The sequence below is a fragment of the Timonella senegalensis JC301 genome (assembly GCF_000312125.1).
Taxonomy (GTDB): Bacteria; Actinomycetota; Actinomycetes; order Actinomycetales; family Cellulomonadaceae; genus Timonella; species Timonella senegalensis.
The window spans coordinates 437,054-494,724 of sequence record NZ_HE978641.1 but is presented as its reverse complement, the minus strand read 5'-3'; the positions used below and the strand labels follow the sequence as shown (position 1 = coordinate 494,724).

39 protein-coding genes and 1 pseudogene (1 of these 40 cut by a window edge) are annotated in these 57,671 nt (G+C 61.9%); 26 read left to right on the top strand and 14 right to left on the bottom strand.

All coding sequences use genetic code 11. The features are described from left to right. Positions 1-2,249: the 3' portion of a glycoside hydrolase family 2 protein gene (locus HGSM_RS02125; protein ID WP_019147087.1), read on the top strand. 427 nt of this gene lie to the left of the window's left edge; the window shows 2,249 of its 2,676 coding nt (coding positions 428-2,676); its start codon lies off the left edge, out of view; its stop codon occupies positions 2,247-2,249. Between the two features lie 269 nt (positions 2,250-2,518). Here HGSM_RS02125 and HGSM_RS02120 read toward each other — a convergent pair whose 3' ends face one another. Next, on the bottom strand, positions 2,519-3,076 hold the full coding sequence (locus tag HGSM_RS02120; RefSeq protein WP_019147086.1) for a cupin domain-containing protein: 558 nt from the start codon (positions 3,074-3,076) through the stop codon (positions 2,519-2,521). Positions 3,077-3,407: 331 nt separating this feature from the next. On the opposite strand from HGSM_RS02120, the gene nagA reads away from it, so the two are divergent. Then, positions 3,408-4,562, top strand: coding sequence for an N-acetylglucosamine-6-phosphate deacetylase (gene nagA, locus HGSM_RS02115; RefSeq protein ID WP_019147085.1), 1,155 nt, complete (start codon positions 3,408-3,410; stop codon positions 4,560-4,562). Between the two features lie 215 nt (positions 4,563-4,777). Here nagA and HGSM_RS02110 read toward each other — a convergent pair whose 3' ends face one another. Continuing rightward, entirely contained in the window at positions 4,778-6,205 is a 1,428-nt protein-coding gene (locus HGSM_RS02110; RefSeq protein ID WP_019147084.1) for a family 20 glycosylhydrolase, read from the bottom strand. A gap of 92 nt (positions 6,206-6,297) precedes the next feature. Here HGSM_RS02110 and HGSM_RS02105 point away from each other — a divergent pair, with 92 nt between their 5' ends. From HGSM_RS02105 to HGSM_RS02095, 3 genes are all read left to right on the top strand, one after another. After that, complete coding sequence (locus HGSM_RS02105) at positions 6,298-7,455, top strand: ROK family transcriptional regulator (RefSeq protein ID WP_040594239.1); 1,158 nt, start codon at positions 6,298-6,300, stop codon at positions 7,453-7,455. Between the two features lie 276 nt (positions 7,456-7,731). Next, entirely contained in the window at positions 7,732-8,514 is a 783-nt protein-coding gene (gene nagB, locus HGSM_RS02100) for a glucosamine-6-phosphate deaminase (protein WP_019147082.1), read from the top strand. After that, positions 8,499-9,488: an ROK family protein gene (locus HGSM_RS02095; protein WP_019147081.1), complete on the top strand. Its 990-nt coding sequence runs from the start codon at positions 8,499-8,501 to the stop codon at positions 9,486-9,488. Before nagB ends, HGSM_RS02095 begins: the two co-directional genes overlap by 16 nt. A gap of 246 nt (positions 9,489-9,734) precedes the next feature. Here HGSM_RS02095 and HGSM_RS02090 read toward each other — a convergent pair whose 3' ends face one another. Beyond that, positions 9,735-10,355, bottom strand: coding sequence for a histidine phosphatase family protein (locus tag HGSM_RS02090; protein WP_019147080.1), 621 nt, complete (start codon positions 10,353-10,355; stop codon positions 9,735-9,737). Between the two features lie 155 nt (positions 10,356-10,510). Between HGSM_RS02090 and HGSM_RS02085 the strand changes: the two genes are divergently transcribed. Further along, positions 10,511-10,882, top strand: coding sequence for a DUF488 domain-containing protein (locus tag HGSM_RS02085; protein WP_019147079.1), 372 nt, complete (start codon positions 10,511-10,513; stop codon positions 10,880-10,882). Positions 10,883-10,937: 55 nt separating this feature from the next. Here the strand turns inward: HGSM_RS02085 and HGSM_RS02080 are convergent, their stop codons facing one another. Beyond that, positions 10,938-11,192 (bottom strand): hypothetical protein, encoded by a 255-nt coding sequence (locus HGSM_RS02080; protein ID WP_230197464.1) that lies wholly within the window; start codon positions 11,190-11,192, stop codon positions 10,938-10,940. 162 nt (positions 11,193-11,354) lie between these two features. After that, positions 11,355-15,989 carry an ATP-dependent RNA helicase HrpA gene (gene hrpA / locus HGSM_RS02075; RefSeq protein WP_081581264.1) on the bottom strand — a complete coding sequence of 1,545 codons (4,635 nt, stop codon included), beginning with the start codon at positions 15,987-15,989 and terminating at the stop codon, positions 11,355-11,357. Between the two features lie 495 nt (positions 15,990-16,484). Between hrpA and HGSM_RS02070 the strand changes: the two genes are divergently transcribed. From HGSM_RS02070 to HGSM_RS13525, 8 genes are all read left to right on the top strand, one after another. Continuing rightward, complete coding sequence (locus tag HGSM_RS02070) at positions 16,485-26,159, top strand: DUF5979 domain-containing protein (RefSeq protein WP_154646211.1); 9,675 nt, start codon at positions 16,485-16,487, stop codon at positions 26,157-26,159. Between the two features lie 353 nt (positions 26,160-26,512). Further along, positions 26,513-28,192 carry an ABC transporter substrate-binding protein gene (locus HGSM_RS02065; RefSeq protein WP_019147075.1) on the top strand — a complete coding sequence of 560 codons (1,680 nt, stop codon included), beginning with the start codon at positions 26,513-26,515 and terminating at the stop codon, positions 28,190-28,192. Further along, positions 28,189-29,274 carry an ABC transporter permease gene (locus HGSM_RS02060; RefSeq protein ID WP_019147074.1) on the top strand — a complete coding sequence of 362 codons (1,086 nt, stop codon included), beginning with the start codon at positions 28,189-28,191 and terminating at the stop codon, positions 29,272-29,274. Before HGSM_RS02065 ends, HGSM_RS02060 begins: the two co-directional genes overlap by 4 nt. After that, positions 29,271-30,152: an ABC transporter permease gene (locus HGSM_RS02055; RefSeq protein ID WP_019147073.1), complete on the top strand. Its 882-nt coding sequence runs from the start codon at positions 29,271-29,273 to the stop codon at positions 30,150-30,152. Before HGSM_RS02060 ends, HGSM_RS02055 begins: the two co-directional genes overlap by 4 nt. Beyond that, entirely contained in the window at positions 30,149-31,792 is a 1,644-nt protein-coding gene (locus HGSM_RS02050) for an ATP-binding cassette domain-containing protein (RefSeq protein ID WP_019147072.1), read from the top strand. The genes HGSM_RS02055 and HGSM_RS02050 overlap by 4 nt, the downstream gene beginning before the upstream one ends. Before the next feature lie 79 nt (positions 31,793-31,871). Further along, a complete protein-coding gene (locus HGSM_RS02045; protein ID WP_019147071.1) occupies positions 31,872-32,396 on the top strand; it encodes a DinB family protein in 525 nt (174 codons plus the stop codon). 2 nt (positions 32,397-32,398) lie between these two features. After that, positions 32,399-32,878 (top strand): aminoacyl-tRNA deacylase, encoded by a 480-nt coding sequence (locus tag HGSM_RS02040; protein WP_019147070.1) that lies wholly within the window; start codon positions 32,399-32,401, stop codon positions 32,876-32,878. Positions 32,879-33,077: 199 nt separating this feature from the next. Next, positions 33,078-33,917 (top strand): M15 family metallopeptidase, encoded by an 840-nt coding sequence (locus tag HGSM_RS13525; protein WP_195891317.1) that lies wholly within the window; start codon positions 33,078-33,080, stop codon positions 33,915-33,917. A gap of 87 nt (positions 33,918-34,004) precedes the next feature. Here the strand turns inward: HGSM_RS13525 and HGSM_RS02030 are convergent, their stop codons facing one another. Then, on the bottom strand, positions 34,005-34,493 hold the full coding sequence (locus HGSM_RS02030) for a hypothetical protein (RefSeq protein WP_154646210.1): 489 nt from the start codon (positions 34,491-34,493) through the stop codon (positions 34,005-34,007). Between the two features lie 114 nt (positions 34,494-34,607). Then, entirely contained in the window at positions 34,608-35,057 is a 450-nt protein-coding gene (locus HGSM_RS02025; RefSeq protein WP_154646209.1) for a hypothetical protein, read from the bottom strand. A 170-nt stretch (positions 35,058-35,227) separates the two neighbouring features. Here HGSM_RS02025 and HGSM_RS02020 point away from each other — a divergent pair, with 170 nt between their 5' ends. Further along, positions 35,228-36,409 (top strand): exonuclease SbcCD subunit D, encoded by a 1,182-nt coding sequence (locus HGSM_RS02020; protein WP_040594492.1) that lies wholly within the window; start codon positions 35,228-35,230, stop codon positions 36,407-36,409. A 1-nt stretch (position 36,410) separates the two neighbouring features. Continuing rightward, positions 36,411-39,563, top strand: a complete 3,153-nt coding sequence (locus tag HGSM_RS02015; protein ID WP_040594237.1) for an AAA family ATPase — start codon at positions 36,411-36,413, stop codon at positions 39,561-39,563. Between the two features lie 165 nt (positions 39,564-39,728). Here the strand turns inward: HGSM_RS02015 and HGSM_RS02010 are convergent, their stop codons facing one another. Next, positions 39,729-40,517: an ABC transporter ATP-binding protein gene (locus HGSM_RS02010; protein WP_019147064.1), complete on the bottom strand. Its 789-nt coding sequence runs from the start codon at positions 40,515-40,517 to the stop codon at positions 39,729-39,731. Then, the gene (locus HGSM_RS02005) at positions 40,517-41,650 is read right to left on the bottom strand and encodes an ABC transporter permease (protein ID WP_019147063.1); all 1,134 of its coding nucleotides are present in this window, start codon (positions 41,648-41,650) and stop codon (positions 40,517-40,519) included. The genes HGSM_RS02010 and HGSM_RS02005 overlap by 1 nt, the downstream gene beginning before the upstream one ends. Before the next feature lie 276 nt (positions 41,651-41,926). On the opposite strand from HGSM_RS02005, the gene HGSM_RS02000 reads away from it, so the two are divergent. From HGSM_RS02000 to HGSM_RS13990, 4 genes are all read left to right on the top strand, one after another. Continuing rightward, complete coding sequence (locus HGSM_RS02000; protein WP_040594490.1) at positions 41,927-43,174, top strand: sensor histidine kinase; 1,248 nt, start codon at positions 41,927-41,929, stop codon at positions 43,172-43,174. Next, positions 43,171-43,839: a response regulator gene (locus HGSM_RS01995; protein WP_019147061.1), complete on the top strand. Its 669-nt coding sequence runs from the start codon at positions 43,171-43,173 to the stop codon at positions 43,837-43,839. The genes HGSM_RS02000 and HGSM_RS01995 overlap by 4 nt, the downstream gene beginning before the upstream one ends. 174 nt (positions 43,840-44,013) lie before the next feature. After that, a complete protein-coding gene (locus tag HGSM_RS01990) occupies positions 44,014-45,588 on the top strand; it encodes a sodium-dependent transporter (protein WP_019147060.1) in 1,575 nt (524 codons plus the stop codon). Further along, complete coding sequence (locus HGSM_RS13990) at positions 45,585-45,728, top strand: methionine/alanine import family NSS transporter small subunit (RefSeq protein WP_019147059.1); 144 nt, start codon at positions 45,585-45,587, stop codon at positions 45,726-45,728. Before HGSM_RS01990 ends, HGSM_RS13990 begins: the two co-directional genes overlap by 4 nt. A gap of 12 nt (positions 45,729-45,740) precedes the next feature. Here the strand turns inward: HGSM_RS13990 and HGSM_RS01985 are convergent, their stop codons facing one another. Continuing rightward, positions 45,741-46,097 carry a nucleotide pyrophosphohydrolase gene (locus HGSM_RS01985; protein WP_019147058.1) on the bottom strand — a complete coding sequence of 119 codons (357 nt, stop codon included), beginning with the start codon at positions 46,095-46,097 and terminating at the stop codon, positions 45,741-45,743. A gap of 133 nt (positions 46,098-46,230) precedes the next feature. Between HGSM_RS01985 and HGSM_RS01980 the strand changes: the two genes are divergently transcribed. After that, complete coding sequence (locus tag HGSM_RS01980; RefSeq protein WP_019147057.1) at positions 46,231-47,343, top strand: VIT1/CCC1 transporter family protein; 1,113 nt, start codon at positions 46,231-46,233, stop codon at positions 47,341-47,343. Between the two features lie 132 nt (positions 47,344-47,475). Here the strand turns inward: HGSM_RS01980 and HGSM_RS01975 are convergent, their stop codons facing one another. After that, complete coding sequence (locus tag HGSM_RS01975; protein WP_019147056.1) at positions 47,476-49,248, bottom strand: pyruvate dehydrogenase; 1,773 nt, start codon at positions 49,246-49,248, stop codon at positions 47,476-47,478. A gap of 128 nt (positions 49,249-49,376) precedes the next feature. Further along, positions 49,377-50,753, bottom strand: coding sequence for an MFS transporter (locus HGSM_RS01970; protein ID WP_154646208.1), 1,377 nt, complete (start codon positions 50,751-50,753; stop codon positions 49,377-49,379). A 306-nt stretch (positions 50,754-51,059) separates the two neighbouring features. Between HGSM_RS01970 and HGSM_RS01965 the strand changes: the two genes are divergently transcribed. Beyond that, complete coding sequence (locus HGSM_RS01965) at positions 51,060-51,413, top strand: GNAT family N-acetyltransferase (RefSeq protein ID WP_019147054.1); 354 nt, start codon at positions 51,060-51,062, stop codon at positions 51,411-51,413. 163 nt (positions 51,414-51,576) lie between these two features. Here HGSM_RS01965 and HGSM_RS01960 read toward each other — a convergent pair whose 3' ends face one another. Beyond that, on the bottom strand, positions 51,577-52,185 hold the full coding sequence (locus HGSM_RS01960; protein ID WP_019147053.1) for a sunset domain-containing protein: 609 nt from the start codon (positions 52,183-52,185) through the stop codon (positions 51,577-51,579). A 248-nt stretch (positions 52,186-52,433) separates the two neighbouring features. Between HGSM_RS01960 and HGSM_RS01955 the strand changes: the two genes are divergently transcribed. After that, positions 52,434-53,318, top strand: a complete 885-nt coding sequence (locus HGSM_RS01955; RefSeq protein WP_019147052.1) for a class I SAM-dependent methyltransferase — start codon at positions 52,434-52,436, stop codon at positions 53,316-53,318. Between the two features lie 187 nt (positions 53,319-53,505). On the opposite strand, the gene pgm is transcribed toward HGSM_RS01955, so the two are convergent. Continuing rightward, entirely contained in the window at positions 53,506-55,179 is a 1,674-nt protein-coding gene (pgm, locus tag HGSM_RS01950; protein WP_019147051.1) for a phosphoglucomutase (alpha-D-glucose-1,6-bisphosphate-dependent), read from the bottom strand. A gap of 123 nt (positions 55,180-55,302) precedes the next feature. On the opposite strand from pgm, the gene HGSM_RS01945 reads away from it, so the two are divergent. From HGSM_RS01945 to HGSM_RS01935, 3 genes and pseudogenes are all read left to right on the top strand, one after another. Beyond that, positions 55,303-56,130 carry a DUF5926 family protein gene (locus tag HGSM_RS01945; RefSeq protein WP_019147050.1) on the top strand — a complete coding sequence of 276 codons (828 nt, stop codon included), beginning with the start codon at positions 55,303-55,305 and terminating at the stop codon, positions 56,128-56,130. Between the two features lie 158 nt (positions 56,131-56,288). After that, entirely contained in the window at positions 56,289-57,050 is a 762-nt protein-coding gene (locus tag HGSM_RS01940) for a glycosyltransferase family 2 protein (RefSeq protein ID WP_230197485.1), read from the top strand. Positions 57,051-57,197: 147 nt separating this feature from the next. Further along, a pseudogene (locus tag HGSM_RS01935) lies at positions 57,198-57,671 on the top strand (PD40 domain-containing protein); the annotation flags it as partial.

Below are 57,671 nucleotides of genomic sequence, written 5' to 3'. Positions count from 1 at the left end.
GGTATGGAACCACCGCCGGAATCTGGCAGTCTGTTCGGATTGAAGAACGTCATCCTGTGCATGTCACTTCGCTCGGTCTGCATGCGGATGCTGCGACTGGCCTCATCTCTGTGGAACCACAACTGTCACGAGCTGAAGAAGGTGTACAGGTCCGCGTCGAAGTCTCGTACCTAGGGCAACCAGTGGCTTCCGCGGTTGCGGAACCTGGGGCCCCAATCCATGTAGGTGTGGATCAGCCAGAACTTTGGGGAATCGATCAGCCGAACTTGTATGACGTCAACGTTAGTATTGTGCGCGACGGCGTTATCTGCGACTCCGTCCAGCGCACAACCGGTTTCCGCGCGTTCGAGTCGCGCGACGGTAAGTTCTTCCTGAACGGACACGAACTTGAACTGCGCGGTGTGCTTGACCAGGACTATCACCCTGGTTCTTCGAGCATTCCAGAATCGACAGAAGCACTGGAGTCCCTATTCCGCGAAACTCGTGCACTCGGATTCAACATGCTCAGAGTGCACATCAAACGGCCAGACCCCAGGTACTACGAACTCGCAGATCGTCTTGGCATGCTGGTCTGGACAGAACTGCCGAGTTGGCTCACCTGGACCCCTGAAGGCGCGGAGCGCGGGGTTGCCCTGCTCGAACGATTTATCCGCGAGGACGAACATCACCCAAGCATCGTCATGTGGACGCTGATGAACGAATCGTGGGGTATCGACCTTGACAGCAGTAAGCAACGTGAATGGCTGCGGCACTCGTTTGACCGTGTAAAGAACGCAGCACGAGGTTCACTCGTTGTTGATAACTCTGCGTGTCTACCCAACTACCACCTCAAGACCGATGTTGATGACTACCACCTTTATCGTGGCATCCCGGAGAGCAGGCGTGAGTGGGATCGCCTAGTTTCTGAGTTTGCTGAGCGGCCGTCCTGGACTTTCAGCCCCCATGGAGACGGTGAGCGGACCGGGCACGAGCCATTAGTGCTTTCAGAGTTTGGAAACTGGGGCCTTCCACATGTTTTGGATCAGTTCACCGACGGATCCGAACCCTGGTGGTTCGCGACCGGTGCAGATTGGGCTTTCGGCGCTGCAGAAGGCACTAACTTGCTGTCCCGATTCGAGTTTTCCGGGCTGAGGGAAGTGTTCGGCAGTTGGGAAAGCCTCGTGCGCCAGCTTCAGCGCGTGCAAATGGTTGCGAACCGGTACCAGACCACGTCCATTCGATCGCATCCGGAACTGTCCGGGTACGTCCTTACTCAGCTAAGCGATGTGCAGTGGGAAGCGAATGGACTCTTTGATATGAACCGCGGACCCAAGCAGTTCAACGGAGAGTTTGCACTGGTGAACAGCGATTATGCGGTTGCCGTTCGTCCTGCGTCCTACTCAGGTTTTGTCGAGCAGGATCTCGAGGTTTCGTTGACTGTGGTGCCCGCGCGCAACGGTGCGCCTCAGTCAGAGGCGTTGGGGATGCTGTCTCTATCGGTAGACGGTCGTGCAGTCCATGAGGTTCCAGTACCTGCACAATCGTTTAGCACTCATGAGTTCACAGTGACGTTACCCGTGCACGCTGGTGCGATCGAACTGGCCGCTGAGCTTCGAGTCGATGGCGAGTTGGTCTCACGTGACGTCTCAGACATCATTGTGGTTGCTAGCGCGGGCGGATCGATTTCTACACCGGTTATTGCTGCGAACGATGATGTAGCCGATTGGCTCAATGCTCTGGGGCAGAAGCATGAGCGCTTTGGAACTCAAAAGACGTCGTGTGATGGCGAAGGTTCCGGTCTGCTTGTGACGACACTCTTCGACGTTGAGGCTCAGGCGCATGCACGCTCAGGAGGATCGGTCCTGGTTCTGATTGAGGATGAAGGGGCCCTTGCGGATGGCTTTGGGTTCTTGCCCTCAGCTCGAGTTGGTGCACGCACCGGCGACGGAGACTGGGTGCCACGCAACGAGTGGCTCGATCGCTCTGGGCCATTTGCTTCCGTTCCTGGCGAGACGATCTTGGGTATCGCGTTCGAAGATCTCCTCGGACCGCTAGTCATTAACGGGCTGCCCAACATGATGAGGCCAGCGCTGCAGTACTCGGGAATCTTCTCGGGTTGGTTGCGTGGTACGGCAACGACAACAGCCACCGTGCGCTGGAGTGAAGGTGACGTTACGCTGACGACCTTCCAGTTGCGCCAAGCACTCGCGCAAGCGCCTGTCGCACGCGAGCTTGGGCTTGCAATGCTGCGCGCGGCTGCCGGTGAGTAGGCGCAGGTATCTGCATTGAACAGGGATCACAGGCGGAACTGAACTCCAGCATGTGAGATGACATCGCATCTGGCCAGGCGAGTGCCGGTTTTTGGCGGTGAGTGCCGGATCGCGGATCCGGCACTCACCGCCAAAAACCGGCACTCGCGGGAGTTTGGGTTGAGGAGGCCGCTCGCGGTGCTCGCGGTGCTCGCGGTGCTCGCGGTGCTCGCCGTGCTCGCCGTGCTCGCTCGGCTCGCTGGCGACCACCCCGCCCACCACCCAGCAGCTCAGAACTGCAGGGGCGCGCCCGTGTACTTGTCCAAGTCCTTGTAGGCGCCTGTCTTGCGCCCGAGCCACACGAGCGACCGCAGGATCGCACTTTGCAGGCCCTTGGGCACTCCCGCAACGATCGTGTCCTGGAGATGCAGGATGAGCGCGAGGTGGAGCGGGTTCTTGGGTGTGCCGTTCTTGTCGGTCAGATTGTCGTCCATAAGGCCGTAGTGGATTCGCACGGACTCCTCGAACTGGAGCGGCGGCGAGATGCGCACGTTGAACGCCACGGGCTCAGGGGAGTCGTTGGTGAACGTGTGGTTGAGCCCCAGCAGAACGAGGGCCTTGTCGCCGGCGCCCAGCTCGAGTTTCTGGCGATCCACAGTGACCGCGAGCGTTCCATTCTGCACCGTGAACTCTTCAACGAATCGCTTGTGGCTGTGCAGGGGAGGCCCATCGCCGTTGGACGGCAGCTCCACGAGCAGGGTCAGGTGTTCGCCGCCCGTCTCGGAGGCGGTCTCAACAAATGTGATTGTCTCGCCGGTGACGCGGTGAGTGACAGTGCGCGGGAGCATGGTTCCTCTTCTGTGGGGTGTGGGCCGTAGGTAACTGTAGTGGGTGGTGCCGCCTGCGGCACCACCCCTGATTTTCGACGATCGTGCCCCACCCCCGCTCAACGCCCACCACCAGCGATCCTCGTGCCGTCAGGCACCCGTACCAACGCGCCGACTGCGAGGCGCAACTCTTCCGACTTGCGTTGGCACAATCGTCGAAAATCAGGGGGCGGAACCAGCCGCATCACTGTGCGGCGAAGGACCAACGACACGCGGCCGTAGGGCGCGGCTCAGGTAGGCTTGAGGAGGCCTGGGGAGGTCACAACTTTCGACACCGAAGGATAGTCACGCAATGACACAAGTGCTCCGAGCCGCCGCAATCCACACGGGAAAGCAGATTCTGCTGAACGGATGGATCGCGATCGCGGATGGCAGGGTTACCGCAATCGGCACTGAAGACATCGACCCAATTTACGCGGACGCGCAGGTCACGGAACTCGAAGGCACGATGGTGCCCGGGTACGTGGACATCCACTGCCACGGTGGTGGCGGCGGAGCGTTTGGAGGTTCGGGTGAGGACGCGCTAGCGGCCGCACGAACCGCGCTGCGCACGCACCTGAACCATGGCACCACCACGATGGTTGCCTCGCTCGTGACGGGCGCGATCGACCAGGTTGCAGAGTCCGTACGCACGCTCGGCCCGCTCGTGGACGCCGGCGAGATCGCGGGTATCCACCTCGAGGGTCCATGGCTCTCCCTCAAGCACAAGGGCGCCCACGCGCCCGAACTGCTCAAGGCGCCAACCCCTGAGGACATCGCTACGATTTTTGACGCCCACCCGGGCGCGGTCAAGATGGTCACCATCGCCCCCGAACTTGAGGGCGGAATCGACGCAGTGCGCAACTTCGTGGCACGCGGCGCAATCGCCGCAGTCGGCCACTCGGACGTGGACTACGATGGCGCTGCAGAGGCGATCGACGCAGGCGCAAACAACGTAACCCACCTGTTCAACGCCATGAACTCAATCCACCACCGCATCCCCGGCCCCATCATCAAGTTCCTGGACGACGAGCGCATCACCGTTGAGCTCATCGCGGACGGCGTGCACCTGCACCCGGGAATCGTGAAGCACGCAGCGGAGACCGCCGGACGCGGGCGCACCATCTTTGTCACCGACTCGATGGACGCCACCGACATGTCCGACGGCGACTACATGCTCGGCTCGCTTGAAGTGTCTGTGCTGGACGGAGTGGCCCGACTCAAGTCGAACGGCTCTATCGCTGGATCCACGCTCACCATGGAGCGCGCCGTGCAGTTTGCCGTTGCAGAGGCAGGACTGGAGTTCGAGGACGCGCTGGCAGCAGCCACCACGACCCCGGCCGCGGCTCTGGGCCGCACTGACATCGGCAACCTCGAGGTGGGGGCGCGCGCCGACGTGGTTGTGCTCGACCCAAGCCTCAACGTGACCAAGGTGTACCGCGGGGGAGAGCTCGCAGTAGAACGCTGACCTGACCCGGAACCACAGCACAAAAAAACGGTCGTGGCCCGATGCCCCCGCATCGAGCCACGACCTACTCGTTTCGGCCAACGTCAGCGGAGTCCCCGTATCAGTTATGCTGCGACGAGTCCGGGGCTCCGTGAGGAGCTCCCAGCTCAAAGAGGCATTGCGCCTCAGGATTACTCAGTGGCTGGCACCGCGCGCGGTGCCAGCCACTCGGTGTCTCAGTCCCAGTTGACCGCTGGATCGCGGTAGAACGCGACCTCGCGTGCGGCCCAGTCACGGGCGTGGGTTGGGAGGGCCTGCGCGAACTCTTCAAAGTCGCGTGGGGAACCCCATGCCACGGATGCAACACCGGCGATGCGTGGGAGCATCATCGTGGTGATGTCGTCCATGGTGCGGATGGTCTCGGTCCACAGGCAGGATTCCACGCCGGTGATCATCTTGGCTGGAACCGGCACGGCCTCGCTTGGCTCCCACTCGAACGTCGCCTTGAGCGGAACGAGTCCGGCCCAGGTGAGTCCCAGAGGGAAGTCCTCAACAGGCTTGAGGTCGAGGTAGACGTGCGGCGCTGGAGACGCAATGACCTGAACGTTCGGGTTCTCCGCGATGGTTGCGAGCTTTTCAAGGTTGAAGTTAGCGGTCCAGAATTGGACCTGCGTGTCGTCCTGAAGCTCGGAACCAGCGACCTCGTGCCAGGCCACCATCTTCTTGCCGTGCTTGGTTACGAGCTTGCCCAGACGCGTCATGAACTCCTCGTACTCAGGGCGTTCAACCTTGAGGACTTCGTCACCACCGAGGTGCAGGTACTCGCCGTGCGTGCGGCGGGCAAGCGAAGCCACGATGTCGTCGAGAATTGCCCAGGTGTCGTCCGAGGTGAGGTTTACCCAAGAGAAGCCAACCTCGATGCCTGCGTATGGCTCGCGCGGCTTTCCGTCCGGGGAAGCCTCAGGGAAAGCAACCAGCAGCGCGTTGGTGTGACCGGGGAGATCGATCTCCGGGATGACGGTCATGCCATGGAGGGCGGCATAGACCTGGATCTCCTCGTAGTCGTCAAAGTTGAGGAAGCCACCAGGCCCGCCGTCTGCATCGTTTGCAGAGGCGAGCTTGGTGAGCTCTGGGCGGCCGTCGATCTCGATGCGCCAACCCTGGTCATCAGACAGGTGGAGGTGGAGGCGATTCAAGTTGTAGGTGGAGGCAATGTCGATGACCTGCTTGATCTCCTTCACGCCAAAGAAGTGGCGGGCAATATCGAGCATAAAGCCGCGGTTTGGGTAGCGTGGGGTGGACGATGCGCTGAACGCTGGAGCGTTCGGGGTGCGCTGCGCTTGGATGAGCGCGTTCACGGCATACAGGGCTCCGGCAGCCGAGGCGGCCTTGATGGATACCCCGCCTTCAGTCACTACAAGCTCAAAGCTCTCGGGCGCGAGGCTGTCATCGAGGACGAAATCGAGTGTGGGGTTTGCCTCGACCGCGGACTCAGAACCACCCTGTGCGGCCTCGTTAGCAAAAGCTGCTAGGCGGTCGGCAGCTGCTGGTGCTTCTGGCCGAACAGCGGCCGCCAGCTCGAGGATCTTGGCGCTGCTGAGAACCGCTGCAGGGCCTTCCAGAAGGGTAAGGTCTTGAGGCCTTGGAATGATGTGCAAGCTCATGTTTAGCTCCGTCGTTGGCGCGATTACGATTACTTACTCGATTTCGGTCGGTGGGGCTTGACGCTAATTAGTAAGTAAGGTGTACTTACTTTATGACATCGATCGCCAGTAGTACAGGCCGACGAGCAAATGGGGCTCGCGTTACCGGAGGATCATCGAAGATCCTGCCGGTAAATGTACGGCAACTACACCGATCCCTCGTGCTCCAAGAGCTCTACAAGAAGGACCCCGCTAGTCGTGCGGACCTCGCTCGCGCAACGGGCTTGACCCGAGTAACCATCTCGGACGTTGTAACTGACCTTATGGAACGCGACCTCATTGAGGAGATCGGCCCCCGTCCAGGTGTGCGCGTAGGTAAGCCCGCCACGCTCGTGGACATCAAGTACGACGCACACAACATCGTCTGCCTCGACCTGTCCAACGAGAACGAGTTCCGAGGTGCAGTGGTTTCGCTTGGTGGCGAGATTCTCACCCGGGACTCCATTCAACTCGATGGCGAGAAGGGGGACAAGGCCACGGCCCGAGTTATCACCCTCGCAAAGAAGTTGGTTGCTGCTGCCTCTGCGCCAGTCCTCGGAGTGGGTATCGGTACCCCTGGTATCGTCAACGCCGAGGGACTCGTGCACAACGCCCCCAACCTCGGTTGGACGGACGTGGACCTGCCCAAGATTGTCTCGACCGAACTTGAACTCCCCACCTACGTTGCAAACGACGCAGACACTGCAGCGCTTGCCGAGAACACGTTTGGTGAGGGCGACGGCTCCGGCCTCATCCTCGTGCAGATCAGCCGCGGTGTTGGCGCGGGAATCCTGTGTGACGGACGCCTGCTTCGTGGTCCCGACGGAACCGCTGGAGAGATTGGGCACGTCAAGATCTCTGGCGACGGTCTTCTCTGCTCCTGCGGGCGCACGGACTGCCTCGAGGCCTACATCAACTCACCTCGCCTCCGCTCCCTGATCAGGGACCAGGACGAGGAAACAACGCACCGCGAGCTCACGCTTGCAGGTCAGCGCCTTGGGGACGTCGTCGCCCCAATCGCCCAAGCACTTGGTCTCCACGACATCGTGTTGTTCGGCGCAATGGAACTTCTCGACGGTCCGCTTCGCGTGGCCGCCGAAGAACGAGTGAACGCAAACACCTCCCACTTCTCCAACAAGCCAATCGTGCTTCGCATGGCCGCATTGGATCGCGAAGGAGTGCTAACGGGCGCAGCAGCGCACGTGCTGGGTGGTGAACTCGGGCTCTCTTAAGGAACTCGTTTTAGCACGCGATCACCAGACGGCCAAAGTGCCGGGCTAGCTACAGACCTCCCCTCATTGACTTGCCCGGCACTTCGGTTATTACTTCGGCCCCGAGCCATGGACTACGCGGTCCACGGTTGGGACCAACTACGTCATGTAAGACCTCGTCGCACACAAAGTCGCGACTACTTGGACTGGAACCGATCACTCGGAGACAGCCCTACGCACCGCAGGGCACCCGCGCAGACCAGCACGAACGGGTGTCTAGCTCTGAAAGGAAACGCTGTGGAAATCGTTATTCATGATTCGGGCCTGGAACTGGCGCGGATGGCCGCCGATGTCATTGAGGACGCCGTACGCAACACCGAGAACCCTGTTCTCGGTCTCGCCACCGGATCATCGCCTCTTCCGATCTACAAGGAGCTGATTCGTCGGCACAAGGAAGAGGGACTGTCGTTTGCGAACTGCACCGCGTTCACTCTTGACGAGTACGTGGGTCTTCCGCAGGGACACAAGGAGTCGTACTACGAGGTCATCCGTAACGAGTTCACTCGCCACGTAGACATCGATGACTCCCGCGTTTTTAGCCCAGACGGATCCTCCGAGAACCTGCAGACCGCTGGTGCTCGCTACGATGAGGCCATCAAGAACGCCGGCGGCGTGGACGTCCAGATCCTCGGCATTGGCTCGGACGGGCACGTTGCATTCAACGAGCCTGGCTCCTCCCTTAGCTCGCGCACCCGTCTCAAGACGCTCACCCAGCAGACCCGTGAGGACAACGCGCGCTTCTTCGACTCGATCGATGACGTTCCAATGCACGCCCTGACCCAGGGCCTTGGCACCATTCTTGAGGCACGCCACCTCGTTCTCATCGCAACCGGTGAGGGCAAGGCCAAGGCTGTTGCCGACATGGTTGAGGGACCACTCGCAGCGGTCTGCCCAGGCTCGGTCCTACAGCTCCACAACCGTGCAACCGTATTCGTAGACGAGGCAGCAGCGTCCGGCCTCGAGCACTCCGAGTACTACCGTCTTTCCTTTGATCGGAAGCCAGAATGGCAGAAGTTCTGACAGAGACGCTCGTCCTAGCGCTCGACATCGGCGGCACTAACAGCCGCGGAGAGATCATGCGCTGGGAGGGCGGGACTCTCAGCGAGCCTCTCGCCACGCACTCCCTGCCAACGCCCACGGGCGACGGCGACGCTGCCATCGAAACGATCATCTCGTTGAGCAGTACTCTTCTGGAGAGCGTGGACCCAGCCGAGCGCACTAACGTGCGCGCGGTGGGTCTCGGCGTACCCGGAGTCCTTGACTCCGACACGGGTCTGGTGAAGCTTGCCTCCAACCTCGGATGGAACGACAGGTACGTTGCTTCCGAGCTTCAGGCCGCTCTAGGCATCCCCGTTTACCTGACGCACGATGTCACCGCAGCGGGCGTTGCAGAGAAGCGGCTAGGAGCCGGGCGCGGAGTCGAAGACGTGCTCGCCGTATTCCTAGGAACCGGCATCGCTGCAACACTGGTCAGCGGCGGAAAAATCGTTCGTGGTGGGCTGATGCCTTCGGGCAACCGTCAGCCTGCAGGCGAGATTGGGCACATGCCCATCGTCCAGGATGGCCCTTGGTGTGCTTGTGGCCAGCGGGGATGCCTAGAGCTCTTCTGCTCTGCGCGTGCGATCGGGCAGATCTACTCCAAGGCGCTGGGCATCGACCCGTGCGGTCCGGAGCTCAAGACCTCGCGCGATCTGGTGGAGAACCTTTCCACTGACCCGATTGCTGCGACGGTGTGGGACGAAGCCACCCGCAACCTTGCGTTCGGGCTGTTCAGCGCAGCCATGGTGACGGGTCCAACCCGGATCATTCTCGGCGGCGGTCTCGCCGCAGCAGGATCGATCCTGGTAGACCCCGTGGAAGCGCGGATGAAGGAACTGGCAACTGTTATAGAGGCGCCAGAAATTGTACTTGCGCAACTAGGTCAGCGAGCGGGCGTACTGGGTGTTGCGCTCATGACAATCGACTGGCTTGGCGCATTGCAGCAGGTCGCCTGATCCACCATGTTCGAGTTGGGTGCGCCAACTCGAGAGGGTTAGGCAGCTGTTGCGTGGGTTGCCGCAACATCCCGTTGGGCCTTGCCCCTCGGGATCCGGCAACTACAAGTGAAAATGGGCGGAGACCCGGATTGTGCAGTCCGGACCTCCGCCCATTTCCCATTTATGCCGAGGAACTCGGTTCCTTATTTTCGACGATCTTGGGCGCGTTCCAGCACCACTTCACCGCTCGTAGAGGCGCGGCTGCTACTGGACTGGCAGCGCGATGTCTTGGCCCATCCACTGGGTACAGCGCCAGCCACCCGGGTGTGACTCCACTACCGCAAAGCCGGTGTTGAGCGGCGGGTGCGACATGAGCAGATCCTCTGGGAAATTACCCGAACGGACCGCGGTCCAGTACGCGATGAGAGCCCCGTGTGCGACTACTGCGACCTCACGGTGCGGTCCGGCCAGGATCTCGTTGAATACTCGGTCTGCGCGCGCGAGGACCTCTCGCCCGGTGGTGCCGCCGGCGAGCTTCACGTCAAGGTCGCCTCGGCCCCACGTGTCGATTGCCATGTGGTAGGCCACGCGGTCCTCGTGCCGGATGCTCATTTCTAGGCTGCCCGCGGAGATTTCGCGGATGTCATCGCGGATCTGGGGTTCTAGGCCCAACGCGGCGGCGAGTGGTGCTGCGGTCATCTGGGCGCGGGTCGCAGTGGAGGCGTAAATGGCCTCGAAAGGCACGTGCGCGAGCGTTTGCACGAGCGCTTCCGCTTGCGTGAGCCCAAGCTGGTTGAGCGCGGGCCCGGGGACTGCAGTGTCGAGTGCTCCGGTGACGTTTGAGTCGATCTGGCCGTGTCGGATGAAGTGGATTCGGGTGGTCATGGGGATTATCGCTCGACTTTCAGGCGTCGGAGGCCCACGATGGGCTTGTGGTCTTCACACGAATAGTATCCGGCTAAAGCATCATGCCGGTGGCCGGCCGGTGAAGTCCTGTGGCGGCAAGTGTGCCGACAGGTAGCGGTCAAGGAGATGGGAAAGTGGCCACGATTGCGATGAAGCGCGTGTACGACGAACCGGAATCCTCGGATGGGTTCCGCGTCTTGGTTGACCGGCTGTGGCCGCGGGGCGTAGCCAAGGAGAAAGCTGAGATTGACCTGTGGTTTAAGGAGATTGCGCCGTCCACCGACGCGCGCAAGGAGTTCGGCCACATGGCCGACCGGTTCGCCGAGTTCGCCGATGTGTACCGAGCCGAGTTGGACACCAATCCGGCTGTCGCCCAGGCGCTCGAACTGCTCAGAAAGCACGACCTTGTCACGCTGGTCTACGCGGCCAAGGACGAGCACATCAATCACGTGGTCGTGCTCCGCGATTACCTGTTGGAGCAGGACGGGGCGTCACGCGCTGCGTGACCAAGATCGTCGATAATTTTGGTGTGACAGGGCTGGGACCTGCCCACACGCGGAGCTAGTCCTCGGGCAGGTAACCGGTGGCGGGGTCGATGTCTGCCAGGAATGTCTTGATTTGGGAGACGTGGAACTCGCGGGGGAACGTGAAGCGGCTCGGTCCCTGGACCGAGAGGGAAAAGCCGTAGTCCTTGTTGGGGCCGGAAAGCCAGTCGTAGGTTGCGCCGTCGCCGTCCACGGTTACGCGGAAGCGTTCGCCGTCGACCTCGATGTTTTCGACCCGGGCGGAGGCGCTGGTGGTGTTCATTTTTGCCATGGTTCCATTCTCCCCTATCCCGGGTCTGGTGCCCCACCCACTACTCGGCGCCCATCCCCCCCGTCATCGAGAGTATTCCTGAGCCCGCTCTCGATGACGAGAGTGGGCTCAGGAATACTCTCGATGTAACAAATGGAAGGGGTGGGCCTTTCTTGGGGTGGGCTAGGCGACCGCCGCCGTGATGGCCTTGAGGATACGCTTTTCCGAGACCGAGCCATTAGTGCCCAGCTGGACGGCGTACATCGAGACGCGGAGTTCCTCGATCATCCATTTCACGTCCACGAGCGCCGGGTTGTCTAGGCCCACAAGCCCCGCGGAATTCCGCGTCCCAAGCGCCTTGGTGAACTGGTCGGTGACGTTGCCGATCTTCCACGCGATCTCGTTATCACGGTGCACGGAGTCCGCGGCCTTGTCGATCCGGTGCACCTGGGCGCGCAGGTAGCGCGCGAGGTGCCGGAGTTGCGCAGGTGGGGTCGCGGACACAAACCCGGGATAAATGAGCGCGCCGGCAACCGCCCGCACGTCGTTGAGGGTTGCGAGCAGCGCGAGCGACTTGTTGCCGCTGACCGCCGCATCCACATCACGGTATGCGCTGAGCGCCGCCACGACATCCCCGATGATCCGGTGAATCTCGTCCTCAATCTTGCCGCGCACCATCGTCACCGCGTCCTCGAAATCGGCGCGGCTGCGGATAGTCCCCGCATCTGGCAGCAGGGCCATCACGGCCGCGAGCTGCACGTCCGCCACCAGCGCATCCGTGTTCTTGTACGGGCTGGCCGCAAGCGTGAGCGCCTGCTTACCGGTCCACCGCGAGGTCACGCGGGCCGGCGCGAGCGCCGTACGCCCCAGTACCAGCCGCCACACGCCCTCGCGCTGCGAGGCCAACTGCTTGTTCTGGTCGGCCAGAATGCGCAGGGCAACTGTGTGGTCCTTTGGCCCCTGACTTTCGACGATCAGGGCCGGGTAACCCCGCACCTCAATACCGCCTGGACCGCGTCCCTCCACCACGAGCGGCAGTTCGTCGTACGAGCCGCCGGTTGGCCAGTCCTCCAGCCCTTCGGCCTCGGAGATGGTGTGCGTGATCTGTTCCGGTCCGGCGCCGAGACTATTCTGTTTGAGCTTGCCTGTGTTTCCGGAGCCTCCCGGCTGTTGACCGCGGCCCTTCCGGCCGTTCGCCCCGGCTTGGGCCCCTGCTTGTGCCTCGGCGAGAGCCGCACCCACAGCGCCGCGTACGGCGCTGCGCACAGCATCCTCGGCAGCGTTCGCGAGCGTGCGCTGAAGCGCTACGAGGTCCTTGGATTCCCCGAGGACGTCCACCACGGCCCCGCGGCCGGACCCGCGCTGGGCGAACACCCGGAACGTGACCTGCAGGTGGCCGGGCAGGGTGCTGGAACTAAATGAATCGTCGCTAATTTCTAGGTATTTCAGAGCCCACACGGCACGCTGGAACGCGCCAAAGAAGGACTCCGCCATATCGCCGGCACGGGTCATGTCCTCCCACGCGGGCGTGTTCTCGCGCAGCCACTGCGCGATCTTGGCGCCCCAGTCGGGGGCAGGCACGAGCTCGCGGCGCAGAACCTTGGGCAGTGCGCGGATCGTGGCCACGCACAACTCATCGAGCAGTCCGGGGACCATCCAGTCGAAGCCGTCAGGAACCACTCGGTTGAGGAGCTGGATGGGGATGTGCACGGTGACGCCGTCGGCGGCCGATCCCGGGGAGAACTGGTAGGTCAACGGCAACGTGATGTCGCCCTGGACCCAGGTCTGCGGGAAGTCGGTATCGGACACGGCGTCCTGGCCCTCAGGGACCAGCTGCTCCAGCGAGAAATCGAGCAGGGCCGGGGTGGCAATGCGCGCGCCCTTCCACCACTGGTCAAAGTGACGCTGGGACACGATGGTCTCTGGCAGACGCTCGTCGTAGAAGGCGAACAGCGCCTCCTCGTCCACCACGAGACCGCGCTGACGGGAGCGTGCCTCGAGTTCCTCGGCCTCGGCTAGGACCTTGCGGTTGTGCGCGTAGAACTTGTGGTGCGTGGTCCATTCGCCGGCCACGAGGGCGTGGCGGATGAACATGTCGCGGGCGGCCTCGCGGTCCACTTTGGAGTACAGAACGGGGCGCTCCGCAACGATAGGCACGCCGTACAGCAGCACCTTCTCGTTGGCTATCGCGGCCCCGCGCTTGGTTGACCAGTGCGGGTCGGAGTAGTTGCGCTTAACGATCCCAGCGGCGAGTTCCTCGGCCCACTCGGGCTCGATCATGGCGACATCGCGAGCCCATAGGCGCGAGGTCTCGACGAGTTCGCCCGCCATGACCCACGCCGGCGGCTTCTTGGACAGAGGGGATCCGGGGAAGATGGCGAACCGGGCGCCACGGGCACCGAGGTATTCGTTGCGTGCCATGCGCTTGGCGCGCTTGTCCGCAGCGGTCTCACGCCCAGTCTTGTTCAGGCGTACCTCGGTGGCCTCTTGCATGCCGAGCTGGCTGAGTAGACCGGCGAGGAGGGAGCGGTGGATGGTCTGCGAGTCCCACACGAACTTGGTGTCGGGGGTGATTTTGGCGCTATTGGTGCTGTTTGCGCTGGCGCTGGTCGCGCTGGTGGCGGCCTGAACGGTGGCAGCCTGCGCCGCAGTGCCCTGCGCGATCGTCTCACCCGAGCGGCCCCGGCCGCCCGGCGTGATGCCCTGGTCCAGTGCGACCTTGTCCCGGAGCGGTTGCGGCTTCCTAACCTCGGACTCGATACCCATCGAGCGGGTCATTTCCTTGAGCTGGGACACCACGTCCTGCCACTCGCGGATCCGCAGGAAGTTGAGGTACTCGGCCTTACACATGCGGCGGAACGCAGAGGAAGACAGCGCGCGCTGCTGCTGGCGGACGTACTCCCACAGGTTCAGGTACGTCATGAAGTCGGAGTGACCGTCCACGAACCGGGAGTGGTTGGCGTCCGCGAGGTCGCGCACCTCGCTCGGGCGTTCGCGCGGATCCTGGATGGACATGACCGCGGCGATGATCATGACCTCGCGGGCCACGCCGTGCTTTCCACCCTCCACGATCATGCGTGCCAGGCGTGGGTCCATGGGGAGTGCTGCGAGTTGGCGGCCGACAGCGGTGAGCGCGGTGCGCTGCTCACCGTCGCGGCCGGTGCGGTACTCGAGGGCGCCGAGCTCCTGCAACTGGGCCACGCCATCGCGGATGGCGCGGGTGTCTGGGGCTTCCACAAACGGGAACTTGGCCACGTCGCCGGGAGCCTTGGCCACGCCCACGGAGACCATGTGGAGCAGAACAGAGGCGAGCGAGGTGCGCAGGATCTCGGGCTCCGTGAACTCGGGACGGGACGCAAAGTCCTCCTCCGAGTACAGGCGGATTGCGATGCCGTCCGAGACTCGCCCGCAGCGGCCGGAACGCTGGTTCGCGCTCGCCTGCGAGACCGGTTCGATGGGGAGCCGCTGGACCTTGGTGGACTTGGAGTAGCGCGAGATGCGGGCGGTGCCCGGATCGATGACATAGCGGATGCCAGGAACAGTCAGCGAGGTCTCCGCAACGTTCGTGGCGAGCACGATGCGGCGGTGCTCGTGGTGCTGGAACACGCGATGCTGCTCGGCCGCGGAGAGCCGGGCGTACAGGGGCAGGATCTGCGTGTAGCCGGGAGTCCGTGGGTCGTTCGCGCGGGCGCCCAGGTGCTGGCGCAGCGCGTCCTCGGCGTCGTGGATGTCGCGCTCACCGGAGAGGAACACGAGCACGTCGCCTGGGCCTTCGCGCTGGAGCTCATCGAATGCCGTGCAGATCGCCGACATCATGTCGACGTCATCGTCCTCGTCAAAAGGCCGGTACCTGATCTCCACAGGGAAAGTTCGGCCACTCACTTCCACAACCGGAGCGGGGTCGCGCAGAGGCTGCTGGGACTCGAGTTCATCGTCGGTAATCGGTCCACCCGGCGCGAAGTGCCGGGCAAAGCGCTCCGAGTCAATGGTTGCCGAGGTGATGACCACCTTGAGGTCTGGGCGCTGAGGCAGGAGATTGGTCAGGTAACCCAGCAGGAAGTCGATGTTGAGGGAGCGCTCGTGGGCCTCGTCGATGATGATCGTGTCGTAGGCGAGCAACTGGGGATCGCGCTGGATCTGCGCCAGCAGAATGCCGTCGGTCATGACTCTGACCAGCGTGTTCGCGCTGGACTCGTCCGTGAATCGGACCTGGTAACCCACGATGTCACCGAGGTTCGTGCCGATCTCCTGGGCAATGCGCTCGGCCACCGTGCGCGCCGCGATGCGGCGAGGCTGCGTGTGCCCGATCTGGCCCTTCCGGCCGCGGCCAAGATCCAGCAGGATCTTGGGCAGCTGGGTGGTCTTACCCGAACCGGTCTCACCGGCCACAATCACAACCTGGTTGTCCCGGATCGCGTTGGCGATTTCCTCGCGGCGTGCGCTGACGGGCAGTTGCTCTGGGTACGTGATGGGTGGAACGGTCACGTTCGCGCGATGCTCGGCGGCCTTGGCAAGGCGCGCGAGGTTCACGTGCGGGGTGGCGGAGGTGTCGCGCTTTGGCTTGGCATTGCGGTTGCGCCGGGGCGCGCTTGTTGTGCGGTCCTTGTCGGCGTTGGCGGTGTTGGCGGCGTTGGCTCGGGAATCGCGCTGGTTCTTTGGGTCTCGGGCGTTGCGGTTCTGGCCCGCCCCGCGGGCCTGTGTCCGCTGGGACCCAGATTCACGACGATCTTGGCGCGCACTCTTCTGCCCCTCCGTTGGGGGAGTGGCTGAGTTGGGCTGGGGGTTTGGGGAGTGCTGCGGGCCGTTCACGGGCTCCATTCTCCCAGTAGCAGGGGGCTTCCCCAACTTTATTTGAGTGAAGGGCGAGGAGCGGGCGAGATCGCGCCACCCTTGTTGGCCGATTTGGGAGATAGCGAACGATACTGAGTGAAGGTGGGTCTTACGTCGAGGCATCGCCGGGTGGGGCGCGAATCACAGTCGGCTTTCGGGTGAACTATCGGCCGTGTTTCTCCGCCCACGTGAAGAGTCCCGCCAAGGTGCTTGCAAAACAAACCGCGTGATCATGCCAAAAACTTGCCGCCTGGTAGGAAAAATGTGCCTTCGACCGGATGGTTTGTGTCATTCAGGGCCCTAGCCGGCACCTTGGAAGAAAACCTTCCACGCGTTAGTTTTGTAGATAAATAATGTCGATGGACAGAACTGCCCGTGGCCGTCCCGCCAGACAGGCCTCCACGAGCAATTGACATTCGCTCCGCCGCCTTTGTGTCAACTCAAAGTTCTTGGCGTAGCTCTGCCCACACTCCGCCACCTTGAATGGAACTTGAGAATATGGAACCGCGCGCGACCGGGCTAATGGCCTCGCTTCGCAAACGATGGTCCTTTATGGCCGTTGCTGCAACCTTGTCCGTTTTGGCTTCGTCCTTCCTGACGATGGCTGTGCCAGCGCCGGCACAGGCGGCGGGGGGTGAACAGAACGCAGGTGCGGTCACGCGTATCGATAAGACAGTCTTGACCTCGTCCAAGAACTCCCAAGAAGGTATTGACTTCAACAGTGGTGTGAAGGACATCTCTGTTACGGATCCCGAGACGGAGTACCTCTACTGGGTCATCAAGGTCGCGTGTGACAACTTTGCCTGCCTCGAGACCGCAATTGACGATCTCCTTCCCGAGGAACTCAACGGGTTTGGTGCGCAGATCCAGAGCGTCAAGCTACCCACTGGGGCAAGCCACTCCCTGACGCTGGGCAAAGACAAGGACGGCCGTCACCAACTTGGCGGGTCGATCGCCAACATGCAGGCTGGCGCGGGTGCGGACATCGTCATCAAGATGACAGTCCCAAGCGAAGCCAAGGACCCCGACTGGGTTCACGCGGCCAAGGACATCAAGAACACCGCAACGTCGGCGATCAAGAACACCAACTCCACGGCGTCCTCGGACGCAACCGTGGACTACACGTTTGAGCGCAAGCTCTCCGTGGGCCTCGACGAGACCTGGTCCATGGTCGACGGTGTGGGATCCATGTCGCTCACAGGTAAGAACACGTCTAACTCCGGGGCGGAGAGCTGGACGCTAAATGATCCTATCGGCGGAACCAACCCGTTCGACTATGTCGACCTCGATGGTTTGGAAATCAGCACCTGGCCGAAGGGCGCAGGTAGCGCCACAATTACATTTGCGCCAGAGGGCGCTGGATCGGTCACCGTGGCGGCGGGCTCATCTCCTGACCTCAGCACCGTGAACCTGGAAGACGTCACCGGATTTAGCGTGGAGTTTCAGGCCGCCGATGGTGGGTTGATCGAACGCGACGCAACTTTCGTTGTGGAGCCACAAGTGACTCAGCGCAGCGCAATGCGCAGCAACCCCGACACCAAACTGGACAACGTCGCCGAGAAGATCGCGGTCAACAACAAGGCCGAGACGTTCCTCGAGCGGGGGGACAAGAAGTCCAACGTTGCTGTGGACGACGCAGGCTACGAGATTGTGCCAATCGACCTGAAAATTAGTTCAAAGAAGGTTTTCGCCGAGGACCATGTTCCAGCTGGGGCAGGTGGAACCTTCACCATCGAAGGCACGAACAAATCGCCAGTTTCGCTTGACTCAATGACGTTGGTTGACACGGGGTTCTTCGGAGAGGGAATCACGTTTGACGGCATCTCGGTCAGCACCATTCCAGAAGGCGTAACCGCTCTCAAGTTTGTGGTGACCAAGGGCGGTGTGGACACTACGTTTAACCTTCCTGTCGTGGATGGCAGCGCTAAGCTCAGCGAAGCAGACAAGGCTACTGTGACCGCACTTCTGACCGCTGGTGCATCGTTCAAGGTTGTGGCAGAGGGCAAGATTGCCCCAAGTGCGTCCCTGAATGCACAGGTCACATACAAGACGGATCCAACCACAGTTCTCGACGCCAAAAACACCGGCGAAAATGCACTGTGTTCGGTTGAAGCGGCCGAGACCTCGTGCGTTGCGGACAACGTTTTGAACGCTTCCGGTAAGTACAAGGACCGTCCGGTAGAGGCGCCAGAAACCAAGGACTCCGTGACGATCCACGAGCCCTCTATCGAAGCGAGCTTGGATAAGAAGTTCTCTGATTCTAAGTACGCAGAGAACAACTACATCTTTGCTTCCCTCCAGGCGAACGTGAAGGCAGGCGGCAAGAACGTTGCGCCAAACAAGGTGGTCATCGCCGATGGCTTGATCGAAAGCGACGCGAACAACATCTGGAAGCACGCCGATCTGGTGAGCGTCTCCGGGCTTGAGCACGCGCTCGGCGAGGACACTGAGGTGTCCGTTGTCTTCCACACGGCATCCGGACCGCAGACAGTTAAGGTGCCTGCAGGCGAGTCATCGCTGGCCGTGCCCGCTGATCTAGTTGGCAAGGTGACCAAGGTGGAGATCGTCTATGACGCTGAGAAGAGCTTCTCCCAGGGCGTCCAGGTCGAGCCGACGCTCGTGTTTGATCCGAAGCCACGTCCCGCAACCGGTGGGGAGCCTATCAATGAGCTTCCCTTTGACCTCAAGCAGAAGATCACCAACACGGCCACGGTAACCGGAGAGGCTCCTCGTCCAGGTGTGACGTGTGAGACTCAGCCGGACACCTGCATCCTCACGGGCGTGGACAGCGACCCAGCGGCTGCCGAGCTCTACTACTACAAGGAGCCAGTGACTGGTCCTGGACCAGGACCTGACATTGATATCTCAAAGAATTGGTACACGGTTGCGAACGGAACAGCCCAGCCGTTCTACACCCAGCAGGGAACGGAACGCCGGACCAAGACTCCTTGGCGTATCAACAGCCAGCTCACCGACGCGGTAGTCATCCAGGAACCATCCACGGATCCCGCGGCTGGCGTGGGCGCGAATACCGTGTTCGACATGACGAACCTGACGTCCATCTCGATGGATGGCACTTTCGAGTGGGACCGCGTGAAGTCCGTCGAGGTGTATATTTCCGGCCAAGGCTGGAAGGCGCTAGGAACCAACGGTCAACTGTCCGCGGGCGGCGACGTTAACTGGATGAATGGCCGTGCGATGCGCAAGGTCACCCTATCTGCAGAACTCCAGGCCTCGGTCACAGGTGTTCGCATCACCGTTGTTGAAGACGCCGCTGTACGCAGTGCATCTAAGAGCCCACTTGCGCCAAAGGCTGGCAGCGGAATCGTTGTTCCGAACCCAGGCAAGGTGAACTCCACATTCAACTTTGACTGGAAACTCAGGGACTCCAAGCGCACAAATCCTTCTGACTGGATTACTGCCAAGGACGAAAACGTACTGAACGAGGTGCGCGGATCTGCGTGGAGCGGGGACAAGACTGACACCGAAGTTGCTCCTTCAAAGAACCCAATCTCGGATCCAACTCCAGGCGTCAACACGAGCAAGCAGATCGTAGTAAACAACCAAGTACAGCCGAGCCCATACACGGTTGCGGTACCGGAATTGAGTGACTTCACCGGGCAGTACCCTTCGTACACCTACCGTCTCGCCGTGAACAATGAGTCATCGTCACCCGCGAACTCACTGCGTATCACCGATGCCGGTGACCATGAGTCATGTGTAGTCCCGACCCTTGGCGACCCGCGCGTGCAAGTGCGCGACGTGTTCACATCGGGTGGAAACGTCAAGGACTACTTCAAGGACTGTGCAAAAACCAGCCCGTTTGAGGCGTTCGGAATCACGGGAATAACCATTTCCCCGCTGAACGTGCTCGATCAGGAGCTGACCACCCTTGAACTGTGGAAGTACGACGCTGCGTCCAAGGTCAGCTCAGTTGAGAAGATCTCCCTTCGTGCCTTCAACTCCCTCGGGGACGTTGCAAAGAAGGAAAAGCTTGCCCAAGTGGTTGGCTTCTCGGTCCTCTACGTGGGTGCAAGCGGCCTAGAAGGCGCGGGCTCCCTGTGGAAGAAGGACCAGATCACGGCCGACGTGAGCGTAGAACTGCGCAAGACCTACCGCTCCACCGACCAGCAGATTGCTGGTACGGGTGAGCAGGGCGCGCAATTCAAGGAAATGACCAATACGGTGGCTGCGCAGTCCTACCACCACGTACTGGCCAACGAAAAGTGGGACGAAACCAAGCCGCTCGACAAGCAGTGGGGTTACGTCAGCGACGCCGAATCCGTTGGCACCAAGCTGGTGGACGGCACGTTGGACATCAAGACCGACAAGGTGATTGATGCTCCCGACACGGTCCAAGGCATTGAGACCGTTCTCGAACCCAAGCGTGGAATGGCAAGCAGCGTAACCATCTCCGCACATCAGGGTGCTTCCACGATCTGGCCCAACCGGGTCGAACTCAAGGACACTACCAAGGAGTTCTGGAACACCTTCGCTCTGGCCTCCAACACCTTCAAGGTGAAGTCGCCTAAGGGCGCTAACAAGGTTGTCGTTTCCGTGCTCACCGGTAAGGAACAGACGGCGAAGGTCGCAGTCACTCAGGCTATCTCTGGTCAGGAGTTCGAGGTAGTTCTGCCCGATGACATCGCGCTGGAATCGATCACAGGTTTTGTGTTCGAGTACTTCCGAGAGATCGACGGTAAGAACCTCGTCTTCGACGAGAAGACTCTGACCCCTGTATGGTCGACCGAGGCTAAGTTCACTATCGTGCCCCGCGAGACCAGCGTGGGACTGGTTGGCGAGCCCGAGACGGTCACCTTCCCAAGCGGAACGCCAGTCAAGTACACCAACCACGTGGACTCGACTGTGGAGCGCAAGGGCCTTGGGCGCTTGAACGGAGAGAAGACTGCTACGGACCCTGCGGACATCGCTTTGCACTCCGGAACCACCAAGATCTCTGTGGACAAGGCCGCAGACCCAGCCTCGGGTCTGAGGGCTGACGACGCAGTGATGTGGACCCTCAAGGTCACCAATAAGGGTACGGGCTACATCGATCTGGACACCCTGACGGACTACCTGCCGCGCCAGATTGCATGGTCTGGAGCGGACCCAACGGTCTCCTTCAACCCAGCAGACGGTGTGGACGCTCCTGAGTCGTGGAGTTACGACGACGCCAAGCGTCAGCTCAACTTTGTGTGGGCGCAGGGCGAGGGCCGGATGGAACCTGGCGAGTCCATGACCATCAAGATCCCCACCACGGTTCGTGCGGGTGGCGGATCGGCTGAGGAACTCACCAACCGCTTTGTGGTGCGTACCGATCAGCCACACGCTCTCGAGTCGTGCACGCACGACACCAATGCGAACAACCTGCAGACCACGGACCCGGAAACGGGCGAGAAACTCCCGGGCACCGACTGTGGCGCCAAGTTCAAGGTCTCGATGACCACGGACGCGGACATCGCTACGGAAAAGTGGGTCAACGGAAACCTCGATAGCAAGTTCGACATTGAGGGCGCCAAGTCCAACTCGGCAAACGCGACTTGTGCTCCTGACAGCGAGGGCTTCTACACCCGCGGCTGCGCCGACGCCACGATCATCGGCGGCAAGGACGCATGGAAGATTCCAGTGACCAACACTGGTGGCAAGGACATGAAGAAGTTTGTCCTCATTGATGAGCTTCCGATGCCAGGTGACAAGCTGATCTCCGGTGGCTTGCCACGTAATTCGACGTTCTCGACCCAGTTCCAGCTGGCCGAGTCCGGTGTTGCGCTCAAGCCGTTCGAGTTCGTCCGCCGCGCCGCGGATGGCAGCGTTGACAAGGCCCCGTACTCGGTCAAGGTCGAGGTATCCACGCAGCAGCACGCCTGCACCGAATCCAACTGGTTCAACGACACGTCGTGCTCCAAGGCCACATGGTATGAGTTTGACGCGGATGGAAAGCCGGTTGGCGCAGCTGCACAGGCAGCGTTCCCAAGCCGCGCAGCGCTGAACAGCATCAAGTCATTCAGGATCACTTTCGAGTTCGCAGGTGGATCTTACTTCCAGCCGGGCCAGGCGTTGGAGACCAAGCTCTTCACCACCACCTCGGTAAAGAGCTTCACTGACGGCACTTCGGCCGACGAGTTGCGTGACCCGAACCAAGAGGCCTGGAACCAGGCTGCGGTATCGGCAACGCCAGTGAGTGGAAACCCCGTAAACCGCGTTGCGTCCATCGTGGGCCTCCACATTCCAGTGGGTAGCCTCACCGTGGAGAAGAAGGTGGACGGGGCGGCACAGGACTTCGCAGCGCAGTCGTTCACCGCTACCGCCACGTGCACGGTTGCCGGAACGAAGTTGGACCCAATCTCCGTCACGCTGAACGAGGCGAACGGGTATTCGGTCACGATTGACAAACTGCCAATTGGGGCAAGTTGCGAGATCGAGGAAACGGGAACCTACCTTGAGTCCGACAGTGAGATCTCGGTTGATGGTGTGGTCTCTGAAGGCCCTGCCACAATCCTGATCGACTCCGTTGCGACCAAGACGGTTCGAGCCGACCAACTCGCAACGATCACGAACACCTACGACTACGGCAACCTCACCGTGTCTAAGGCGATCACCGCCAACGACACCGTGGGCGCCGCTTACGGTCCGTTTGATTTCACGCTCACCTGTGCGCCGTTCAACGGGAAGGTGATCGCTCCGATCAACTTCACGCTTTCGGATACGGGCAACGGCACACTGTCCTGGACGGCTCCAAAGAACACGATCCCTGCAAACGCGGACTGTGTGTTGACGGAGACCAAGACCGGCAACGCCAAGATCGTTTCCTTCAAGGTCGACGGCAACGCCGTCACCGCCAAGGACAACGGTGTGGCAGTCAAGATCGGTACCGACACCACGGTGGACGTCACCAACGAGTTCACGCACGGAACCCTCTCGGTAACCAAGCGTGCAACCGGAGCGGGCGCTGACGACTTCGGCGGAGAAAACTTCACCGTTACAGCCGTTTGCACCTACAACGGCACCGAGGTCTACTCCGGCGAGGTAACCCTCAAGGCCGGCGAGACTGCCACCTTTAAGTTCAGGGGCAAGGATGCCAAACTCCCTGCTGGTGCCGACTGCGTAATCGCAGAGACCAAGACGGGTGGGGCTAACGACTCCATCGTGAACAAGGGCACCGCGAACGTTGGAATCGTTGCTGGCGAGAATGCCACGACGGCTTCTGACAACGTGGTGGACGTCGAGAACATCTTCACGGTCGGCAACATTGACCTGAAGAAGGTTGTCGAGGGCACGGGAGCCAAGCGTTACGGCGTGGATTCCTACACCATTCAACTCGTCTGCCAGTACAAGGTAGATGGCGAGGACAAGAAGGTCCTGTGGGACAACACCACCGGAACCGTTGCCAAGACTGGTGATGACTTCCTGAATGTTGACCTGAACACCTCCAACGAGTTCTCCAAGCGCGTGTACGGCATCATTGCCGGCGCTGACTGCTGGATCGCGGGCGAGTCCGTGTCCGGTGGAGCGCAGGATAGGGCCTTCTCTGCAACGGAGAAGTCTCCAGTCACGATCATTGCGAATGGTAAGGATGGGGACAACACGGAGGTCGCGGCCGCATCCATAACCAACGTGTTCAAGACCGGCTCCATCGCAATCCAAAAGAAGGAAGTTGGCGCAGGCGTGGACCGCTTCGGCGGCAACGACTACGTGGTGGATCTCAGCTGCACCTACATGGCTGATGGCAAGGTGGAGGACATCCTGTGGGATGGCTCCAAGACTCTGCCTCCGACCTTGAAGGAGGCCGAGGGCTACCGCGCTGTTGTCGACGATCTGATGGTCGGAGCTGAGTGCTGGATCGTTAGCGAAACCCAAACCGGTGGCGCCAACGAGATCGAGTTCTCCGCAACCAAGGAGAACCCAGTCAAGGTCACGGAAACGGCCGAGCCTGCCGCCGAGCAGACCGCAACGGTGACCAACACCTTCAACACCGGTGATCTCACCATCAACAAGGCGATCCTCGGTGATGGTGCCGCGCAGTACGGCCAGAACGAGTTCACCGTGCGTCTAGCCTGCACCTACGACGTGGACGGCGCAGCAAGGCCGATCACGTGGGGTGAGGACGAGTTCCTTGACATCGTCCTCAACCAGGCCAACAAGTACACCCACACCGAGACGGGCTTGATCGAGGGCGCTGAGTGCGAGATCACGCAGGAGTCTCGTAAGGGTGGTGCCAACGAAACGGACCTTGGCAAGCCAGCCAAGATCGTCGTAAATGGTGTTGAAAACCAGGCACAGATCACCGTGACCAACACGTTTAACACGGGCTCCATCCAGGTTCACAAGAACGTGGTGGGTGAGGCCGCTGTCCGCTTTGGCGAGCAGACCTACAAGGCCAACGTGTCCTGTGTATACGACGTCAACGGAACCGACACTCCGGTGTTCGCGAACGACGGTAACACCACCGAGGTCACGCTGAACAAGGACAACGGCTACGCTACGCAGATCGACAATCTTCCTGTTGGCGCAGACTGCTGGGTCACGGAAGAGACCCAGCAGGGTGGCGCGAACGACGTCCACCTCGGTGAGCACGTGATCGTGCCAGCCGCGGCGGCGGAAGGTGTGGAAGCGCCTGCGCTCCCAGCGATCGAGCTGACCAACACGTTCAACACCGCCCAGGTGACCATTAACAAGGACATCGTGGGTGCTGGCGCCAAGCAGTACGGCGCTGGTCCGTTCACGGTTCAGCTTGCCTGCACCTACGAAAAGGACGGAGTCGACACCGACATCCTGTGGGACGGCGAGCCTACGCTCGACGTAGTGCTGTCCAAGGAGAACGGTTACTCGGCGACCATCATCGACCTCATCGAGGACGCCACGTGTGAGATCACTGGTGAGTCCGTTGATGGCGGCGCCACATCGAAGACGTGGACTGCCCCCGTCCAACTGATTACCGACGATTCATCCGGTTCCAGCGACGAGTCCGCCACCAGCGACGTTGCGTCTGGTGAGATCACCGTGACCAACACCTTCAAGGTGGGCACGCTCGGCGTGACCAAGAGCCTTTCGGGTGACGGCGCAGACCGGTTCGGAGCGGACCAGGAGTTCAAGGTCGCAGCATCGTGTACCTACCAGGACGACAACGTGTACACGGGCGAACTGACCATCATGGGCGGCGAAACCCAGTACTTCCTGGATACGGAAGGCAACAAGGTCGAGCTCCCTGTGGGCTCCGAGTGTGCTCTCGAGGAAACGTTGAGCGGTGGAGCCTCGGAGTCCACGTTCGAGAACAACGGTTCGATCTTTATTGCGGATACCGAGGACATTGACGTGGCAAGCGAGAACATCGCGAACCTCGACAACCTGTTCAACGTCTCCCAGATCGAGGTCCGCAAGGACGTCGTGGGATCGGGCGCTGCTCTTGCAGCGGGCAAGACCTACACGGTCGAGCTGGCGTGCACCTACCTCAAGGATGAAGTGACCACCCCTGTTCTGTGGGATGGCGCGGAGAAGCTGAGCCTCGACCTATCGCCTGAGAATGGCTACAGCCAGATGGTTCCGAACCTGATTTCGGGTGCCGACTGTGTTGTCACGGACGAGACGGTGACCGGCGGCGCAACCAGCGTTGACACGGGTGACAACGTGGTCGTGGGAGAGCCGGGCACTGACCCTGCTGTCATCACGGTGACCAACACGTTCGAGATCGGTGAGGTCGAGGTGAAGAAGGAACTCAAGGGTGCCTTCGCACACCAGGCTAAGGACCTGTCGTTCGAACTCGAGGTCCAGTGCCTGGCGGACGTGGATGGCGTTGATACCCCAGTACTGTGGGGCGGCAACGACACCTACACCGCAGTGGCCAACGCGGACAACAAGTTCAAGCCGGTTGTTCCAAACGTTCCTCTGGGCGCCGAGTGTGCAGTAGTCAACGAGGTTGACGCACACGGGGCAACCAAGACCGACCTGGGTAAGTCCGTGAAGGTTGAGAAGGAACGCTCCGCCAAGATCACAGTGGTCAACACGTTTGGCGTAGCAATCGTGGATGGCAACACTGAGGAGGGCGGCAAGCTGCCGACCACCGGTGTCGCGATCCTGGGTTCGGGTCTGGCAGCGATCGCACTGATCGCCGGTGGAGCCTACCTGCTGGTTGCTCGTCGACGGACTGGCCGTCACGCCTGAAGTAACTCCAGGCTCCGGTAACGGAACATAACGCAGGGGCGCAGCCCCTGCTCAGCAGGACCCCAGCGGCTTTGGCCGCTGGGGTCCTGCTGCGTCTCGAGACCACCGCGACTCCCCGTCCTGCGTAATTGGTCTCTCACACTGCGATACACCGAGTCCGTAACCCTGTGACCGTGCCCACAGGGTTGGGGGCAAAATCGGCATGGACCTGCGGTTATGCAAGAGGGAGGTGGTCCCCGTGCCTTCGCGATCTCACGCAATTCATTACTGTGGGTGGTGATGGCGCCTCACCTGGGTGCCAGATTGTCGATACGCCGGGCTAAGTGCCAACTCGGCGGACAAAGGGGACTGAAATGTTCAACTCGCCGATCACGCGTCGGATTTTTGCCGTAGCAGCCGCAGCAACTTTCGCTTTCGGACTTACGGCCTGCTCACCTGAAGGATCGTCTGAACCCGCACCAGCGGCAGCATCCGGGGGAGACCTCACACTCGCCATTGCAGGCGGAAACCTCGAGAACGGTCACATGGACCCTCACTCGAGCCAACTGGACGTGTCCGCGTACGTTACCCGCAACGTATTTGACTCGCTGGTTGCTCTGGACGTCACGGGAGAGATCAAGCCTTGGCTCGCCAAGTCCTGGACCGTGTCAGAGGACGGACTCACCTACGTTTTTGAACTCCGTGACGATGTGACCTTCACGGATGGCGAGAAGTTCAACGCTGCAGCGGCGGTCAAGAACTTCGAGCACATCACTGCCGAGGAGACCGCATCCGCGCAGTCCCGCGACATGATCGGCGGCGACCTCTTCAAGGGGGCCAAGGCCACGGGAGAGTACGAGCTTACGCTCACGCTTGAGGCGCCTTTTGCTCCTCTCCTGAACAACCTGTCCACCGCGTTTGTGGGCTTTTACTCTCCAAAGGTCCTCTCGACTGCGACCCAGGACCAACTCAAGGCTGGTGGACCTGAGGTCACGGTGGGAACCGGCCCGTTCAAGCTAACGGCCTACTCGCCCAAGCAGGAACTGGACTTCGCACCAAACAAGGACTATGTCTGGGGGCCTGAAGTGTCCACCGCGGAGGGCGCTCCCGTGCAGGCTGGTGCTCCCAAGCTTGATTCGCTCAAGATCAGGATCGTTCCCGAGGAATCCGCTCGCGTGGGTGCGCTCCAGTCCGGTGACGCCCAGATCGCGATTGACCTGACCCCGACCGGAACCGCCCAGCTCTCGGGTGCTCACGTCAACGTGGCCCCAAGCCCAGGTATGCCGTACTCGATGTACTTGAACTGGTCGCACGGCGTGTTCAAGGACATCAAGGTCCGCCAGGCATTCCAGCAGGGCTTTGACCTCGACGCGGCCGTTGGCGCGGCCTACTCGGGCGACTACCAGCGCCCATGGTCAATCCTGAGCCCTTCTACGCCTAAGTCCTACGATTCGAGCCTAGAGAACGCCTGGCCGTTTGACGCTGACAAGGCCAACGCGCTCCTCGATGAGGCAGGCTGGACCGAACGCGACGCCGAGGGCTACCGCACCAAGGATGGCGAGCGCCTGAGCGCCGAGTGGCTCTCCTGGTTGCCCTTCCCCGACGAGAAGCAGGCCCTGGTCAACTTCATGATCGACGATCTGAAGAAGATCGGCTTCGAGCTCAAGCACCAGGCGATCGAGGGGCCGGAGTACCAGGCCCGCTACGCGGACTCTGACGGCAACATGATCTTGGACTTCGACGCAACTGACTGGAGCTTCGCTTCGTTGGACGCCGACATTCTGCGTCAGCACCTGCACACGCAGGGCTACCAGAACGCCTCCACGATCAGCGATCCAGCCCTCGACGCGCTCCTCGAGCAGGCCCAAGCAGCCACGGACGCAAACGTCCGTGAGGGCCTGTACAAGCAGGTCCAGCAGTGGAACGTGAAGAATGTAGGTATCATCCCGCTGACGCTCTCGCAGTTCACCACCGCATCGCTGCCGAGCGTCAAGGGCCTCGCCTACGACAGCTACGGTTGGCCGCTGCTGGCCGGTGTGACCGTAGAGAAATGACGGTCTCTCCCGCCGACGTTTCGGTGGAGCGTGCTGCCCCCGTCCCCGCTGGGGTCGGGGGCAGCCTCGCAGTGCGCTGGGGCGGACGTGTTGCCGGGTTTGTAGGCGGCGCGCTCCTCGTACTGTGGGGTGCGGTGACGCTCGCGTTCCTCGTGCTCAAGTTGGTCCCGGGCGATCCCGTGGACGTCATGATTGGCCCGCTCGCCTCCGTGACCCCGGAGGCCCGGGCCGCCATTCGCGCTGACCTAGGCCTGAACCAGCCCGTGCTCGTGCAGTATGCCGCTTATCTTGGCCGCGTCGCATCCGGCGACCTCGGCCAGTCGTATCAGCTACACCGGCCCGTGTCCGCGGTGATCGCGGAGAACCTGCCGCACACGCTCGCGCTCGCGCTTGCAGCGCTCGGGCTCGCTGTGGTGCTGGCACTCGTGGGCGCGGCACTTTCACGCCGGGGTGCTTCACGACGATTCTTCGACCTACTCGAACTCGGTGCGGTCTCAGCGCCGGTCTTTTGGACTGGGCTCGTGCTGTCGGCGGTGTTTTCCTATCGGCTGGGCTGGTTCCCCGTGATTGGCGGAAACACGGTGACGCGTTTGGTCCTTCCTGCGATCGCGATGGCATTGCCGATCGCCGCTGTTCTGGCCCAGGTCCTGCGCCAGGGCTTGGACGTTGCCGAGTCGGAGCCCTTTGCCCACACGGCTCGTGCTCGTGGGCTCTCGCGTAGGCAGGTGACGCTGCGTCACTCGATGCGCCACGCGTCGGTGGGTACGTTGACGCTCGGTGGGTACATGTTTGGCTCACTGCTGGGCGGCGCGGTGCTCATCGAGACCGTGTTTGCGCGGCCGGGGCTAGGCCGGGTCACGCTTGACGCGATCCTAGGCCGCGACCTTCCCATTGTCATGGGGATGGTGATCGTCTCCGGTATCGCGTTCATCCTGATCAACGTTGTGGTCGATGCCGCTTCCCTCGTGCTTGACCCTAGGTTGCGAGTTGGCCGGGGTGGTGCGGCGGCGAGGGGCGCTCGCGCACGGGCAGAAGCCGAGCCTGCCAAAGCTACGGATCAAGGGGAGGGAAGCGCATCGTGAGCACAATCAACCACCCCGGCAGATTGGCCGGCTCCCTCGTCCCTAGGACCGTGCGAGCGTTCTCCACCTCGTGGGCTACTCGCCTAGGGTGGCTCGTCGGCGCGTTGGTGCTCCTCTTCCTCGCGGTTGCCGCGCTGTTCCCAGAGGTGATCGCGCACGGAGACCCTACTGCAACGAACGCCAGGAACGTCCTCGCTGCGCCGAGCGCCGAGCACCTGTTTGGCACGGACCAGTCGGGGCGCGACGTCTTCACTCGAGTCGTCCACGGAACCGGCATCTCGCTCGGAGTCGGATTGCGGGCTGTGGGCATAGCGCTCGCCGTGAGTATCCTCATCGGAAGCCTCGCGGGACTTGCCCCTCGCCGCCTCGATTCGGTGCTTTCCCGCCTGATCGAGGTTGTTATGGCGTTCCCGGAGTTCCTGATCGCTCTGCTGGTTGTCGCGATTATGGGTAAGGGCGCGTCCGCCGTTGCTCTGGGCGTGACCATTTCCGTGATTCCCGCATACGTGCGGTTGGCCCGCATTAGCACCAAGCGGCTGCGTATCTCCGGCCCGTACGAGGCCGCCCTGATCCTTGGCGTGCACCCCGCGCGTGCGGCGCTGAGGCACATTGTTCCCTCCGTGGCCGCGTCCCTAGTGGGCCTCGCAATCGTGGGGTTTGGGTCCGCGATTGTGTCCGCGGCGGGCCTCAGTTTCCTGGGCCTCGGCGTCCAACCGCCCACCCCCGAGTGGGGCCTCATGATGTCCGAGGGCAAGAACCAACTGGGTAACGCGTGGTGGATCTCCGTGTTCCCTGGGCTCATGCTCGCAATCACTGTCATCGCTGTGACCACGGTGGCCCGCCCACTGCAGCGCTACCTCGAGGGAGGCAAAGCATGAGCGCCCATGGATCTGCCCCAGATTCCGGAACCCAGCCCCTACTCGACGTGAAGGGGCTGAGCGTGGTGCTGGGAGGTGCGTCGATCGTCGAGAATCTGGGTTTTGAACTGGCCGCAGGCCAGTGCATGGCAATCGTGGGGGAGTCCGGCGCCGGCAAATCCATGACGGGACGCGCGCTCCTTGGGCTGCTGCCCGAGCGCGCTACGGCGCGGGCGGAGCGCGTCCAACTGGAGGGACGCGAGCTATACCCGGCGGGTTCCCCGCAGCGTGAACGAGAATGGCTGAGTGTGCGCGGCCGGGAGATTGCGCTGGTGTCGCAGGACGCGCTGGTATCCCTCGACCCGCTGCGGAGCGTGGGTGCGGAGGTCGGCGAACCGCTCGTGGTCCACGGGCTCGCGCATCGAGGAAGAGAGCTGAACCAGCAGGTCACGGGCCTGATGGCGCGCGTGCATGTGCCGGAACCGGAGCGCAGGGCCAAACAGTACCCGCACCAGCTGTCGGGTGGGCTGCGCCAGCGCGCACTCATTGCGTCGGGGCTCGCGGCCCATCCCAAGGTGCTGATCGCGGACGAACCCACCACCGCGCTGGATGCCACAGTGCAGGCCAGGATCCTTGAACTCCTAGGCGAGATCAAGGAACAGGGCACCGGGATCGTGCTGATCAGCCACGACCTGCACGTGGTCGCGCGGCTCGCGGACCACGTGATCGTGATGAAGTCCGGACGGGTGGTTGAGCAGGGGCCGGCGTCCGCTGTCCTCAGCGCGCCGGCGCACCCGTACACGCGCGAACTGCTCGCGGCACACCCCGACGGGCAGCCACTGCTCGCAGAGCAGCGCGTGATGCAGGATCGAGTGGTGCTTCGCGGCACCGGAATCACGGCTAAGTTTCCGCTCCCCGGCGGGGGAAGCGTGACCGCAGCTAACGGCGTGGACATCACTGTTCGCGCAGGAGAGACCGTGGGACTCGTGGGCGAGTCAGGCTCCGGAAAGTCCACGATCATGCGTATTCTGCTCGGCCTGCACCGGCCCTCCGCCGGCGAGGTCCTGTTCCACGGGGAGCCGTGGAACAGCGCGACCGTAGGCGTGAGCGAACGTTCCCGCAGGGCACGCCGGCATGACATCCAAGTGGTTGCGCAGGACGCGCACTCGGCGATGAACAAGCGCTGGAGCGTGCAGCGGATCATCGCGGAGGGGCTGGAACCGAGCGAGTTCAAGAAACTTCAGCTTAGAGATCGGATACGCGCGCGTAAGGCACGAGTCCTCGAGCTGATGGCCAGTGTGGGGCTGGAACCGGGGCTAACGGGCCGCAGGCCGAGCGAGCTCTCTGGCGGGCAGCGCCAGCGCGTCGCGATCGCGAGGGCTCTTGCCGCACGGCCAACGTTGTTGCTGTGCGACGAGCCCGTCTCCGCGCTGGATGTAACCGTCCAATCACAGGTCATCGGCCTCCTCGCCGACCTGCAGGCGCGGACCGGCATCTCGATGGTGTTCATCAGCCATGACCTCGCCGTGGTGGGCCAACTCGCCCACACGATCGTGGTCCTGAAGGACGGCGACGTGGTGGAAACGGGTCCTGCACACCAGGTCCTGACTTGGCCTGAGCACGAGTACACCCGGGAGTTACTCGCGTCCTCAGTGGGCTAATGGCCATACGTCCCTGAGAATCTCCCCGAGTTGTGGAAGTGTGGTTGTCACAGCATTGTTGAGGACAAAGGAGGGCATCATGACGATCTCACCCGACAACAAGGATTGGACCTGGGTTCTGCGTGAACGCTGCCCCGACTGTGGCCTCGACGCGGGCTCCGTTCCGCTCGCCCAGATCGGCCCTCGGATTCGCGAGGCCACGAGCGGCTGGACCGAGCGGCTTGGCCGTCCAGACGTGGCGCTGCGACCCGAGCTCTTCACCTGGTCGCCGCTCGAGTACGGCGCCCACGTCCGCGATGTCCTGACCATCATGCGTGGGCGCCTGCACCTCATGCTCGAGAACGACGACCCCGGCTTCCCCAACTGGGACCAAGACCGCGCCGCCGTTGACGGCAAGTACGATCAGGCGGATCCCAAGGACGTGGCCGCGGCTATCGCCGCGAATACGGAACTGCTTTCTAGCGATTTTGCTGCGGTTTCAGAAGAACATGCAGGGAGGACGGGGTTGCGCTCAAACGGATCCCGATTCACAGTTCTTACGCTTGGCCAGTATGCACTCCACGATTTGGTCCACCACGCGTGGGATGTCAGAGAGGAGAGGTAGCCGTGTCCGATACCACCCCCACAACGCCGCGCGATCGGGCGCTTGCTAGCTTTGAAGCATCAGGAATCGACTACTCCATCACCGAACACGGGCCGGTTAACTCGCTCGAGGAGGCCGCCGCCGCGAGGGGCGTGCAGCCGCGTGACATCGTCAAAACCATTGTTGTGCGCCTCGAGGAGGGCCGCTACGTATTTGTCCTCATTGGAGGGGATAAGCAGATCTCGTGGGCCAAACTCCGCGCTCACCTAGGCGTGTCCCGGCTCCACATGCCAAGTGCTGACGAGGCATTCGACGCGACTGGGTTTGTGCGGGGAACCATTACGCCCTTTGGGTCGAAGACCGCGTGGCCGGTCATCGCCGATTCTGCGCTGGCGGGGCGGACTGTATCAATTGGAGCGGGCGATCATGGCTGGGCGGCCACAGTTCGCGCCGACGACGTCATCAGTGCTTTCGGCGCGTCCGTTGTGGACGTCTCGGAATAGTCGTGGATGAAATTCCCTACCCATGGCGACAAGTGGCTAGGTGCGGTTAAGAATGGAGTGAACATGCACTCTTCAACCCTGGATAATAATGCTCGGTTCAGCGTTTCCCCCACCTGCAGCCAAGTGCCCATCAGGACTTGACTCACCTGTTCCCTCACACGGACTTACCCGCAAAGTCGCGGCCGTGGTGGGTTCCTGTGTGCTGGGCGTTTCATTCTTCATTGCCCCCACAGCCAGCGCGCACGAGACGGGCGGTGGCTCTGCAGGAACAACAAGTAAGACGCTTCCCACTATTTCGAACTCCAACTCGACCCCTGAACAGCGCAACTCTCCCAAGGTGGGTGTCGCTGACCCTATTTCACAGGAGTCCGCTGACGCCTACCAAGCTCTCATTAAGAAGAAGAGCAAGGACGGCACACTCACGCGGCCACAGGTAGTGGCACTCACCGCGCGCCTACTGGGCGATTGGTCCGCGTTCGATGGGACCTACGCCAACGGCAAGATCCCTGAAGATTTCCTTATGACGATGTTGACCTCGCCTGGGGAGCGGCTGCGGCACGACGCTGCAGTTATGTTCGACCTGATGAGCGTGGACTTCTCAGAGCAGTTTGGGCGTTCGATTGGGATCACCGATTCGTACCGGACCTACGAATCTCAGGTCTACCTCAAGCGGATCAAGCCATTCCTCGCGGCGCCTCCCGGGTACTCAAACCACGGCTGGGGCATGGCGCTCGATATCAATGGGCCAGAGGCGCAATTCGGTACTAAGGAGCGTCAGTGGTTGCTCGACAACGGGTGGAAGTATGGCTGGTTCTCGCCCACGTGGGCACATGCTGATGGAATGAAGCCGGAGTCGTGGCACTTCGAGTACATGGGCACCACAGCCAATGCGTGGCCAGCGAGCGAGAAGATCCTCCAACGGACCACGGAACTTACCGGAGACCCAACCCAAGGCATCTTTGTCGTTCCGGCCAAGAAGGGCCAAGACAAGGCGGAGTCAGAGCCTCAGAGCAACGAGGTCGCAGTCGAGTCGGAGTAAGTTCGGTCTCGGAGCTGGGCGGTTCGTGTTTTGGACGGTTCGTAGGGGGTGGCGGCCGTGTCTACGCGCGGTGAAGCGCAGTGGGAACTAGTTGTTGGTCGTGTTGAGTTGACCTAGCAGCTCGTCGATCGACGCAATGACCTTGTCTCGCTCGGCCTCAATCGCGGTCATGTCGACCTTGCTCAGGGACCCAGAGAGGTCCTCTAGTTGGGCTTTAGCGTCCTCGAGGCGCTTGCGCGCGTCCGCGACAGTCTCCTGTGCCCCGTTCTTCTTGTCCTGGATCTCGGTGAGCGCGGTGCGAGCCTCCTCTGCAGCCTTGGTGGCCGACGTGGTGGCATCCTCTACCCGCTTCTTGGCGTCAGCGCTGAACGTCTGAGCGTCCTTGATGAGTTCGCCGCCCTGCGCGGCGAGCTGGTTAATTTGCTCGCGAGCCTCACTGAGCTTGTTGCTGATCTGGGAGCCCCTGTCTTGGACCTCAGCGCACCCCGTGAGCACGGACGCGCCTCCAGCGAGTGAGGCGCTCAGGAGAATGGCGGTGGCGGCCTTGCGGAGGCTGGTGTGCATGGGTGACGTCATGCATTCATTGTTCTCTAGCGGATGGGGCCAGGGCAACGGGTACACGCGCAGGCGATGTGAGGGTTTCTGGTACGCTCCGTGGCGGAACCTCCCGCGGTGCAGTCACCACGCAAATTAGGCGGGCAGGCCGTTGCGCAGGATCGTCAGGTCGGAAGAGATCGCCTCCAAAGCTGTGCGCAAGGGCGACTCGCCAGGAGGTAGCAACGTTGTTGAGTGGGAGAGCTCTGCGCGTGCTGCCTCGAGTGCGACAGATGCAAATGCGAGGTCCTCTCGGGCGGTCACTCGGTCAAACTCCGTTGCGTTGAGTGCGCGCCCAATCGCGGTAATGGTCTGCATGGCGGCGGACCTTGCAGAATCAATTGCTGAAGCGATTGCGATTCGGTTGGACTCGGAGACCTTGGTGCGTTGTGAGGTAGCAAGACGCTGCGACGTGGCGATGGTTGCGTCCATGCGCGCGCTCGTGGGCGAGTGGTGTGCCCGTTCTAGTGCGTAGGCGCTGGTGGGTGCTAGCGGGATGGTGATCGCTAGAACCCCGGCGGCTACTCGAGTCGACGTTGACTTCATATAACGATTATGTAACAACGTGCGCTGAAACATGTCATGAATGTCGTAAAGGCCCGGCAATTATCACGAAACAATCACAATGTGGATGCTTCCTGTCCGGTGAAAGGACGAACGGACGGCTCCGGAGCGGTATGCACCCAGTGTCTGAGGGTTCCGCTAACGTATGCCTCATGCGCATTCTCCATACGTCTGACTGGCACATCGGCCGCACGCTGCACGGCGTTGATCTGCTGCAACACCATGCAACCTACTTTGACCACCTCGTGGATCTTGTTGGTCAGGAGGACATTGACGCAGTCGTGGTGAGCGGCGATATCTACGACCGTGCGATCCCGCCGGTGGATGCCGTGGAACTACTCTATGAAACTCTTGCCAGACTTTCGGAGAAGACCCAGATAGTTGTCACCCCGGGAAACCACGACTCGGCAATCCGCCTCGGGTTCGGTGCTTCCCTCATGCGACCCTCCATCCACATTCGTTCGCTCATCCGGGACATTGCGCGCCCCGTCGAGCTTGTGACCACGAACGGTGAGGAACTGCTGGTCTATGCGCTCCCATACCTTGACCCGGACGCAGCGCGTCCGCAGCTGTCGGAGGACTCGCAGGGAATCGCTCGCAGTCACGAGGCCGTCATGAGCGCGGCAATGTCAGCTGTGCGCTCCGACCTGTCTGTGCGGGAGTCGCGTTCGAGTGCGCGACCCGCCTCCCTCGTTATGGCCCACGCCTTCGTTGTGGGCGGCCAGCCCAGTGAATCCGAACGGGACATTCGCATCGGTGGGGTTGACTCGGTTCCGTCCGGCGTGTTTGACGGTGTGGACTACGTGGCCCTTGGACACCTGCACGGACCGCAAGTGGTCAAGGGGGCCGGAAGCGCCGTTGCTCGGTACTCTGGCTCGCCACTTGCCTTCTCCTTCTCCGAGATGAACCACAAGAAGTCCTCCGCTCTCGTGGAGATCGGTCAGGATGGAGTGCGTGGTGAACCTCAACTTTTCGCAGCCCCCGTTCCTCGCAAGCTCAGTGAGGTCTCCGGAACAATGGATGAACTCCTCGGCGCAACTGGGGAGAAGTACGTGGATGACTGGCTGCGCGTATACGTGACCGACCAACGGCGCCCACAAGAAATGAACGCTCGGCTCAAGGCGCGATTCCCCCATGCTCTGGTCATGCAGCACAGGCCGGTAGGCGTGGGGGAGACCGCTCGCGCTGCCATTACCGTGACCCAGGCTTCGAACCCCGCCGAGGTGGCATCCCGGTTTATTGAGGACGTCACGCTCACTCCACCGACCCCACAGGAACGCAAGGTGCTTGAGGACGCAATCGACCTCGCACGAGCGCAAGAAAAGAGTGCTTGACATGCAGCTACACCACATGACTTTGAGCGCCATCGGGCCCTTTGCTGGCGAGCACTACATCGATTTCTCCGCGCTGTCAGCATCCGGCCTCTTCTTGCTTGAGGGCCCGACTGGATCGGGCAAGTCCACCATCATTGACGCGATCGTCTACGCGCTCTACGGCAAGGTCGCCTCGGATGTGGCAAGCGACGACCGCGTCCGTTCGGCGTACGCCAACGAAAGCACAGAGTCCTTTGTGGACCTCGTGTTTGAGACGAACTCAGGAATTTACCGGGTAGTGCGGACCCCGGAGTGGTATCGAGCAAAAAAGCGCGGGACGGGAGTAACCAAGGAGCAGGCAGGGGTGACCCTGTGGCGCCTAACTCCTGATGATCTGGACCGGATTACCCAGTGCTACGCCGAGGGCGGCAACCATGAGGCAGTGTCCGCGCTAGGGCTGGGGACGCACCGCTCAAGCCGCATGGATGAGGCCGGAGGGGAGATCGCGCGAGCAATAGGGCTCGACCGGGCCCAGTTCGTCCAGACCGTGGTACTCCCGCAGGGTGAGTTCGCAAACTTCTTACGTTCCGACCCAGGGGACCGCAGTGCCCTCCTGCAGAAGGTATTCGGCACAGAGATTTATGAGCGCGCGCAGGCGAGTCTCGCGGAGATGAGGCGGACGGCGGTCCGGACCATTGCAGAAGGCGAGGGAGACCGAAGGGACGCCATCCGTGCCTTTGTCCAGGGCGCTGACAACCCCGAACTCGATCCCGAGCTCCTGGCGGGTGCCACTGATGAGGACCTGACCTCTGCGCTAGAGCAGGAACTGGAGCGCCTCGAGGCCATTGAGACCGACGCAATCGCTCGTGAGGCTTCAGCAATGGCACATGAACAGGCCGCCCGAGAGTCCTTCGAGTCTGCCAGAGTCACAACCGAGCGGTTCGCCAAGCGAGCCGAACTTCGGACTCGAAAGTCCCAACTTGAGCAGTCCTCGCACGAGATGACACAGGCCGAGGCTGCTCTGTCCAGCGCACGTCGAGCAGCGGTCGTCATGCCTGTTGCTCTCGGGCTCGAACGGGCCGCCGCCGATCACGATAAGGCGTTGCGCGAGTCGATACAGGCGGTTGCGAGCGCGCAAGACTACGCCCAACTTCCCGAGCTCAACGGCGACTTTCCACCCTCACTCGAGGGAAACGACATTAACCGCCGGTCCACGGAGGCGCTGTTCGTTAAGGTACTCGCCGAGGGGCGCAGTGACCTTGTGGTGCAGAGAGACCACGCACAGATGCAGGTGGGGGCGCTCGCGGGTCTGCTGAATACCGAGTCCGGGCTTGCTCAGCGCGAGATAGAAATCGCACGGGAGCAAACCCGGGTTGAGAAGTTCACGCGAGAACTCGCGTCGAATGCAGAACTCCTGGCGGAGCGTCCCGCTGGACTACTAGCTCTCTCTGCCGAGCGCGATCAAGCGAGGAGCCTGAGCGAGCGGGTTCCGTATGAAGAGGGGAGAGTCCTCCAAGCCAAGGGGCTGATTGACGCATTCGGCGCACTCGAGGTTGCCAGACGAGGCGAAGTCGCCGCCAAGGCCGCGATAGAGGTCGAGGCCGCGAAGGCCCTCGCCGCGTCGTCCACCGAAGCTACCCTGCGTGCATCGTGGCTCTCTCAGATGGCTGGGCAACTGGCTCAGGAGCTCGAAGACGGCACGCCATGCGCTGTCTGCGGTTCCCTTGAACACCCCAACCCAGCGCAGCTGGACGAATCGGCAGTGTCCAAGGCCCAGGTCGACGCGGCACAGTCCGCACGGCAAGCCGCGGAGAAAGTCCTTGCGGGCGCTCAAGCAGCGCACGCGGCAGCACAGGAGCGCGTCACAAGCGCTGAGAAGGCTGTAGAGGGACACGACCTCGAGTCCGCGCAGGCAGAGCGATCCAATGCTGAGGCGGCGCTAGCCTTGGCGCGGAAGGCTACCGGTGAACTGAAGGAACTGGTCAAGGCGGTTCTCGACCATGAGCGGGAAACTGCGGACTTGCAGGAGCGGCAGTCCAGACTTGGCAAGGAGTGCTCCGCGCTTTCCTCAAAGGTTGCTCAGCTGGTGGAGCAGTTGGAGAGTGACAAGGAGGCGGTAGCACGTGTCCTGTCAGAGCAGCCTGTCGCAGACCAGCATCGGGACATTGCCTCCCTGCGCGACTGGTACGCGCAAGCAGCCGCAAGCCTGACCCGACTCATCGCGGCAATTGACGCACTAGGCAGCGCGCGAAGCGCCCTTGCGGACCGCACATCGGAAGTCGCAGAAGCTCTGCTCGAGCAAGGTTTCGAAGATGTCGAGGCTGCCCGGGCAAGCCACCTGCCGGCTGAACAGTTGCGGAACCTTGATCACTCCGTGTCGAGCTACCGCGCGGAAGTCGCGTCCGTAAATGACCGACTCATGGACGAGGCCCTTGCCCAACTCCCGGAAACCATCGACTTCGATCTTGACGCGCTACGGGAGGAACTCCAGCGTGCTGAGGCCCTGAACCGCGCCGCTGCGGTGAAATCCTCCTCAGCCAAGTCGACCCTTGTGAAATCACGAAGCCACGAGTCCACGGTGAACAGGGTTCTCTCCAAGCTCGGAGCTGCTCGCCGCGAGGTCGAACCGATCATCAGGATGGCCGACATTGCGGCAGGAACTTCACCTGACAACACAAAGCGCCAAACGCTTGCAGTATATGTGTTGGTCAAGCGGTTTGAGGACGTGGTCGCGGCCGCAAACTCCCGGCTCGTGGTGATGTCGGACGGGCGATATGAACTCGAGCGCTCCGAGGAGAAGGAAGACGTCCGCACCCGCAAGGTGGGACTCGCTCTCAAGGTCATTGATCACAACACTGAGTCGTCGCGGGATCCCCGGACACTTTCCGGCGGTGAAACGTTCTACGTATCCCTGTGCCTTGCGCTCGGCTTGGCTGACGTGGTCACTGCAGAAGCCGGCGGGGTCGAGTTGGGGACGCTGTTTGTGGACGAGGGCTTCGGCTCGCTCGACCCGGACACGCTCGAATCGGTCCTATCGGTTCTGGGGAGCCTCCGCGACGGCGGGCGAACCGTAGGAGTGGTTTCACACGTGGAAACCCTCAAGCAAGCGATAGGGGATGGCATCTCGGTGCGTCACCGCGAGTCAGGCGGCTCCACGCTGACCGTCCGCGCCTAGCCGAGTAGTTGCGTAGCGGAAGCCGCGTGGTTCAGTAGCCGGACGTCGCGCCTTAACGTCTGCCTCAGAGGCGCCACGGTCCCCTGCAGAGAGACACCCAGCCGCACACAAACACGAGGGCCCTACCAACATGGTTGTTGGTGGGGCCCTCGTGCGTTCGGGGTCTTAGCGGAGTTCGGAGAGCACGCCCCGCTCCAGGGCATACACGGTGTCGCACTGGTCGAGCTGCGCGGTGTCGTGCGTGACCATGAGGGTTGCTACGTTCAGTTCGCGGGTGACCTTGCCCAGCAGGCCCACGATTTGCGCGGACATATCCTCGTCGAGAGCGGACGTTGGTTCGTCAGCGAGGATGACCTTTGGAGAGTTCATGAGCGCGCGGGCGATGTTCACGCGCTGGCGCTGGCCGCCGGAGAGTTGGTGGGGGAGCCTGTCGCGCTTGTCGCCCAGCCCAACCAAGTCAAGGAGCTCATCGGCACGAGCAAACGCGGCAGGCTTGTCGGCCCGCGACCCGCCCTTGCCGAACACGCGGCCGAGAGCACCAAGCACGCCGGACCCGATTTCTCCGCGGATGTCTGCGCTCATTGCCAGCTGCTCGCGGGCGTTAAGTGAGGCAAACAGGTTTGGCTGCTGGAACACCAGTCCGACGTTGTCACGGCGAAGAGCCGTACGCTCCTTCTCGTTGAGCGACCAAGCATCCTGGCCCGCAACCAGAACCCGTCCCACAGTTGGTCGGGTGAGCAGCGCGGACACAGTGAGCATCGTGGACTTACCCGAACCCGAGACGCCCGTGAGCGCGGACAACTCTCCTACCCTGGGAGCAACGCTCACTCCGCGCAGCACCTCGAGCGTCGAGTCCCCATCGGGGTAGGTCACCCCAATCTTTTCTAGGACTAGTGGTCTGGTGGTAGTCAGATCGGTTGAGGCGCTCGAATCGAGCAGAGTTGAGTTAGTCATCAGTTGCCCCCGAGAGCAAGGAGTGGATCAATGGAGGTGGTTTGCTTGACGGCTGCCATGGAAGCGGCAAGGCCGATCACGATGATTCCGGCGATGGGCAGTACCGCGGAGAGTAATGTCAGGTGAATTGGGACGACCGCGGAGGCAGCAACAGCTATGCCGCCACCCAGAGCCCCACCCACGACCGCGCCGAGTACGGTAACCACAAGCGACTGCGAGAGCGCGTCGCGGACAACGTATCCGCTCGAGGCTCCGAGTGCCTTGAGAACCGCGATGTCACGGGTGCGCTGGACGGTCCAGACAGCCACAAACGCCGCGATCACGAGGCCGGAGATCCCGTAAAGGAAAGCCTGCATAAGTGCGAGCGAACCGTTTTCGGAAGTGTAGGACGGCAACCCGCGCACAGCGGCACCTGGGGAGACCGCGGTGGTGAGTGAATCGTCGGTAAGCGTTGAAGGCACCTCGCCAGAGGTGGACGCGAGCGAGCCATCGGCGAGCAGCATGACGGTACCAACCACATCGGAGGACGTGTGGGCGATCGAAGCCCAGTCATCGATGGACATCCAGGCCACAGGCATATGCGAGTACCACTGGGCGTCGACGAGGCCGGCTACGGCGAACTCCTTGCCGTTGATCGTGGCCTTGGCGTCCGCGGTCAGGGCGCTACCGTTGAGGAGCCCCAGCGAGGAGGCAGTGTCTTCGTCGAGGAAGACTGAACCCTTTGGCAGGGCGGAACCTGCACCAGAAAGTGCTTCAGGCTGTTGCGCCGCAAACACCGCAACGTTCGCGGTGCCTGAAGTGCCGGAACCGTCGGTGGCCACGCCCTGGGCGCGGGCCGAGGTCAGGCCGAGAGGCGTTGCCCCGTCCCCGTACACGTCCTGGTAGGCAGCAAGCTGCTGAGCAGTGATTTGGGAGGACGTGAAGTCAGGCTTGGCTTCACCGGATGCCAAGTCGCCGGTGGAGAACACCACGCGGTCGACGGGTAGGTCACGCACGGCCGAGATCGACTGGTTACCAAGTCCCGAGGTCAGCCCGGTGAGCATCACCAAAAGCATCGCGATGAGGGCAACTACGCCGGCCATGAGTGCGAATCTGCCCTTGGCAAAACGAATATCTTTAAGTCCAAGTTTCATGAGAGTTCCTTTCTGCCTTCTAGCCTCTCGCTTTCTGACCCCCTGCCACATCGCGCGAACTACCGGTCCGAACACGCCAGAATGGGTATTCGAAACTCAATCGAATGGTTGATCCGTAGGCCCGCTGCGGCGGATAGTCTGGCGAAAGGAGGAAATGTGCTTACCACCGAATCCACTAGCCCCACGGGTTCCACACACACCAGAACCCCCAGCGGCTCCACACACCCACTCAGAACGACCAGTCCCGCCGAGACGCAGGCTCAACGCGTCCACACCATGGCAAACACCCTGCGGATACTCCGGGTTGTGCTGCACGTGTCGTTCGCTCTCCTTCTCGGCCTCGCCATCGTGAGGTGGCTCGTTCTGGAGGGCGAGGGCGAGCTGACCGGTGGAATAGACAGCGGTCGAAACCTCCCCGTCACCGTGGTGGGGCTCCTGCTCGCGCTCGCGGTGGGTGGCCTGTACTTGGTGGGCACGGTCGCCGAAAAGCGCGGCTCCCAGCAGGGCATTGACCTCCCTAGAAGGATGGCCCTGTGGTGGTTGCTTGCGGTTCTGCTTGGCTGGGCGGCGCTGGTGTGGCTTTCGGGCGAGTTCGCGTGGATCGTTTTCCCGCTCTTCTTTGTGGTTCTCCATCTGCTGCGCCGGCCGTGGGGCTGGCTCGTGGTGCTGGTACTCGCGCTCTACGTGGGCGCTGCCCTGTGGCAGCACGCTGCCGAACGGTCGTTCTCGGTGTGGCTGGGTCCGATTCTCGGCGCATTTGCGTCCGCCGTCATCTACTGGATCTATTCGCTGCTGTTCAGGGTGTCTACGGAGCAGGCGCAGGCGATCGCCGAGCTTGAGGCCACCCGCTCCGCGCTTGCTGAGTCCCAGCACGAGGCCGGCCGCATTGCCGAGCGGGAGCGGCTCGCTCGCGACATCCACGACACGCTTGCCCAGGGATTTTCCTCGATCGTGCTCATGTCTAGGTCTACCGCCAATGCGCTTGAGCGCGGCGAGCACGAGCTGGCTCAGCAGCGCCTCAAAGTGATTGAAACTACCGCGTCCGAGAACCTGACCGAGGCCCGCGCGTTCGTGGGCAAGTTGAGCGACCGTTCCGCGCCCGTCGAGCTCGTTGACGCGCTGACCAGTATGGTTGCGGGCGTTTCGCAGACCGCGCAGGCAGCGGCGAGCCCAACCGACTTCACCTTCCACACCGATGAGGACCTGCTCGTGGCGGATCCGCGGATCGCCCGCGAACTCCTGAACTCCGTCCGCTCGCTCGCCTCGAACGTGCTCACGCACGCCCGGGCGGATCACTGCGTGATCACGCTCAGCGCGTTCCCCGGTGCGTACGTGGTAGATATTTTCGACGATGGGGTCGGGTTCACGCCCTCCTCACCTCCCATCAGGTCAGATGGGTCCGGCTTTGGCATGCGCTCCGTAAAGGAGCGGATGGAGGCACTCGGCGGCACGATGTCGGTCGAGTCTGCCCCAGGCGAGGGCACAGTCGTTACCCTGACCATTCCCGAAAGGACCGCCGAATGACAGCGCCACACCAGGATGCACCCGGACCCATTAAGGTCCTCCTCGTGGACGACCACCGGGTTGTGCGCGCCGGGCTCACCGCGATCCTGAACGAATCAGGCCGGGTGGAGGTAGTCGCGGAAGCCGCCGACGGCGGAGCCGCACTGGAGTTGCTACGGGACCAAGATCGTCGTGAATCACTTGATGTTGTGCTCATGGACTTGCAGATGGCGCCCGGCCTTGATGGCGTGAGCGCCATCAAGGCGATGCGTGAGGCGGGGGTTGACCTGCCAGTTTTGGTGCTGACCACGTACGAAACGGATGCAGACATTGTGGCCGCGATGTCCGCGGGGGCGCAGGGGTATCTGCTGAAGGACGCCACGGATGCCGAGCTGATTGGGGCGGTGGAGCGCGTGGCGCAGGGGCGCAGGGCGCTGTCTCCACAGGTCGCAGACCGGCTTGTGGATCGCCTGAGCGACCCCCTTCCACAGCTCTCGCCGCGTGAACTAGAGATCCTCGAGGCACTGGCCAAGGGCAAGACCAACCGCGAGATCGCGCAGGAGGCATTCGTTTCCGAGGCCACGGTGAAGACGCACCTCGTTCACATCTACACCAAGCTTGGCGTGGACTCGCGGACCTCGGCGGTGGCCGTAGCGCTGGAAAAGCGCCTCATCAGGTCACGGTAGACGCCCCGAGTAGGTGCTCAAGGCGTGAAACACTGAGTCTCAAGGTTCAGGCCAAAACGGGTCCTTCTGCCCAGTGATACGATTCGTCTCGCGGGTAAGGTCGACTGAGACTAGGTTTCTAATTACATAACGACCCCCGCGGTCGAAAGCGCGCTGAGCACATCAGGACGGCACATGAGCACAAAGACTCCGGCATCGAGCCGCAAGCGAGAACAGTGGACCGGACAGGCGGGCTTTATCTTCGCCGCCATCGGCTCCGCGGTGGGTCTCGGTAACATCTGGCGATTCCCAGGGGTCGCCTACGAAAACGGCGGCGGTGCGTTCATCCTGCCCTACCTGATCGCGCTGCTCACTGCGGGTCTGCCCATTCTGTTCGTGGACTACGCGCTGGGAAACCGATTCCGTGGCGCACCTCCCACAGTGTTCCGCCGTATCCGTGGCAAGCTCGAGATGCTCGGCTGGTTCCAAGCCGCCATCTGCTTTGTCATCATCCTGTACTACGCGGTGATCGTGGCATGGGCTGCGAGTTTCGCCGGGTTCTCGCTGAACCTCAAGTGGGGTGACGACGCGGCCGGGTTCTTCACGGGCGAGTTCTTGCAGGCTAACGAGGTCGGCCAGGTCGGTGGCTTTGTTCCGCACATCCTGATCATGCTCGCGGCCGTATGGCTCGTGACGCTCGTGATCCTGGCGCTTGGTGTGCAGAAGGGCCTCGAGCGCGCGAACATCATCTTCATTCCGCTCCTGGTGCTCCTGTTTGTGGCGCTCGTGGTCCGTGCCCTGTTCCTGCCGGGCGCTATCGACGGTCTCAACGCCTTCTTCACGCCCAACTGGTCGGCGCTGCTCGAACCCAAGGTGTGGCTGGCAGCGTACGCGCAGATCTTCTTCTCCCTGTCGATCGCGTTTGGCATCATGCTCACGTACTCCTCGTACATCAAGAAGCGCACCAACCTGACTGGCCCCGGCCTCGTGGTTGGGTTCGCCAATTCGTCATTCGAGATCCTCGCAGGAATCGGTGTGTTCTCTACCCTCGGGTTCCTCGCTCAGCAGCAGAACACCTCAATCAGCGAGCTTGAGGGCATCTCGGGCGTCTCACTCTCCTTCATCACGTTCCCGTCCATCGTCTCGGAGATGCCGGGCGGCCAGGTCTTTGGTTTCCTGTTCTTCGCATCCCTCGTCCTCGCCGGGCTGACGTCCTTGATCTCCCTGCTCCAGGTGGTTTCCTCGAGCTTCCAAGACAAGTTCGGCCTGACACCACGTCAGGGCGCGCTACGGGTGGGTGGAGTCTCAGCAGTTCTGTCCATCGTGCTGTTTGCCCGTGAGGATGCGCTGTGGGTCCTGGACTCCGTGGACAAGTGGGCCAACGAGGTTGGAATTGTCAGCTCCGCAGTCATCATGCTGTCCGCGATGGTTCTGCTCAAGATGTTCCCGATTCTCCGCGACCACATCAACGCCTACTCGAGCTTCAAGGTGGGTAAGGTCTGGCAGATCTTTGCCAGCGGCATCATTCCAGTCGTCCTGCTCATCATGTTCCTGGTTGAGGTCGTCAACGTCCTGCAGAACTCGTACTCGGGCTACCCGGTCTGGTTCAACACCCTGTACGGCTGGGGTGCTGTCCTATTCATGGTGGTCGCAGCCGCGATCATGACAGCCCTCCCGTGGAAGCACAACCCAGACGAGTTCGTCCCCGAGCCCGCCATCCCGGGTGAGCGTATCCACGCCCACGCCCCATTCGGAAAGGACGCAGCATGAGCCCCCTCGCGATCATGATGCTCGTACTGTCAATTGTGGTTCTGTGGGGAGGCCTCACGGTCTCGATCGTGCTCCTGAGCCGCTTTGACAAGCGCACGGGCGAGCACGACTTTGAAACCTATGAGGACCACACGCTGTAAGGGCTCGCTTCTTTAACGCTTGGAAGGCAATTTACCGATGATACTGTCGGGTCCCTGCGTGGGGAACCGGCTTCGGTTTCGCTCGAGTTTTTCCTCGGCTGCCTGGCCGAGGTCGACTCCGAGCACGTCCGCGAGCCGTACGAGGTAGATGAAGACGTCGGCAAGCTCATCGCCGACCCGATGATTGCGTTCCGGGCTTTCGAAGTCTGAAACAACGTCCGCCTCGCGAGTCCACTGCATGAGCTCAGCTACCTCTCCCACCTCACCCATCAGCGCGAGCAGGAGGGACTTGGGATCCTGGAACTTGGGCCAATCACGCTCCTCGGAGAACGCGCGGACGTCTGCAGTGAACTGGGAGATGCTGGTCATGGTGTCCAGCCTGCCACAAGTTGGGTCATGCGAACTTGTGGTTTCTGGATCCCGCGTTCCGTCTCGGCCGCGTAGTGTGCGTAGAGGCGCCTTCATCGTGGGCAGCCTAACGTGCGTTGACATGGAGCTTTGAATGGATTCCCAGCCCACCCCTCCCGCTGTGCCCACCCCTCCCGCACCCGCTGTGCCCACTGCGAAGCAGATCAAGAAGTGGCGCCAGTACCTTGCGGACGAGCAAGCGGAGGGCGCGGTCTACCGCGAGCTCGCCGCCGGGCGAACGGGCGAGGAACGAGAGATCTTGCTTGAACTTGCGGACGCCGAAGCACGCCATGAGCAGTACTGGCGTGAACTGTTAGGGGATCAGGTGGGTAAGCCGCTGCGCGGTTCCAAGCGCACGAGGCTGCTCGGCTGGCTTGCCAAGTTGTTCGGTGGAGTGTTCGTGTTGGCGCTCGCACAGCAGGCGGAGAACCGCACGGAGTACGGCAGCGAGCCGGATGCGCCAGCCCAGATGCTCGCGGATGAGCGCATTCACGGTGAGGTCGTGCGCGGGCTTGCCACCCGAGGGCGCAAACGGATGTCGGGGACGTTCCGGGCCGCAGTGTTTGGCGCGAACGATGGTCTCGTCTCCAACCTCGCGCTGATCTTGGGAATCGGTGCATCCGGTGCGAGTACTCATATGGTCCTGTTTTCCGGTGCCGCAGGGCTGCTCGCCGGGGCGCTGTCGATGGGTGCGGGCGAGTACGTGTCGGTGAGTTCGCAACGTGAGCTACTGAAAGCCGAGAACCCTGCGCCAGAGGCCTCGCGTGCTATAGGAGATCTTGACGTGAATCAGAACGAACTCGCGCTGGTCTACCGTGCACGCGGAATGTCTGCACGGGAAGCCAGCGCCCACGCGGATCAGATGATCGCGAACTTCTCGTCCAAGTCCAAGCTTGCCGATGACGTAGCGGAGGACCACCACGAGGCCATCGGAACGCCGTGGGGTGCGGCCACCTCGAGCTTTGCGTTCTTCGCCTCCGGCGCGCTCATTCCGCTGCTTCCATACGTGTGCGGAGTGGAGGGGTATGCGGCGGTTGCCATTGCGGTGGGTCTGGTGAGCGTCGCGCTGGTGCTGACCGGTGCGAGCGTGGGCGTACTTTCGGGTTCCTCGCCGGTGCGGCGCGCACTGCGCCAGCTCGCGATTGGGCTGGGCGCGGCTGCGGCCACGTACCTGCTGGGCCTGATCTTCGGCGCAACGGTCAGCTAACCCTTCATCGAACGGATGATTATTGATCCGTTCGGCATCCAACGGATCAATAATCATCCGTTGGTTGCCTCTGGGCGCGGGTGCGAGCCTCTGGCTGATGGCGCGGGGGCCATGAGCCCCCGCACCAGCCAGCTACGGCCTAGGGATGTTTCGCAGGTTCGAACGTGCCATCGAGACGACCTCGCCGAGTCCGCCGCCGAGCACCTCCTTGCTCATGGCCACCGTGAATCCTGCGACCTGACCGGCCGTGATGGTTGGTGGCATGGACAGGGCATGGGGATCCGTCATGATCTCCACGAGGGTCGGGCCCTTGCGGTCCAGCGCCCCACGGAGTGCCTGGCGCAGATCCTTGGCGCGCTCGACCTGCACGGCCGGAATGCCAATCGCGTTGGCGATCGCGGCGTAGGACACTGCCGTGGAGTCCGTGCCGAAGGAGGGCAAGCCGTCCACGAGCATCTCAAGCCGAACCATGCCCAGGGTCGAGTTGTTGAACACCACGATGTTGACCGGCAGGTTGTACTGCTTGATGGTGATGAGGTCACCGAGAAGCATCGACAATCCACCGTCACCGCACATCGCGATGGCTTGGCGGCGCGGTGAGGACGCCGCGACTCCGATTGCGTGTGGCATGGCGTTGGCCATGGTCCCGTGGAGGAACGAGCCGATCACCCTGCGCTTGCCGGTCGCCGTGATGTAGCGGGACGCCCACACGTTACACATTCCGGTGTCCACAGTGAACACGGCGTCGTCCGCGGCCTCTTGGTCGAGGATGTCGGCAGCATACTCGGGGTGGATAGGCGTCATGTCTTCCGCCTTCTTACCCTTGTACGCGCCAACCACACCGGTCATGGCCTTGATGTGCTTCTTGCGCATTGAATCGAGGAACCGACGCGAGCGGCCACCGTTCAGGAGCGGCAGGAGCGCGATCATCGTCTCTTTGACGTCTCCCACCACGGCGACGTCGAGTCGGGTCCTCCGACCAAGGTGAGTCGGGTCAATATCGATCTGCGCGGTCTTCACGTCTTCCGGGAGGAACTGGTCGTACGGGAAGTCCGTGCCCAACAGAATCACAAGGTCGGAGGCATGCATCGCCTCGTGGCAGGAACCGTATCCGAGCAGGCCCGACATTCCCACGTCAAAGGGGTTGTCGTATTGGATCCACTCTTTGCCGCGCAGCGAGTGCCCGACTGGAGCTGCAATCTTGTCAGCGACCGCGAGGACCTCGTCGTGGGCACCGCGTGTTCCGGCTCCGGCGAAGATCGTGACCTTCTTGGCACCGTTGATTGCGTCTGCAAGCTTTTGGAGTTCAACGTCTGCAGGGATCACGCGAGGTGAAGCTGGGTTGAAATCGACGTTCGGTAGCTCAGCAGCCACATCAAGATCGGCAACGTCTCCGGGAATGGTTAGGACGGCGACGCCCTTGCTGCCGTAGGCGTGGCGGATTGCAGAACTGATCACGCGAGGTGCTTGGGGTGCGCTTGAGATCATCTCGGAGTACACGGAGCACTCGGTGAACAGACGGTCTGGGTGAGTTTCTTGGAAAAACCCGGTTCCGATCTGCTTGCTTGGAATGTGGCTTGCGATTGCGAGGACGGGGACGCGGGAGCGGTTTGCATCGTACAGACCGTTGATGAGGTGGAGGTTTCCGGGTCCGCACGATCCAGCACAGACCGCGAGGTTTCCGGTGACCTCGGCGTCGGCAGCCGCGGCGAGCGCCGCAACCTCCTCATGGCGAACTTGAACCCACTCAATATCGGCACCGGCCTTGGCTGCGCGGCGAACGGAGTCCACGATCGGGTTGAGGGAGTCCCCAACGATTCCGTAGATCCGTTTTGCTCCGGCAGCGATGATCTGCTGGATCAAAAGGTCTGCAACTGTCTTGCTTCTGGCTGCGGGCTTTGCCATGGTTTTCCTTCCGTTGGTGCGCTCTGGCTGAGCGGGCCTTTTCTCTATCCTTATGCCGACCCGCTGTGCTCGCATGTGCACCGGGTCGTAGAAACACGAAAGCCACCCCGGCGGGGTGGCTTTCGTGTTTATGGAACTGTGGTGGATTCGGACTCTGGTTCTTCGGCGTCCTGACCCAAAGTTGTGGATTCTGCCTCTGCTTCTGGCTTGGTAGCTGTGTCTACTTTGGACTTGTCGTTGCCCTTGGCTTCTTCCCAGCTTTCAGCCTCGGCTTGTGACTGGGCGGCTACCTGTCCCTTGGCCGTATTGGAGAGTTCTTCGATGCCCAACGTTTCAGAGCCGGTCAGGTCTACCTCTTCGATTGTGGTGACGTGCTCGGTAGTCTTCTTGCGCAGCACTCCTGCGGCAGCTAGAACCACAACCACGGAGGCCACTGCGGAGACAACCACGATGAGGAAGCCCTCGTGGGCGCCGTGTGCGTCAATGCGGGAACCAGCAATCGAGGAGCCAAAGGAGACTCCCACGCCAAGCGCAGTTCCAACCCACGTGAGGCCCTCGGTCAACTGCCGTGGTGAGACCACGAGCTGGACCATGTTGTTTCCGTTGATCAGCGTGGGGGAGATGGCCAACCCGGCGATGAACATCGCTCCGGCGAGCATCCAGAGGTTGGTAGCAATGAAGAACAGGGAGCTGAGGACTGCGAGCGCAATGATGCCGATGGCAAAGCGCAGCCACAGTGGGGACGCCCACTGACGGGCGCCGTAGACGAGTCCGGAGATAAGGGATCCGAGAGCGAACACCGCGAGGATGGCTCCGGCCATTGACTTCTGGCCTTGTTCCTCTGCGAACGCGATGGTTGCAACGTCGCTTGCTCCAAAGACTGCGCCCATGAAGACGAACACTGCGATCAGGCAGAGCATCGCAGGGTTGAGCAGCACACTCTTGACCTTGTCGTGCTTGGCATACCGGACTACGGGTGGTTCGGTGGACTTCTGTGAGAGGAACCAGAACCCGCCCACGATCATCATGACCACGGGCACGATAAGCCCAGCATGGGGTGCCACGGAGGTGGCGAGCAATGTTGCGGCAATCGGTCCGATGACAAAGATCATCTCGTCGATTGCGGCTTCAAGCGAGAACGCTGTGTGCAATTCCTTGGGTGAGTCGATCGCGTTTGACCAGCGCGAACGTACCATTGCGCCAATCGATCCGATGGTTGCACCGGTCAGGATTGCAAAGAGGTAGAGGGTCCAGATGGGCTGTCCGGTTACCGTGCACGCGACCAGTGCGGAGAGCGAGGTTGCCGAGACGACCACAGCCGGACGCATGATTTTGGCTTGCCCATACCGGTCAACCATTTTGGCCAGTTGCGGGGAGCAGATCGCCTGCGCGATCACGTATGCGGCGCTGACCTTTCCTGCGAGTCCGTATGCCTCTTTGCCCATGCCCCATTCCTCGGCGTACATCGAAATCATCAGGATGATTCCGAGTCCAACCATGGACATTGGGGATCGGGCTACCGCGCCAGCAATCGAAAATCGAGCGGCACCGGGTTTTGAATAGACTGTTGCGTACGGGTTGCGAGAAGCTTTTTTCGCGGTGTGTGCACGTGAGTCTTCAAGCGGGGAAGATTCGTTAACCACCTGCCAATTCTCTCATTGTTTACGTTTCCTAACGTGGTGATCTGCCACACCGTAGTTCTGCGAAATAGCGTCATGACCCCGACTGCAGGAGTGGCCGCTTGCAGGTCTCTCGGCCTCAACTACAGTTGTGTATGTGCCGGATAACCTGCGGAAAAGGTGGTTGTGTTTATGTCAGAGATTGATGATGACTTTGGTTTCGATATCGTTCAGGACCAGGACGGCCACCGCTTCAATGCAGTGACCGATGACGGCAAGATCGTGGGCCACCTCGAGTACGAGGTCAGTGGACAGGGCTTGTTTAACAAGATCATGGCGATTCCATCTGTGGTCACCAAGCCTGAGTTTCGTGGTCACGGAATCGCATCCGAGCTGGCGACTGAGGCGTTTTCGTGGGCCCGCAAGATCGGCGCAACCGTTGACCCGATTTGCCCCTTCATCTCCGACTACATCGAGAACAACCCCGTCTACCAGGACCTGCTGGACGGTCCCAGCGACCCTGACGAGTTCGATCCGGTGAGCTGACGCTCACCTTCTAAACCACAGCGAACCCACCATTTTTGTTCTGTTTCACCGCCTGTAGGCGGCTGGTCGAACAGAAATAGTGGGTTCGCTGTTTCCAGCGTGCTTGGCACTAAATTTACGACGATTGTGGCTGGTAACCAGCCACAATCGTCGTAAATCTGTGTTAGCGCTTGGAAGCGCGGTACCCGGCTGCCTTTGCGGCAGCCGCGGTGGTGAAGCACTGCTCAGGTTTGGTGCGGCTGTAGTAGGCACCGCCCTTGACGTGGTAGATACCTGACTGGTTGCCCTTGACGGGATATCCGGCAGGGCAGTTGTAGCCGCCCGTGCCCCATACCCAGTTCGGCTTGGCTCCCTGGGTGACCTTAATGGTCTGGGTCAGCGTCTTGGTCTTGGTTGCGCCATAGACCACGGTTGCGGAACCGGCCTTGACGGTGCCGACCTTGTACTTCACTGTCGAGGTGATCTTGTAGGTGCCAGCCTTGAGGGCAACGGACGACTTGTTCTTGTACAGCGTCTTGGTGCCCTGCTTGACCGTGAGGGTCTTGGACGTCACCTTGATTTTGCCGGTGGTCTTCACTGCTGGCTTGTAGGTTGCCTTCTTGCCGTAGGCGACCTTCTTGTTGGCGAGTTTGGTGATGGTTACGGTGTTCTTGACTGCGGTGGCCGTGGCCATGCCTGCTGGGGCAGCGGTCGCGGGCGCTACGGCGGCGCCGACTCCAAAGGTCAGGGCAGCCGCGGTGATCACCGAAAGGAAGCGGGTTGCTACGCGCATAGCTGAGCACTCCATTGTGTGAGGGTACGGGCGGTGTGCGGCGGCGTATTTGCTGGGTAACTACGCCCCGCAGGACCCTCCGAGTCTAGATTTGCAGGTTGGGGAAAACTACCCATGTTCAGGAACTGGGTGGATGAAATTCTTGCGCTCGGCGAGCGCCGACTACCCGTGAACTAGCGCGCCGTTGCACGAGGTCGCACGCGGAAAATCGGTGGACGGGTACCGCGGCCCGAAATAGGGTCAACCTCATGAACCCGAACAACAACCCCGACGTCGAGATCGACTGGGAGAACGCCCGCGCGGCCAACCAGGAGAACTGGGACGAGCGCGCCGTTCTCCACGCGGGCGGCGGCTACAACCTCGAACCGCTCCGCACCGATCCAGCGCATGTATCGCCCGTGGTCGCCTACGACCTGCCCTACCTGCTGCCGCACCTTCCCGCAGTACACAGCACATCGGGCACCGCGGACCTGAGCGGCCTCGACCTCTGCCACCTGCAGTGCCACATCGGCACGGACACCGTGTCGTTCGCACGCCTCGGTGCGCGGGTCACCGGCCTCGACTTCTCACCGGAGGCACTCAAAGCGGCAAGAGCGCTCGCGGACGAGCTCGGACACGATGTTCGCTGGGTCGAAGGCGATGTGCTGGAAGCCGCCACAATCGTCGAAGATCAGTTTGACGTGGTGTACACGTCCATCGGCACAATTTGCTGGCTTAATGACTTGGCCGCGTGGGCGCGGCAGATTGCCGCGCTGCTGCGCAGCGGCGGCGTGTTCTATATCCGGGACGGTCACCCGTCCCTCTATATTTTCGACGAAATGGTCCACCCGCCAGCACCGCGTTACCGTTACTTCCCCAACGGTAAGGCGCAGAGCTGGGACGACGACACCACGTATGCGGGCGATGGCAAGCTCACCTCGACGCGGACGTACGAGTGGCCGCACCCGATCTCGGAGGTCGTGAATGCGCTGCTCGCTGCGGGCCTGCGGCTCGAGGCGATGCACGAGGGCGACACGTTGCCGTGGGAGTTCTCCACCGAGATGGTGCAGGTGGGTCCAGAGGGCTGGATGTGGCCCGAGCCGTTGCGCGACGTCATTCCGTGCACGTTTACGCTGGTGGCGCGGAAGGTCTGACGGCGGCTGGGCAGGCTGGTGCTGGGCCAGCCGAAATGCCGCACTGAAACCAACGAACCCACCATTTTTGTTCGATTTCTCGCTGTAGAACGATGACACCGAACAAAAATGGTGGGTTCGTGTGTTGGTTTGGGCGTGGGGCCGTCTAGCCATAGCCGTCTAGAGAGTGCGAGCGAAGTCCGGGTGATCAGCCGCCGAGGGCCTCGGAAACCACTGCCTTGGCCGATTCCTGGACCTGTGCCAGGTGTTCAGCCGACGTGAACGACTCGGCGTAGATCTTGTACACGTTTTCGGTGCCCGATGGGCGGGCCGCAAACCAGGCGTTGTCGGTGGTGACCTTGAGGCCGCCGATCGAGGCGTTGTTACCTGGGGCTGAGGTGAGCTTGGCGGTGATCAGGTCGCCGGCCAACTCGGTTGCCGTGACTTGCTCCGGGGAAAGCTTGGACAGGGTTGCTTTCTCCTCGAGCGAGGCTGGCGCATCCACGCGGGCGTACCACGACTCGCCGTATTGGCTCACCAAGTCGGCGTGGTGCTGCGATGGAGACTTTCCGGTCTTGGCTTGGATCTCGGACGCGAGCAGTGCGAGCAGCAGGCCGTCCTTGTCCGTGGTCCAGACCTTTCCGTTCTTGCGCAGGAACGAGGCCCCTGCCGACTCTTCGCCGCCAAAGCCCACGGTGCCGTCGATGAGGCCGGGGACGAACCACTTGAAGCCCACGGGGACCTCGATGAGCTTGCGGCCCAAACCGCCGGCCACACGGTCGATGAGTGCAGAGGAGACGAGGGTCTTGCCAATAGCGGTGCCCTCGCCCCAGCCCGGACGGGCACCGGAGTACAGGTAGTTGATGGCCACCGCTAGGAAGTGGTTCGGGTTCATCAGGCCAGCGTCCGGGGTGACAATACCGTGGCGGTCTGAGTCCGCGTCATTGCCCGTGGCGATGTCGAACTGCGAGGTGCCCTTAACCTTCTCCACGAGCGACGCCATGGCGTAGGGGGAGGAGCAGTCCATGCGGATCTTGGCGTCCCAATCGAGCGTCATGAACGCCCAGCGAGGGTCAACCTGCGGGTTCACTACGGTCAGGTCAAGACCGTAGTGCTCGCCGATTGCGCCCCAGTATTCAACGGACGCGCCACCGAGTGGGTCTGCTCCGATGCGTACACCGGCACCGCGGATGGCCTCGAGATCGAGTACGTTTGCTAGGTCGTCCACGTAGGCTGCCATGAAATCGTGGTGGCCCAGGTACTCGGACTCCACTGCGCGGGCGAACGGCACGCGCTCTACTGACTTCCAGCCCTGGCTCAGAATCTCGTTTGCGCGGTTCGCGATCCAACTGGTCGCGTCCGAGTCTGCTGGTCCACCGTGGGGTGGGTTGTACTTGAACCCGCCGTCACGCGGAGGGTTGTGGGAGGGGGTGACAACGATTCCGTCCGCTAGCCCGGGGCCGACCACGCGCACGCCTTCCGACGTCGCGGCTCCGTTGTGCAGGAGGATGGCGTGGGACACCGCTGGGGTTGGCGTATACGAGTCGCGTGCATCAATCATTGTGCGTACACCCGCGGCTACCAGCACCTCAATCGCGCTCTGCCATGCTGGCAGAGACAGCGCGTGGGTGTCTCGCCCGATATACAGCGGCCCGTCAATTCCAGCGCCTCGTCGATATTCGACGATTGCCGCAGTTGTCGCCACAATGTGGGCTTCGTTGAACGCGTGGTCGAGTGAAGACCCGCGGTGGCCAGAGGTCCCGAACGTCACCTTCTGAGTAGCTAGGGAAACGTCGGGTTCGAGGTCGTAGTAGGCGCTAATGAGGGCGTCAACATCGATGAGGTCTTCGGGGAGGGCAACAGTGCCAGCACGTGGATCCATGCCTCGATCTTCCCACTTATTTCCTGCCAAGGTGGTGGCCGTCACGCCGAGATTTCGAAATGCGAGCAGAATTTGCGCATTATTCTTCCCGCAGGTTCAAAGCCAACCGGTAGGCTTTCGGGTATGGCTAAGAATACGTCCGTAGAGTTTGTGTTGCGCCCATTTGAGGGACTCCCCGCAGAGGCAGACCTTGTCGCCATGCGCGAGATCGTCCCCGCCGCAACCATTAAGGCTCGCACCAACGCCGAGTACGGCTCCCGCGAGTTCATCTTCACCACCTCCCTGCCAAACCAGCTCGCTGGTTTGCACCGCACCGATGGGGTCGTGCTCCTTGCACTCCAGACCCTCGCTGGATCGGGCGACCTGTCCCGCGACCTAGCAGCAAACCTGCTCGAGACGATCGAGCTCGAGCCGGGTACCCCGCTCCTGCGTTCCGACCTCCCAGAGGCCGGCCCACGCCTCCAAGACATCCTCGACCTCTCCCAGCCTTTCGAGGTTGAGGTCCGAGATGGCTTCGACTACTGGATGTCCCCAGATGAGGAACTGACCCCGGAGATCAAGGAAGAGCTCGAGGACCTTGCCGACTCCCTGATCGACACCGTGAAGCTCGACACCGTTGACTCCGCCTACTGGTGCCGCATGGGCGCCAAGGAGTTCCTGCGCTGGTCGATGCCATACGACGAGGACGCTGTAATCAACGGAATTGCTCGCCTGCACGCAAAGCGCGAGTCCTCGATCGATGGTTCGAAGTTCCTCGGCGCTTTCCGTTCCTGCGGAATCGTGATCCCTGTGTGGGAGCTCGTCCGCGGAACCGAGGCAGAGGACATCAGCGCACCAGCCGCTGAGTTCTGGAAGTCGCTTAAGGCGGCAATCGAGAACACCGAGCCACTCGACTCCAACGAGCGCCGCGCACGTGCGGGAATCATCTCCCGTCAGATCACGCTTCGCTGACATATTTGTAACTGGCCGGGTGGGTCGCAATGCGACCCACCCGGCCGAATAGTAATCTCCTGATAAAGCAATGGTTTTTATCAGGCAACGATTTAGGGGCTTTTGTGAACGACAACTCGCGGGTAGCGCAGGGTACTGGTAGCCAGCCAGTCGTGCGCATCCGTCGCGCCAAGTCAGAATCGTCGCAGGTGGACGAGCGTATCCTCGAACGCCAGCGCGTCGCCGTGGTGATCCCAGCCAAGGATGAGTCCGCCCGCATTGCGGCGACCGTCCGTTCTGCGCGGGCGATCCCACACGTGGACCTAGTCCTCGTAGTCGACGACGGATCCGAAGACGACACCCAGGATGTGGCACGAGAAGCCGGTGCAGTCGTCGTACGGCACTCCCACAACCGGGGGAAGGCTGCCGCCATGGAAACTGGCGCCGCGGTTGTTGCGATGCGTGATGCTCAGGGCAAGCTCCCGCGTCTGCTCCTGTTTATCGACGGTGACCTCGCAGAGACCGCAGTCAACACTGCTCCGCTGATCGACCCTGTGTTGAAGGGCGAGGCCGACATGTCGATCGCGCTCCTTCCGCCTCAGCCCGGTGCCGGTGGTCGGGGTTTCGTAGTCGGTGCAGCGCGCACAGCAATCACTAAGCTGACAGGCTGGACCCCCACCCAGCCGCTGTCCGGCATGCGCTGCCTGACCCGTGAGGCATTCGAGGCAGCAACGCCTCTGGCTCGTGGCTGGGGCGTCGAGACCGGGCTAACGATCGACCTCGTGTCCCAGGGGTACGTTGCCGTTGAGGTCCCGTGCGACCTCAAGCACCGCCCATCCGGACGCGACTGGAAGGGCACGCTTCACCGCGCCAACCAGTACCGTGACGTGCAACTCGCTGTCGCAGCGCGGCGCGTGCGCAAGATCGGCGCCAAGAAGTAGGTTGCGCTGACCGGCCGGGGAGGGCTCGGGGAGTCGACAGCCAAGACACCCCGAGTACGACCCGGCCGTGCATAGCGTGAGACACTCATCCCGCAGTGCGAGATGAAGGTTAGTCTTGGAAAGGTGAAACCACATCAACTTGACCTGATGACCACCGTATCCACCCCCACCGTTGACCCAGAAGGGTCCGTCGCAGTCGTCGCAACGTCGCGCGCAAATTACGACACGGACTCCTACACCGGCCAGCTCTGGCAGATCGCCCTCGACGGTTCGAGCGCACCGCGCCGCATCACGCGCGGCAAGAGCGACTCCGAACCGCAGTTCTCTCCCGATGGGGAAACCATCGCGTTCCTGCGCCCGGACGCCAAGGGCCGCCCACAGCTCGCGCTCATGGACGCACGCGGCGGCGAACCGCTCGTCATCACCAACCGCACGTTTGGGGTCTCCTCCTTTGTGTGGTCCGCAGACTCCGGCTCGATCGCGTTCACGTCCACCGTGGCAGAGCCCGGGCGCTACGGGACTGTTGACGGCGTGGGCGCCGGAGCCGAAGACCCTCGCCGTGTCACTGAGAACAAGGTGCGAGGCAACGGCGCGGGGTGGACCCAGGACCGGCGCAGCGCC

Coding starts and splice junctions, on each gene's coding strand:
- HGSM_RS02120 (WP_019147086.1), bottom strand. CDS start 3,076: ATGCTCCCGCGCACTGTCACTCACCGCGTCACCGGCGAGACAATCACA.
- nagA (WP_019147085.1), top strand. CDS start 3,408: ATGACACAAGTGCTCCGAGCCGCCGCAATCCACACGGGAAAGCAGATT.
- HGSM_RS02110 (WP_019147084.1), bottom strand. CDS start 6,205: ATGAGCTTGCACATCATTCCAAGGCCTCAAGACCTTACCCTTCTGGAA.
- HGSM_RS02105 (WP_040594239.1), top strand. CDS start 6,298: ATGACATCGATCGCCAGTAGTACAGGCCGACGAGCAAATGGGGCTCGC.
- HGSM_RS02095 (WP_019147081.1), top strand. CDS start 8,499: ATGGCAGAAGTTCTGACAGAGACGCTCGTCCTAGCGCTCGACATCGGC.
- HGSM_RS02090 (WP_019147080.1), bottom strand. CDS start 10,355: ATGACCACCCGAATCCACTTCATCCGACACGGCCAGATCGACTCAAAC.
- HGSM_RS02080 (WP_230197464.1), bottom strand. CDS start 11,192: ATGGCAAAAATGAACACCACCAGCGCCTCCGCCCGGGTCGAAAACATC.
- hrpA (WP_081581264.1), bottom strand. CDS start 15,989: ATGGAGCCCGTGAACGGCCCGCAGCACTCCCCAAACCCCCAGCCCAAC.
- HGSM_RS02070 (WP_154646211.1), top strand. CDS start 16,485: ATGGAACTTGAGAATATGGAACCGCGCGCGACCGGGCTAATGGCCTCG.
- HGSM_RS02065 (WP_019147075.1), top strand. CDS start 26,513: ATGTTCAACTCGCCGATCACGCGTCGGATTTTTGCCGTAGCAGCCGCA.
- HGSM_RS02060 (WP_019147074.1), top strand. CDS start 28,189: ATGACGGTCTCTCCCGCCGACGTTTCGGTGGAGCGTGCTGCCCCCGTC.
- HGSM_RS02050 (WP_019147072.1), top strand. CDS start 30,149: ATGAGCGCCCATGGATCTGCCCCAGATTCCGGAACCCAGCCCCTACTC.
- HGSM_RS02045 (WP_019147071.1), top strand. CDS start 31,872: ATGACGATCTCACCCGACAACAAGGATTGGACCTGGGTTCTGCGTGAA.
- HGSM_RS02030 (WP_154646210.1), bottom strand. CDS start 34,493: ATGACGTCACCCATGCACACCAGCCTCCGCAAGGCCGCCACCGCCATT.
- HGSM_RS02025 (WP_154646209.1), bottom strand. CDS start 35,057: ATGAAGTCAACGTCGACTCGAGTAGCCGCCGGGGTTCTAGCGATCACC.
- HGSM_RS02020 (WP_040594492.1), top strand. CDS start 35,228: ATGCGCATTCTCCATACGTCTGACTGGCACATCGGCCGCACGCTGCAC.
- HGSM_RS02015 (WP_040594237.1), top strand. CDS start 36,411: ATGCAGCTACACCACATGACTTTGAGCGCCATCGGGCCCTTTGCTGGC.
- HGSM_RS02010 (WP_019147064.1), bottom strand. CDS start 40,517: ATGACTAACTCAACTCTGCTCGATTCGAGCGCCTCAACCGATCTGACT.
- HGSM_RS02005 (WP_019147063.1), bottom strand. CDS start 41,650: ATGAAACTTGGACTTAAAGATATTCGTTTTGCCAAGGGCAGATTCGCA.
- HGSM_RS02000 (WP_040594490.1), top strand. CDS start 41,927: ATGGCAAACACCCTGCGGATACTCCGGGTTGTGCTGCACGTGTCGTTC.
- HGSM_RS01995 (WP_019147061.1), top strand. CDS start 43,171: ATGACAGCGCCACACCAGGATGCACCCGGACCCATTAAGGTCCTCCTC.
- HGSM_RS01990 (WP_019147060.1), top strand. CDS start 44,014: ATGAGCACAAAGACTCCGGCATCGAGCCGCAAGCGAGAACAGTGGACC.
- HGSM_RS13990 (WP_019147059.1), top strand. CDS start 45,585: ATGAGCCCCCTCGCGATCATGATGCTCGTACTGTCAATTGTGGTTCTG.
- HGSM_RS01985 (WP_019147058.1), bottom strand. CDS start 46,097: ATGACCAGCATCTCCCAGTTCACTGCAGACGTCCGCGCGTTCTCCGAG.
- HGSM_RS01980 (WP_019147057.1), top strand. CDS start 46,231: ATGGATTCCCAGCCCACCCCTCCCGCTGTGCCCACCCCTCCCGCACCC.
- HGSM_RS01975 (WP_019147056.1), bottom strand. CDS start 49,248: ATGGCAAAGCCCGCAGCCAGAAGCAAGACAGTTGCAGACCTTTTGATC.
- HGSM_RS01970 (WP_154646208.1), bottom strand. CDS start 50,753: ATGTCCATGGTTGGACTCGGAATCATCCTGATGATTTCGATGTACGCC.
- HGSM_RS01965 (WP_019147054.1), top strand. CDS start 51,060: ATGTCAGAGATTGATGATGACTTTGGTTTCGATATCGTTCAGGACCAG.
- HGSM_RS01960 (WP_019147053.1), bottom strand. CDS start 52,185: ATGCGCGTAGCAACCCGCTTCCTTTCGGTGATCACCGCGGCTGCCCTG.
- HGSM_RS01955 (WP_019147052.1), top strand. CDS start 52,434: ATGAACCCGAACAACAACCCCGACGTCGAGATCGACTGGGAGAACGCC.
- pgm (WP_019147051.1), bottom strand. CDS start 55,179: ATGGATCCACGTGCTGGCACTGTTGCCCTCCCCGAAGACCTCATCGAT.
- HGSM_RS01945 (WP_019147050.1), top strand. CDS start 55,303: ATGGCTAAGAATACGTCCGTAGAGTTTGTGTTGCGCCCATTTGAGGGA.